52 protein-coding genes and 1 other RNA gene (1 of these 53 running past the window's edge) are annotated in these 57,671 nt (G+C 45.8%); 35 read left to right on the forward strand and 18 right to left on the reverse strand.

What is annotated here, in order from left to right:
* The 4 genes from R7070_RS12585 to rpsU all read right to left on the reverse strand — a co-directional run.
* Positions 1 to 1,214: RNA polymerase sigma factor region1.1 domain-containing protein (locus tag R7070_RS12585; protein WP_318141226.1), on the reverse strand; the 1,214-nt coding region annotated here is incomplete at its 3' end.
* A gap of 99 nt (positions 1,215 to 1,313) precedes the next feature.
* A complete protein-coding gene (gene dnaG, locus R7070_RS12590; RefSeq protein WP_005379719.1) occupies positions 1,314 to 3,080 on the reverse strand; it encodes a DNA primase in 1,767 nt (588 codons plus the stop codon).
* A 149-nt stretch (positions 3,081 to 3,229) separates the two neighbouring features.
* Entirely contained in the window at positions 3,230 to 3,673 is a 444-nt protein-coding gene (locus tag R7070_RS12595) for a GatB/YqeY domain-containing protein (protein WP_256900291.1), read from the reverse strand.
* 27 nt (positions 3,674 to 3,700) lie between these two features.
* A complete protein-coding gene (rpsU, locus tag R7070_RS12600) occupies positions 3,701 to 3,916 on the reverse strand; it encodes a 30S ribosomal protein S21 (protein ID WP_001145625.1) in 216 nt (71 codons plus the stop codon).
* A 230-nt stretch (positions 3,917 to 4,146) separates the two neighbouring features.
* Between rpsU and tsaD the strand changes: the two genes are divergently transcribed.
* Positions 4,147 to 5,163: a tRNA (adenosine(37)-N6)-threonylcarbamoyltransferase complex transferase subunit TsaD gene (gene tsaD / locus R7070_RS12605; RefSeq protein WP_005379854.1), complete on the forward strand. Its 1,017-nt coding sequence runs from the start codon at positions 4,147 to 4,149 to the stop codon at positions 5,161 to 5,163.
* Positions 5,164 to 5,339: 176 nt separating this feature from the next.
* On the forward strand, positions 5,340 to 6,155 hold the full coding sequence (locus R7070_RS12610) for an alpha/beta fold hydrolase (protein ID WP_213906560.1): 816 nt from the start codon (positions 5,340 to 5,342) through the stop codon (positions 6,153 to 6,155).
* A 34-nt stretch (positions 6,156 to 6,189) separates the two neighbouring features.
* On the opposite strand, the gene plsY is transcribed toward R7070_RS12610, so the two are convergent.
* On the reverse strand, positions 6,190 to 6,801 hold the full coding sequence (gene plsY / locus R7070_RS12615; protein WP_005379857.1) for a glycerol-3-phosphate 1-O-acyltransferase PlsY: 612 nt from the start codon (positions 6,799 to 6,801) through the stop codon (positions 6,190 to 6,192).
* Between the two features lie 250 nt (positions 6,802 to 7,051).
* Between plsY and folB the strand changes: the two genes are divergently transcribed.
* From folB to R7070_RS12630, 3 genes are read left to right on the forward strand one after another with little or no spacing between them, the layout of a single operon-like run.
* Positions 7,052 to 7,411: a bifunctional dihydroneopterin aldolase/7,8-dihydroneopterin epimerase gene (gene folB / locus R7070_RS12620; RefSeq protein WP_005387458.1), complete on the forward strand. Its 360-nt coding sequence runs from the start codon at positions 7,052 to 7,054 to the stop codon at positions 7,409 to 7,411.
* Complete coding sequence (gene folK, locus R7070_RS12625; RefSeq protein ID WP_005387457.1) at positions 7,408 to 7,890, forward strand: 2-amino-4-hydroxy-6-hydroxymethyldihydropteridine diphosphokinase; 483 nt, start codon at positions 7,408 to 7,410, stop codon at positions 7,888 to 7,890. The genes folB and folK overlap by 4 nt, the downstream gene beginning before the upstream one ends.
* 14 nt (positions 7,891 to 7,904) lie before the next feature.
* Positions 7,905 to 8,708 carry an undecaprenyl-diphosphate phosphatase gene (locus R7070_RS12630; RefSeq protein WP_017820255.1) on the forward strand — a complete coding sequence of 268 codons (804 nt, stop codon included), beginning with the start codon at positions 7,905 to 7,907 and terminating at the stop codon, positions 8,706 to 8,708.
* Between the two features lie 52 nt (positions 8,709 to 8,760).
* Here the strand turns inward: R7070_RS12630 and R7070_RS12635 are convergent, their stop codons facing one another.
* A complete protein-coding gene (locus tag R7070_RS12635; protein ID WP_005379907.1) occupies positions 8,761 to 9,981 on the reverse strand; it encodes a multifunctional CCA addition/repair protein in 1,221 nt (406 codons plus the stop codon).
* Positions 9,982 to 10,118: 137 nt separating this feature from the next.
* Here R7070_RS12635 and R7070_RS12640 point away from each other — a divergent pair, with 137 nt between their 5' ends.
* The 3 genes from R7070_RS12640 (at position 10,119) to ggt (ending at position 14,425) form a co-directional block, all read left to right on the forward strand.
* Positions 10,119 to 11,735 (forward strand): ExeA family protein, encoded by a 1,617-nt coding sequence (locus R7070_RS12640; protein ID WP_017820254.1) that lies wholly within the window; start codon positions 10,119 to 10,121, stop codon positions 11,733 to 11,735.
* Entirely contained in the window at positions 11,735 to 12,421 is a 687-nt protein-coding gene (locus R7070_RS12645) for a general secretion pathway protein GspB (protein WP_017820253.1), read from the forward strand. The genes R7070_RS12640 and R7070_RS12645 overlap by 1 nt, the downstream gene beginning before the upstream one ends.
* Before the next feature lie 273 nt (positions 12,422 to 12,694).
* Positions 12,695 to 14,425: a gamma-glutamyltransferase gene (gene ggt / locus R7070_RS12650; protein WP_085569661.1), complete on the forward strand. Its 1,731-nt coding sequence runs from the start codon at positions 12,695 to 12,697 to the stop codon at positions 14,423 to 14,425.
* A gap of 88 nt (positions 14,426 to 14,513) precedes the next feature.
* Here ggt and R7070_RS12655 read toward each other — a convergent pair whose 3' ends face one another.
* The 3 genes from R7070_RS12655 to R7070_RS12665 form a co-directional block, all read right to left on the reverse strand.
* Positions 14,514 to 15,125, reverse strand: a complete 612-nt coding sequence (locus R7070_RS12655) for a TIGR04211 family SH3 domain-containing protein (protein ID WP_005379900.1) — start codon at positions 15,123 to 15,125, stop codon at positions 14,514 to 14,516.
* Positions 15,126 to 15,303: 178 nt separating this feature from the next.
* Positions 15,304 to 16,563 carry an inorganic phosphate transporter gene (locus tag R7070_RS12660; protein WP_005379898.1) on the reverse strand — a complete coding sequence of 420 codons (1,260 nt, stop codon included), beginning with the start codon at positions 16,561 to 16,563 and terminating at the stop codon, positions 15,304 to 15,306.
* 131 nt (positions 16,564 to 16,694) lie between these two features.
* Entirely contained in the window at positions 16,695 to 17,375 is a 681-nt protein-coding gene (locus tag R7070_RS12665; RefSeq protein ID WP_005379896.1) for a TIGR00153 family protein, read from the reverse strand.
* Positions 17,376 to 17,587: 212 nt separating this feature from the next.
* On the opposite strand from R7070_RS12665, the gene R7070_RS12670 reads away from it, so the two are divergent.
* A complete protein-coding gene (locus R7070_RS12670; RefSeq protein WP_158159554.1) occupies positions 17,588 to 19,120 on the forward strand; it encodes an inorganic triphosphatase in 1,533 nt (510 codons plus the stop codon).
* A gap of 41 nt (positions 19,121 to 19,161) precedes the next feature.
* Here the strand turns inward: R7070_RS12670 and R7070_RS12675 are convergent, their stop codons facing one another.
* Positions 19,162 to 19,935 carry a potassium channel family protein gene (locus tag R7070_RS12675; RefSeq protein ID WP_025768395.1) on the reverse strand — a complete coding sequence of 258 codons (774 nt, stop codon included), beginning with the start codon at positions 19,933 to 19,935 and terminating at the stop codon, positions 19,162 to 19,164.
* 105 nt (positions 19,936 to 20,040) lie between these two features.
* Between R7070_RS12675 and R7070_RS12680 the strand changes: the two genes are divergently transcribed.
* The 3 genes from R7070_RS12680 to hldE all read left to right on the forward strand — a co-directional run bounded on the left by R7070_RS12680 (position 20,041) and on the right by hldE (position 25,752).
* Positions 20,041 to 21,297, forward strand: a complete 1,257-nt coding sequence (locus R7070_RS12680) for a methyl-accepting chemotaxis protein (protein WP_005379890.1) — start codon at positions 20,041 to 20,043, stop codon at positions 21,295 to 21,297.
* Between the two features lie 113 nt (positions 21,298 to 21,410).
* Positions 21,411 to 24,254: a bifunctional [glutamate--ammonia ligase]-adenylyl-L-tyrosine phosphorylase/[glutamate--ammonia-ligase] adenylyltransferase gene (gene glnE / locus R7070_RS12685; RefSeq protein WP_064368976.1), complete on the forward strand. Its 2,844-nt coding sequence runs from the start codon at positions 21,411 to 21,413 to the stop codon at positions 24,252 to 24,254.
* A 67-nt stretch (positions 24,255 to 24,321) separates the two neighbouring features.
* Positions 24,322 to 25,752 carry a bifunctional D-glycero-beta-D-manno-heptose-7-phosphate kinase/D-glycero-beta-D-manno-heptose 1-phosphate adenylyltransferase HldE gene (hldE, locus tag R7070_RS12690; RefSeq protein ID WP_017633601.1) on the forward strand — a complete coding sequence of 477 codons (1,431 nt, stop codon included), beginning with the start codon at positions 24,322 to 24,324 and terminating at the stop codon, positions 25,750 to 25,752.
* A gap of 178 nt (positions 25,753 to 25,930) precedes the next feature.
* Here hldE and tolC read toward each other — a convergent pair whose 3' ends face one another.
* Positions 25,931 to 27,259, reverse strand: coding sequence for an outer membrane channel protein TolC (gene tolC, locus R7070_RS12695; RefSeq protein ID WP_005379884.1), 1,329 nt, complete (start codon positions 27,257 to 27,259; stop codon positions 25,931 to 25,933).
* Between the two features lie 229 nt (positions 27,260 to 27,488).
* On the opposite strand from tolC, the gene nudF reads away from it, so the two are divergent.
* The 6 genes from nudF to parC all read left to right on the forward strand — a co-directional run bounded on the left by nudF (position 27,489) and on the right by parC (position 34,501).
* Positions 27,489 to 28,139, forward strand: a complete 651-nt coding sequence (gene nudF, locus R7070_RS12700; protein WP_017633602.1) for an ADP-ribose diphosphatase — start codon at positions 27,489 to 27,491, stop codon at positions 28,137 to 28,139.
* Entirely contained in the window at positions 28,139 to 28,582 is a 444-nt protein-coding gene (locus tag R7070_RS12705; RefSeq protein WP_017633603.1) for a DUF1249 family protein, read from the forward strand. The genes nudF and R7070_RS12705 overlap by 1 nt, the downstream gene beginning before the upstream one ends.
* A gap of 61 nt (positions 28,583 to 28,643) precedes the next feature.
* Positions 28,644 to 29,450: a 3',5'-cyclic-AMP phosphodiesterase gene (gene cpdA, locus R7070_RS12710; RefSeq protein WP_213893944.1), complete on the forward strand. Its 807-nt coding sequence runs from the start codon at positions 28,644 to 28,646 to the stop codon at positions 29,448 to 29,450.
* 47 nt (positions 29,451 to 29,497) lie between these two features.
* Positions 29,498 to 30,082, forward strand: a complete 585-nt coding sequence (gene yqiA, locus R7070_RS12715; protein WP_005379875.1) for an esterase YqiA — start codon at positions 29,498 to 29,500, stop codon at positions 30,080 to 30,082.
* Between the two features lie 249 nt (positions 30,083 to 30,331).
* Positions 30,332 to 32,212 carry a DNA topoisomerase IV subunit B gene (parE, locus tag R7070_RS12720; RefSeq protein ID WP_005387417.1) on the forward strand — a complete coding sequence of 627 codons (1,881 nt, stop codon included), beginning with the start codon at positions 30,332 to 30,334 and terminating at the stop codon, positions 32,210 to 32,212.
* 3 nt (positions 32,213 to 32,215) lie between these two features.
* Positions 32,216 to 34,501, forward strand: a complete 2,286-nt coding sequence (gene parC, locus R7070_RS12725) for a DNA topoisomerase IV subunit A (RefSeq protein ID WP_130544765.1) — start codon at positions 32,216 to 32,218, stop codon at positions 34,499 to 34,501.
* 37 nt (positions 34,502 to 34,538) lie between these two features.
* Here the strand turns inward: parC and degS are convergent, their stop codons facing one another.
* The 3 genes from degS to zapG all read right to left on the reverse strand — a co-directional run bounded on the left by degS (position 34,539) and on the right by zapG (position 37,805).
* Positions 34,539 to 35,603 carry an outer membrane-stress sensor serine endopeptidase DegS gene (gene degS / locus R7070_RS12730; RefSeq protein WP_017633606.1) on the reverse strand — a complete coding sequence of 355 codons (1,065 nt, stop codon included), beginning with the start codon at positions 35,601 to 35,603 and terminating at the stop codon, positions 34,539 to 34,541.
* Positions 35,604 to 35,793: 190 nt separating this feature from the next.
* Entirely contained in the window at positions 35,794 to 37,161 is a 1,368-nt protein-coding gene (locus R7070_RS12735; RefSeq protein ID WP_025768400.1) for a Do family serine endopeptidase, read from the reverse strand.
* Positions 37,162 to 37,361: 200 nt separating this feature from the next.
* Positions 37,362 to 37,805 carry a Z-ring associated protein ZapG gene (zapG, locus tag R7070_RS12740; protein ID WP_005379861.1) on the reverse strand — a complete coding sequence of 148 codons (444 nt, stop codon included), beginning with the start codon at positions 37,803 to 37,805 and terminating at the stop codon, positions 37,362 to 37,364.
* Between the two features lie 195 nt (positions 37,806 to 38,000).
* On the opposite strand from zapG, the gene zapE reads away from it, so the two are divergent.
* The 8 genes from zapE to sspB all read left to right on the forward strand — a co-directional run bounded on the left by zapE (position 38,001) and on the right by sspB (position 44,691).
* Positions 38,001 to 39,104, forward strand: a complete 1,104-nt coding sequence (zapE, locus tag R7070_RS12745) for a cell division protein ZapE (RefSeq protein WP_137281704.1) — start codon at positions 38,001 to 38,003, stop codon at positions 39,102 to 39,104.
* A gap of 251 nt (positions 39,105 to 39,355) precedes the next feature.
* Positions 39,356 to 39,784, forward strand: a complete 429-nt coding sequence (gene rplM / locus R7070_RS12750) for a 50S ribosomal protein L13 (RefSeq protein ID WP_005372872.1) — start codon at positions 39,356 to 39,358, stop codon at positions 39,782 to 39,784.
* A 15-nt stretch (positions 39,785 to 39,799) separates the two neighbouring features.
* A complete protein-coding gene (rpsI, locus tag R7070_RS12755) occupies positions 39,800 to 40,192 on the forward strand; it encodes a 30S ribosomal protein S9 (RefSeq protein ID WP_005372876.1) in 393 nt (130 codons plus the stop codon).
* A 674-nt stretch (positions 40,193 to 40,866) separates the two neighbouring features.
* Positions 40,867 to 41,457 (forward strand): ubiquinol-cytochrome c reductase iron-sulfur subunit, encoded by a 591-nt coding sequence (gene petA, locus R7070_RS12760; protein ID WP_005372877.1) that lies wholly within the window; start codon positions 40,867 to 40,869, stop codon positions 41,455 to 41,457.
* Complete coding sequence (locus R7070_RS12765; protein ID WP_005372880.1) at positions 41,457 to 42,722, forward strand: cytochrome b; 1,266 nt, start codon at positions 41,457 to 41,459, stop codon at positions 42,720 to 42,722. The genes petA and R7070_RS12765 overlap by 1 nt, the downstream gene beginning before the upstream one ends.
* Positions 42,719 to 43,456 carry a cytochrome c1 gene (locus R7070_RS12770; RefSeq protein ID WP_005372881.1) on the forward strand — a complete coding sequence of 246 codons (738 nt, stop codon included), beginning with the start codon at positions 42,719 to 42,721 and terminating at the stop codon, positions 43,454 to 43,456. Before R7070_RS12765 ends, R7070_RS12770 begins: the two co-directional genes overlap by 4 nt.
* 96 nt (positions 43,457 to 43,552) lie before the next feature.
* The gene (sspA, locus tag R7070_RS12775; RefSeq protein ID WP_005372897.1) at positions 43,553 to 44,188 is read left to right on the forward strand and encodes a stringent starvation protein SspA; all 636 of its coding nucleotides are present in this window, start codon (positions 43,553 to 43,555) and stop codon (positions 44,186 to 44,188) included.
* Positions 44,189 to 44,205: 17 nt separating this feature from the next.
* Positions 44,206 to 44,691: a ClpXP protease specificity-enhancing factor gene (gene sspB / locus R7070_RS12780; RefSeq protein ID WP_256900290.1), complete on the forward strand. Its 486-nt coding sequence runs from the start codon at positions 44,206 to 44,208 to the stop codon at positions 44,689 to 44,691.
* A 71-nt stretch (positions 44,692 to 44,762) separates the two neighbouring features.
* Here sspB and R7070_RS12785 read toward each other — a convergent pair whose 3' ends face one another.
* Genes R7070_RS12785 through R7070_RS12800 form a run of 4 tightly spaced genes read right to left on the reverse strand, consistent with a single transcriptional unit; the run spans position 44,763 to position 48,213 of the window.
* On the reverse strand, positions 44,763 to 45,431 hold the full coding sequence (locus R7070_RS12785; protein ID WP_017633609.1) for a BON domain-containing protein: 669 nt from the start codon (positions 45,429 to 45,431) through the stop codon (positions 44,763 to 44,765).
* Between the two features lie 21 nt (positions 45,432 to 45,452).
* Positions 45,453 to 46,043, reverse strand: a complete 591-nt coding sequence (locus R7070_RS12790; RefSeq protein WP_005372901.1) for a phosphoheptose isomerase — start codon at positions 46,041 to 46,043, stop codon at positions 45,453 to 45,455.
* Positions 46,044 to 46,046: 3 nt separating this feature from the next.
* The gene (locus R7070_RS12795; protein WP_005372903.1) at positions 46,047 to 46,415 is read right to left on the reverse strand and encodes a YraN family protein; all 369 of its coding nucleotides are present in this window, start codon (positions 46,413 to 46,415) and stop codon (positions 46,047 to 46,049) included.
* On the reverse strand, positions 46,402 to 48,213 hold the full coding sequence (locus tag R7070_RS12800) for a penicillin-binding protein activator (protein WP_005372905.1): 1,812 nt from the start codon (positions 48,211 to 48,213) through the stop codon (positions 46,402 to 46,404). The genes R7070_RS12795 and R7070_RS12800 overlap by 14 nt, the downstream gene beginning before the upstream one ends.
* Positions 48,214 to 48,281: 68 nt before the next feature.
* On the opposite strand from R7070_RS12800, the gene rsmI reads away from it, so the two are divergent.
* The 9 genes from rsmI to murD all read left to right on the forward strand — a co-directional run.
* Positions 48,282 to 49,145, forward strand: coding sequence for a 16S rRNA (cytidine(1402)-2'-O)-methyltransferase (gene rsmI, locus R7070_RS12805; RefSeq protein WP_005372907.1), 864 nt, complete (start codon positions 48,282 to 48,284; stop codon positions 49,143 to 49,145).
* Between the two features lie 167 nt (positions 49,146 to 49,312).
* Positions 49,313 to 49,743: RNase P RNA component class A (gene rnpB / locus R7070_RS12810), an RNA gene on the forward strand.
* Between the two features lie 175 nt (positions 49,744 to 49,918).
* Complete coding sequence (gene rsmH, locus R7070_RS12815; protein WP_005372918.1) at positions 49,919 to 50,869, forward strand: 16S rRNA (cytosine(1402)-N(4))-methyltransferase RsmH; 951 nt, start codon at positions 49,919 to 49,921, stop codon at positions 50,867 to 50,869.
* A 5-nt stretch (positions 50,870 to 50,874) separates the two neighbouring features.
* Positions 50,875 to 51,192 (forward strand): cell division protein FtsL, encoded by a 318-nt coding sequence (ftsL, locus tag R7070_RS12820; protein ID WP_005372920.1) that lies wholly within the window; start codon positions 50,875 to 50,877, stop codon positions 51,190 to 51,192.
* On the forward strand, positions 51,189 to 52,982 hold the full coding sequence (locus R7070_RS12825; RefSeq protein ID WP_086046525.1) for a penicillin-binding transpeptidase domain-containing protein: 1,794 nt from the start codon (positions 51,189 to 51,191) through the stop codon (positions 52,980 to 52,982). The genes ftsL and R7070_RS12825 overlap by 4 nt, the downstream gene beginning before the upstream one ends.
* Positions 52,983 to 53,044: 62 nt before the next feature.
* Positions 53,045 to 54,526 (forward strand): UDP-N-acetylmuramoyl-L-alanyl-D-glutamate--2,6-diaminopimelate ligase, encoded by a 1,482-nt coding sequence (murE, locus tag R7070_RS12830; RefSeq protein ID WP_053304336.1) that lies wholly within the window; start codon positions 53,045 to 53,047, stop codon positions 54,524 to 54,526.
* Positions 54,523 to 55,887, forward strand: coding sequence for a UDP-N-acetylmuramoyl-tripeptide--D-alanyl-D-alanine ligase (locus R7070_RS12835; RefSeq protein WP_005387401.1), 1,365 nt, complete (start codon positions 54,523 to 54,525; stop codon positions 55,885 to 55,887). The genes murE and R7070_RS12835 overlap by 4 nt, the downstream gene beginning before the upstream one ends.
* Positions 55,887 to 56,969 (forward strand): phospho-N-acetylmuramoyl-pentapeptide-transferase, encoded by a 1,083-nt coding sequence (gene mraY / locus R7070_RS12840; RefSeq protein WP_005372931.1) that lies wholly within the window; start codon positions 55,887 to 55,889, stop codon positions 56,967 to 56,969. Before R7070_RS12835 ends, mraY begins: the two co-directional genes overlap by 1 nt.
* Positions 56,970 to 57,008: 39 nt before the next feature.
* Positions 57,009 to 57,671: the 5' portion of a UDP-N-acetylmuramoyl-L-alanine--D-glutamate ligase gene (gene murD, locus R7070_RS12845; protein WP_053306876.1), read on the forward strand. Its footprint extends 651 nt past the window's final position; the window shows 663 of its 1,314 coding nt (coding positions 1-663); it begins with the start codon at positions 57,009 to 57,011; its stop codon lies off the right edge, out of view.

Here is a 57,671-nt window from a genome sequence, read left to right on the forward strand (position 1 = left end):
CCACGGTTGGTGTATTTCTTCGCGATAGAAATTACAAGACGCAAGTTCGCTTCAACCATCTCTTTCTTCGCACGGCGAGCTTTTGCTTCACCGATAGACATACGACGGCTGATGTCTTTAATGTTCTGTACGTTTAGAGAAGTCTCTTCTTCAATCATTTTTAGCTTAGCGATTGAACGACGGATTTCTTCTTCGTTACGTTTGATCTTTTCAGCGTATGGCTTGTCTGAAGCAAGAACTTCATCCAGCCAAGCTTCACTTGATTCATTACCAGTGAACAGCGCGATGAATGATTTCTTCGGCATTTTGCCGTATTCAACCACTGACTTCATGATCAGACGCTCTTGTGTACGAACGCGATCCATAGCAGTACGCAGTTCATTCACTAGGTGATCAAACTGTTTAGGCGTTAGACGAAACTCGCGGAATACGTCTAGCATCATTTCATTAGCAACGGTTGCTTTCGGGCTGTTATAGCCGTACTCGTTGATTGCTAATTGAAGATTTTGATAGGTGCTGCGTAGTTGGTTGAATTTCTCTAGCGCTAATTCTGGATCGATACCTACATCTTCTTCAGAATCATCTGAATCGTCATCGCTATCTTCGTCGTCATCAACGTCTTCATCGTCTTCTTCTTCTAACTGAGATTCAGTCAGTTCAGAACCGATGTGTGTTGCCGTTGGTGCAGCGGTGTCGTCAGCATCTGGATCTACAAAACCTGAAATTAGGTCTGTAAGACGTAGTTCTTCAGCTTGAACTTTGTCAAATTGCTCAAGAATGTACGGAATTGTGCCTGGGTATTCAGCAACAGACGATTGAACTTGGTTAATACCTTCTTCAATACGTTTTGCGATGTCGATTTCGCCTTCGCGAGTTAGAAGTTCGACAGTACCCATCTCACGCATGTACATACGTACTGGGTCTGTTGTACGACCAATCTCACTCTCTACGCTAGAAAGTGCAGCGGCTGCAGCTTCGGCTGCATCTTCATCGGTAATATTTGTGTCATCGTTCAGTGCTAAATCATCAGCATCAGGAGCAGTTTCTACTACCTTAATGCCCATGTCGTTGATCATCTGAATGATGTCTTCTACCTGTTCTGAATCTACGATTTCAGCAGGTAGGTGGTCATTTACTTCGGCGTAGGTCAGATAGCCTTGTTCCTTGCCTTTAATAACAAGTGACTTTAGCTGTGACTGCGGATTGTGATCCATAGACGGTATCCAACTTCGTAATCTGGTGAAGGAATCAGTATGCGAAATGCAAACCACTTACTATAACAAATTAAATCGTTGCTGACTAATTAAACAGGGTTACGCTTTTAAATCTAGCATAAGTGCTAGCAGCTCCCTTTTCTCTTCGGCTGATAAACCGACACTTCTTGCTTTGGCCTGCAGGTTTTCAATTTGTTTTTCTACGCACTGGGCAATAATTTTATCCAGTGAGTCTAAAAAGATTTCTTCTTGGTTGTCCTCATCGAGTGGAATGTCCCAACTCGCGAGACGAGACAGAAGGGTCTCATTTTGGCTGTTTCGCCAATGCTCTAATAATTGGCCTGTGTTGATATGGGGATGCGCTTGGCATTTATCAAGTACATCAACAAATAAACTTAGACCAGGAATGGGCAAATCTCTAACGCTAGTTAGATCTGGCACCATACTTACGTATTGTGGGTTTTGAATCAGTAACGCGATCACTTCTCGCATCGGCGTTCGCTTGATTTCTTTATGAGGTTGAGGCCTTTTATCCTCTTTACCTTGTTTTGAAATTAGCTGCTGTAGTTGGCGTTCATCAACCAAACCCAAACGGCGGCCAAGCAATTCTCTCAAGTATAGTCTTAAAGTGCCGCCAGGGACTTTATCAATGAGAGGAACCGCAAGAGTACTCAGTTTTGCCATGCCTTCTTTCGTGCTCATATCGACCTGCTGAGTCAATGAGCTGAACATGAATTCAGACAAGGGCATCGCATTAGACACTTGCTGCTCAAATGCTTGTTTTCCGTTTTGTCGGATATAAGAGTCGGGATCTTCTCCGTCCGGCAAAAACATGAATTTTAACTGGCGACCATCCGTTAGGTAAGGCAATGCATTTTCCATGGCACGCCACGCGGCTTCACGGCCTGCGCGGTCACCGTCATAACAACACACGACGGTGCTTGTTTGCCTGAATAACACCTGCAAGTGATCGCCCGTTGTCGAGGTTCCCAATGAGGCAACGGAATAATCTACGCCATATTGAGCAAGCGCGACAACATCCATATAGCCTTCAACCACTAAAATTTGTGGTGGCTCACGATACGCTTGTAGTACTTCATATAGGCCATACAACTCTTTACCTTTATGAAATATCGGGGTTTCGGGTGAGTTGAGATATTTTGGTGTCCCATCACCTAATACTCGACCACCAAAGCCTATTACTCGACCGCGTCTGTCTCGAATAGGAAACATCACTCGACCACGGAATCGGTCGTAGCGGTTGCCTTTATCGTTTTCAATCAACATGCCGCCAGTGACGAGCATGTCTTGGTTTTCTTTATTCTGGCCAAAGTTCTTACGAACTAAATCCCATTCATCAGCCACATAGCCGATGCCAAACTTCTGGACGATTTCACCAGACAGGCCGCGATCTTTTAGATACTCAATCGCCACCTTACTTGCTGGCTGTTTGAGTTGGTTACGATAAAATTGAGCAATGCTGCCCATTAAGTCGTATAGGTTACGTTTTTCACTGCTGCTTGCTTGTGGGCCTGATTGAAACGAACCATTACCGCCGCTACGTTGTTCGCGAGGAACATCTAAACCCAAGTATGAAGCGAGTTCTTCAATGGCTTCGACGAATTCTAGTCGGTCGAATTCCATCAAAAAATCGATGGCATTTCCATGCGCGCCACAACCAAAACAATGGTAGAACTGCTTTTCTTGACTGACACTGAATGAGGGTGTCTTTTCGTTGTGGAACGGGCAGCATGCGCCGTAGTTTTTGCCTTTTTTCTTAAGTTTCACACGTGCGTCGATGATATCGACAATATCAAGTCGAGCTAGAAGGTCATCGATAAAACTGCGAGGGATGTGTCCAGCCATAAAACCTAACAAAAAAAGAAGATGATGAGTGGAGTGAATGCCTTAAAAGAATGAGCGTATTGCCCATTGATTTCATTCCATCCATCCAGATACAAACAAGCCGTGCGCTCCAAAGGATAGCACGGCTTGCTGCAATTGGGTGGGGTACCTTAAGCCAATTTAGCGCGAACTAAACCGCTTACTTTACCCATATCTACACGCCCTTGAATTTGCGGTTTCAGAACGCCCATTACTTTGCCCATGTCTTGCATGCCAGCTGCGCCAGATTCAGCAATCGCGTTCTCGATGAGAGCCGCGACTTCTTCGTCTGTCAGTGGTTGAGGCATAAAGTCCTCAAGAACGGTAATTTCTGCTTGTTCCGCATCAGCAAGATCTTGACGACCCGCTGCTTCAAACTGCGCTACAGAATCGCGACGTTGTTTAACCATCTTGGTCAATACTGCAAGAATGTCGTCATCGTTCAGAGTAATCTGTTCGTCAACTTCACGTTGCTTGATTGCTGATAGGGCTAAACGAATAGTACCAAGGCGCAATTTGTCCTTGGCTTTCATCGCTAATTTTTGCTCTTCTTTGAGTTGATCAATCAGAGCCATAACTAAATTCCTTTTGGAGCTCAGTTATTAGTACAGGCGAACGCGACGAGCGTTTTCGCGAGCTAGCTTCTTAGCGTGACGCTTTTGAGCTGCTGCTTTAGCGCGTTTGCGAACTGTAGTTGGTTTTTCGTAGTGCTCACGACGACGCACTTCAGAAAGGATACCTGCTTTTTCGCAAGAGCGCTTAAAACGACGTAGAGCAACGTCGAACGGTTCGTTTTCACGTACTTTAACTACTGGCATATGCCTTTCACCTCAGGGGTTATTCGTTAACGCTGGTATTCAACAGACCAAATCACAATTGTTAGGTCTCTTACCAGCTTGATCAAAAATGGTGCGGAATTTTAATCCGATCACAACTACTTTGTAAAGCCTTTTGTCGATTATTGTCTGTACAAAATTTGTTTGCAGCACCAAGGCGAGGTAATATGACGCCCAAATTTCCTCTATACAGAAAGCATACTGAGAAAACCATGCGCATTATTGGTATTGAAACCTCTTGTGACGAGACTGGCATCGCAATTTATGACGATGAAAACGGTCTCTTGTCACACAAGCTATACAGCCAAGTAAAACTGCACGCAGATTACGGCGGTGTGGTGCCTGAGTTGGCTTCACGTGACCACGTAAAGAAAACCATTCCTCTTATTAAAGAGGCACTAAAAGAAGCGAACTTAACTTCAAAAGACATCGATGGTGTCGCGTATACCGCGGGGCCTGGTCTTGTTGGGGCGCTATTAGTGGGTGCGACTATCGGTCGCAGTATTGCTTATGCTTGGGGAGTGCCAGCGGTACCTGTTCATCATATGGAAGGTCACCTATTGGCCCCAATGTTGGAAGATAACCCTCCACCGTTCCCGTTTGTGGCGGTATTAGTATCGGGCGGTCACTCTATGATGGTGGAGGTGAGAGGCATCGGTGAGTACAAAATTCTAGGTGAGTCGATTGATGATGCGGCGGGCGAAGCGTTTGATAAAACAGCGAAGCTAATGGGTTTGGATTACCCAGGCGGTCCACTATTATCTAAACTGGCGGAAAAAGGTACACCGGGCCGCTTTAAGTTCCCGCGCCCAATGACGAATGTGCCAGGTTTGGACATGAGTTTCTCTGGTCTAAAAACCTTTACGGCTAACACGATTGCTGCAAACGGTGATGACGAGCAAACTCGCGCGGACATCGCATTAGCATTTGAAGAAGCTGTGTGTGCTACGTTGGCTATTAAATGTAAGCGCGCGCTTGAGCAAACAGGCATGAAACGTATTGTTATTGCTGGTGGTGTGAGTGCTAACCGTCGTTTGCGAGCTGAGTTAGAGAAGTTAGCGAAGAAAGTTGGTGGCGAAGTTTACTACCCACGTACTGAGTTCTGTACAGATAACGGTGCGATGATCGCTTACGCAGGCATGCAGCGCTTGAAGAATGGCGAAGTGGCTGATATGTCAGTAGAGGCTCGTCCACGTTGGCCAATTGATCAACTAACACCTGTCGCTTAGTCAAATTTATGCGGTAGGTTTGAAACCGGTTCTGTGTAATAAAGGTCTCTGCTCCTCAGAGGCCTTTATTTTTAATTATTCAATGAACCGCCTCGTTTTACATTCTGACTGATGCGAGCAGTTCGCTATTGTTTCAGTGCTAGGATGACGTGGAAGAATAAGAAATGGATATAACAATGAATAAGTTTGAAATTGAAGGTCAGCAACTTGCTTATCTAGATAAAGGTGAGGGCCCTGTGCTTCTATTTGGTCATAGTTACCTTTGGGATAGCCAAATGTGGGCGCCGCAAGTTGAGGTTTTAAGCCAGTCATTCCGTTGTATTGTGCCAGATCTTTGGGCACATGGTGAATCGGACGCTGCACCTGCATCGACACAGTCATTGGCCGACTATGCACAACAGATGTTGGCATTGATGGATCATTTAGATATTGAAGAGTTCTCGATAGTGGGCTTATCTGTTGGCGGCATGTGGGGAGCAGAGCTAACGGCTCAAGCGCCGCAACGTGTTAAGTCACTGGTATTGATGGATACCTTCATTGGCTGGGAGCCAGAAGTTACGTATAAAAAGTATTTTGCAATGCTTGATACCATCAGCCAAGTCCAAGCAGTGCCTGCGCCAATTATTGAAGCCGTTGTGCCGCTGTTCTTTGCCAACAACGTCAATCAGGATAACCCTAAACTTGTCGCTTCATTCAAACGCAGTTTAGAAGAGCTGAACGGTGAGCGTGCGGTGGAAGTAGCTCGCATAGGGCGCATGGTGTTTGGTCGCCGTGATGTGATTGAGGATTCGGAAAAATTTGCTCTGCCGACGTTAATTGCAGTGGGCTGTGAAGATAAACCACGTCCAGTTTTTGAATCTTATTTAATGAAAGACTGTATCACAGGCAGTGAGTTGGTGGAGATTCCCCAAGCGGGACATATCAGTTGTTTAGAGCAACCTGAGTTCGTCAACCAGATGTTGTTGAACTTCCTGAATCGAGTTCATGCATAACCAATACATCCTTCTTTAAACGAAAAACTCGGTATTAAGCCGAGTTTTTTTGTGTCAGTTTTTTCTCGCCGATTTTTGGCTCGTCGCCAGACAAAAGCCGACGAATATTTTGATGATGCTTAAATACGATTAAGCAGCACAGCATAGCAACAGGTAACGTGTATTGCGGTTTAAACATCCAAGTATAAAACGGAGTGACCAAAACCGTGACGAGAGCCGCTAAGGATGAATAGCGGAATAGCGCGGCTACTGACAGCCAAGTTAACATTACCAATCCTGTTAAGTCCAAACCAATCGGAGCGATAGCGCCAAGCGCGGTTGCGACACCTTTTCCGCCTTTAAAGTGGAAAAAGATGGGGTACATGTGGCCAAGACAGGCTGCAATGGCGATGACGCCAAGAATGATAGGGTCGATACCAAGAAAGTATCCGCCCCACACGGGGATAGTGCCTTTGAGCATATCGCACAACAAGACTGAAACAGCGGCTCCTCGTCCGCCAATACGCAATACGTTCGTTGCTCCAGGATTGTTAGATCCCACACTGCGTGGGTCTGGCAGTTTTAAGAGTCGACAGATCAAAACCGCACTGGAAACCGAACCTAATAAATAGGCGGCCATTGTCATTATCAGTGCCAGTGCGTCCATAGAAGTCCTTGATGGATTGGAATTTAATGCTCGGTTCCCGCGTAGTTGCTATCATACCCCGAATTTACATAATGCAGAAATCCTCACTGTGATAGAGCTTGCATTATGTGATTTCTTGTATATAAAGATGCTTTCGCAGTTTATACCTAAGTAACATTGTGATGACCAAAGTAAATGTTACTTAGGTATAGAATACTACGATCAAATTACCCCTCACGGGTATCCGACCTCTGTAATAGAAGGACATAAGATGGCTCTGGATAAAGTTTTTATTGAACAGTTAGAAGTAATCACCACCATTGGCGTGTACGACTGGGAACAACAAATCAAACAAAAGTTGGTTCTAGATATTGAAATGGCACACGATAATAAACCTGCGGGCAAAAGTGATGATGTGCAAGATGCACTGGATTATTCGCAGGTGAGTGAGGCGGTACTTAACCACATTGAAAATGGTCGTTTCTTACTGGTCGAGCGCGTGGCTGAAGAAGTAGCAGAGCTTATCATGCAGCGTTTCTCTGTGCCTTGGGTGAAAATCCGCCTAGCGAAGCCTGGCGCCGTGCCGCAAGCACGTGCTGTTGGTGTGGTGATTGAGCGAGGACGAGCATGATCACCACTTATATCGGTGTTGGGACGAACGTAGAAAGAGAGCAACATGTGCTTGCTGCGTATCAGGAGCTGCAACGGCTTGGAGAAAATCTCCTCGTATCACCGATATATGAATGCGAACCTATTGGTTTTAGCAGCAAGAATTTCTACAACTTTGTCGTTGCAATGCGTACCGAGTTGTCATTAGAAGAGTTGAGCCATCAACTACGCGAGATTGAATTTAAGTGGGGACGCGAAGAAAACGCGCAAAAGTATCAGGATCGAACACTGGATCTCGATATAGTGTTGTTCGGTGAGCGCGTCTCCAAGAAAAAACCTGAGCTACCTCGCAGTGATATCTACAAATATCCTTTTGTCACAAAGCCGCTGTATGATCTCGAACCGCAATTAGTGATCCCAGGCGATGGACGCACAGTCGCAGACATTTGGCATGCTATGCAGCCAGTCGATTCGCTCAAACCCGTTTCCTTTCATTTTTAATTTGAGTTGTTTACATGAGTTATTTTGAAGCCTTTATTTTGGCTCTGATTCAGGGGCTGACAGAGTTTTTGCCTATCTCAAGCTCTGCCCATTTGATCCTGCCTTCCGCTATTTTAGGATGGGAAGATCAAGGTCTGGCCTTTGATGTTGCTGTTCACGTCGGTACATTAATGGCTGTCGTGATCTATTTTCGTCATGAAGTAATCACTTTGTTTCAAGCGTTATTTGCTTCGATCTTTAAAGGAGATCGCAGTAAAGAAGCTAAATTGGCTTGGATGATCGTGATTGCGACGATTCCAGCTTGTGTGTTCGGCTTATTGATGAAAGACATCATTGAAGTGTATCTACGTAGCGCTTACGTCATCGCGACTACTACGATCGTATTTGGCCTGTTGCTATGGTGGGTAGACAAAAACGCTAAACTCGTTGCCGATGAATACCAAACGGGTTGGAAGAAAGCTGTATTTATCGGTATTGCTCAAGCCTTAGCGATGATTCCTGGAACTTCACGTTCAGGGGCGACCATCACAGCAGCGCTTTACCTTGGCTTTACTCGAGAAGCGGCTGCCCGATTTTCGTTTTTAATGTCGATCCCAATCATTACATTAGCTGGTAGCTACTTAGGCATGAAGTTAGTGACCAGTGGTGAACCTGTCCATGTTGGTTTCTTAATGACTGGCATTATCACATCGTTTATCAGTGCGTACATCTGTATCCACTTCTTCTTGAAGATGATTTCACGAATGGGCATGACACCGTTTGTGATTTACCGTCTCATTTTGGGCGTCGGTTTGTTCGCTTTTCTATTAAGTGCATAATTGATGTTAACGAAAAACGCCCGCGAAATGCGCGGGCGTTTTTGTTTGTTCGTTACTTCTTAAGTGCTGCTTTCACTGCTTCAATACGTCGTTTTTCTTGCTCGTCACGAATCGCAGGGCCTTTAAAGCCCTCTTTGATAATGGCTTGAACGTCAACTGCCGCTGCTGCTTGGTAGGCTTGCCTAAAAATATCCGCCTGTGGATATGGTTGCGTTTCCAGTCCTTTACGACCAGCGTGATCCGCTTGGCAGCAAAGCAAGATATCTTGCAGACGTTCGGACTTACGCCACACATCAAGTTTATTGAGTATTTTAATTATGGTTTGTGGTTTAAGTTCAGCCGCGCGATGAATATTGGAGTGCTGTTCGCACACCATCAAGGCTAAATCACGAAACTCATTTGGTACCCGGACACGTTCGCACAGCTTTTTGATCAGTTTTAATCCTGTATGGCAATGCATTTTGTGGCTTGGCCATTCGCTCTCTGGCGTCACGCCCTTACCCAAGTCATGCACTTGGGCGGCAAACCTGACGGGGAGTGAGTTACTCAATTTTGCGGCTTGCTCTGCCACCATCAAAGTATGGATGCCAGTATCGATTTCTGGATGCCACTTCTCAGGTTGAGGTACGCCAAATAGTGCATCAATTTCAGGTAACACCACGGTTAATGCACCACAGTCTCGTAGAACCGATAAGAAAATATCAGGGCGAGGAGTAGAGAGAGATTTATGCCATTCTTGCCAAACACGCTCGGGAGTCAGTGTGCTCAGCTCTCCGGACTCTGCCATGTGACGCATTAACCGCATGGTTTCGTCGGCAACCGTAAAGTTTAGATCAGCAAGCTTCGCTGCGAAGCGAGCGACACGTAAAACGCGTAGAGGGTCTTCAATAAAGGCGTCTGATACATGGCGTAGCAGTTTATCGTTGAGATCTTGCTGGCCACCATATGGGTCATGGATCGTGCCATCACTCTCCATTGCCATCGCGTTAATGGTTAAATCACGACGTATCAAATCTTCTTCTAAGGTGACGTTTTGATCGAAGAAACATTCAAAACCAGTGTAACCAGAACCTGACTTTCTCTCTGTTCGTGCAAGGGCATATTCTTCTTTACTTTTGGGATGCAGAAATACAGGAAAGTCTTTACCAACGGCGGTGTATCCTTGGGACAGCATCATCTCGGGCGTCGCGCCTACGACCACCCAGTCGTTGTCATAACTATCAATTCCGAGCAATTTATCTCGAACTGCGCCACCTACTAAATAAACTTGCACGAATTACCTCTTAATTTATGGATATGCCGTTGGACATTGTAGCAAGCAATGGTACTTTTCTTTACTCCTAAGAATAGAAGAAGAGCGTTTATACCATGTCTGACTATTCCCAGGTGGTTTTTTAGCTGGAGAGCCTAATGTATAAGGACTTTTTTGGGTTTGTCGAACAACCATTTTCGATTGTTCCAAACTCACGTTATTTGTATTTAAGCCAACGTCACAAAGAGGCAATCACACATCTCCAAGCTGGGCTAGGCGATGGCGGTGGCTTTGCTATGCTTACTGGCGAAGTAGGTACAGGCAAAACGACCGTCGCAAAAGCGATGCTGGCGAATTTGGGTGATAACACCAAAGCGGGTCTTATTCTCAATCCCACGTTTTCGAGTAGAGACTTGCTCGAAGCCATTTGCGATGAGTTCAAAATCACCTATCCGCCAGATGCAAACCTCAAACAGCTAAACCAGGTTATCCATCAATATTTGCTGCGTAATTATCGTTCAGGCTGGCAGACATTGCTGGTCATTGATGAGGCTCAACACCTTGCCGCCGACGTTCTAGAGCAGTTGCGCTTGTTGACCAACTTGGAAACCGATACCAGAAAATTGCTCAAAGTGTTGTTGGTCGGGCAGCCTGAATTGCAGCGGTTATTACAAACAACACAACTACGCCAACTTGCCCAGCGTATTACCGGGCGTTATCACCTGTTGCCGTTGGATGAAAAAGAGACAGAAGATTACATCGCATTTCGACTACATACAGCAGGTGGCGACCAGCAACTGTTTAATCGTGCTTCTTGTAAACTTATAGCCAAATACAGTCACGGTATACCGCGGCTCATCAACCTTATCTGTGACAAATCCCTCAACATTAGTTATCACCAGGGTAATGTGGTGGTGGATAAGCAAACCGTTCAGCAGGCCTGTGAAGAGGTGATGCAGTTTCAGGCAGATATTTATCAGCAAGATAAAAAAGAGCGCCGGACTTTCCGTTGGCCTGCTTGGGGCTCTGTCACGGTAGGCCTTATTGCTGCATTAAGTACGGGGTGGGCGGTCGTGAATTATATGCCAGCTCAAGCGACGTCAGTGTTGACACAAGTGACGGAGCCAAGAGTAGAGCCAACACCAACCGTCGTCAGCCAACAGTTAACGGATGAGCAGCGTGCTTTATTGTTAACACAAAAACAGTCGAACCTCGCTGTAAATGATTTGTATCGTTTGTGGGGGTATCAAGCATCGGTTCGCGATAACCTTTGTTTGTCAGAACCGCAGTCGACTATGCGTTGTGAGCGTAAAATGGCGACTTGGCCGCTGTTGATGCAACAAAATCGCCCTGTGATCTTGGAGTTGAATTATCAAGGTGATGTTGGGTATGTCATTCTATATGCCGTCGGTAATGACCAAGCTGAAGTGCTCAATGGTAAGCAGCGTCTCCGTCTGCCAATTTCATGGTTAAAGCCGTTGTGGCAGGGCAATATTATCGAACTGTGGCATGCTCCGCTGAATGAAACATTACGTTTAGACATGGAAGGCCCTGCGATTGAAGTATTAGACCGATTATTAGCAGAAGCGGTGAGTGAGCCACTGCTTGAAACGTCTATTTTTGATGGTGCGATGAAAGAGCGAGTCGAGTTATTTCAACGCTGGCAAGGAATTGGTGTCGATGGTATTGCAGGTAAGCGAACGCTAGACCGACTTCAGCAAAATGTTCAGCCAGATGCGCCTCAACTGGCGAGAATAGAGAAGGAGGACGCATAATGTCAGCTGTGAAACATATAGGTCTGTTCTTGCTGCCAATCACTGCTTCTGCTATTGGAGTCGCTTGGTACTTAGATCTCTTTGCACCGAGTGTTGAAGTAGATACAACGTCCCCGATAGAAAAGGTCGAAGTGGTATCACCTTTCAAAGTATTAGACTATCCAGAGAACACCCAGTTGGCCCAATTGCCAAGAGAGTGGCCAAGTGCAGAGCTATCGCGTGATTTTGGTACATTTACCACCCCCGATGAATACACGAGCCATACACCAAGCAGAGATGAAACACGCAACTCAGCATCAACCCAAACGACTTCTCCTGCTGAAGAGGACCTCGGGTTGTCTTTGGATGATCTGGATTTATCCTCATTATCTCCTGATTTAGCTAGGAAGGTCGAAAATGCCTTATCCCGAGATGATGACAACTCTTCATCACAAACGGCACGCGTGAACGATTTAGAGCGCAACGCTCACCAGTGGCAAGGGCGTCTACCTGCGCTTAATTTGCAAACCCATATGTACGCTAGTGATGAAAATCGCCGTTGGGTGAAAATTAACAATGTTGAGTATCATCAAGGGGATGTCGTTGATGATCAGGTCACTCTAAGAGAAATACAACCGCAAGCTGTGATTGTTGAGTTCCAAGGTGAGCAAATTCGTATACCAGCGTTGTATGAGTGGAAAGGCTAACTCTTGTAGAAACACATCAAGCCAGCGAAATCATATCGCTGGCTTTTTATTTTTCAGAGCATCTTTTGCATCTATTCTGGTGATGATTTTTAGATACTCAAACAAGCAAAATATAGCTTTTCTCAGTCGTTTAAATAGCACCAATATCATTCATCTATTGATAGCGCGATTCCAGTCAGCGTTGTGTAAAAAGACACCATTTTCACGAACTTCGGAGTAATGACTTGGTCCACGTTAGACCCCATCACATAATAGGAGTCTAAACAGAGACACATGCGTATTCTGATTTTTTCTTTAAGCATTGTTGCATCGACAAGCTATGCAGCAAAGCCAGACCCATTCCCAGTTACACCAGATAGTCGCGGGCAAGATTTCATGGTCAGTGCGACGAATCCTTACGTGAGCAGTACCGGTTACTCAATATTGAAAGAAGGCGGTAACGCTGTTGATGCCATGGTCGCGATGCAGATGGTGATGTCTGTCGTTGAGCCAGATATGACCGGAATTGGCGGCGGGACTTTCGCGCTGTTTTATCAACATGACGAGAAAAAATTTCTGGCCCTTGATGGTCGAGATGAAGCGCCCTCTAGCGCGAACCCTGAAATGTTTGTTGAGAATGGGGAAGTACTCAGTCGCAACGAAATATTAGGCCCTCGTTCTGTTGCGGTTCCGGGCACATTGCGGTTGCTTTACACCACTCATGAACAATACGGCAAGTTGCCATGGGCAGAGCTGATTAAGCCGGCGATTACATTGGCGAGCAATGGGTACGCGATGAACAGCTACACCTACGACATCGTAGTAAGAGAGCAAAGCCGACTTGAGCAAGATCCGGAAGTGAAAGCCTTGTATTGGCAAGGGGACGATATTAAGCCGACGGGAACCTTGATGAAGAACCCTAAGATGGCTGAGACGCTGAGGAAGATCGCGCAACAAGGCGATCGTTACCTTTATGGTGGTGAGCTTGGTCAGCACATCGTAGAGACGGTTAATAGTCGTATTGACGACCAACACGAGAAGTTGTCTTTAGAAGATTTTAAACATTACCAAGTGAAGCAGCGTGACATCATTGAGAGCGACTACCGTGGGAATAAAATCGTCTCTTTTGGTTACCCAGCTTCGGGCGGTGTGATGGTCGCTCAGAGTCTTGAACTGCTCGCACCCTATGACATTGCCCATATGGCGAAAACGGATGTGGAACCTTGGCGTCTCATGACTGAAGCGATGCGAATAGCAAAAGCCGATCGTATTGCGTATGCCGGAGATCCGGATTATGTGGAAGCGCCAGTTGAACAGTTATTGTCTAAAGCCTATCTAGATCAGAGACGTGATTTAATCCCTGATAATGGCACTTTAAAAGAGGATCCAAAAGCAGGACAGATAACGCAAACTCAGTATGCGCAATATCAAGGCTTCGAGAGCAAAGATACAGGGCATATTTCTATCGTCGATAGAGATGGAAATGCAATTGCGATGACCAGCACGGTAGGAACGGGTATGGGCTCGGGTGTGATGGTCGATGGCGTTATCTTGAATGCGCAGATGGCTAACTTCTCACCTCTGCCAACGGTTAACGGCAAACCTACACAAAACTCAATTGAAGCGGGCAAGCGTCCACGTTCGGCTATTACGCCATTAATGGTGATGGACAGTGATGATAATTTGCGTTTGGTGGTTGGGTCACCAGGTAGTTCACAAATCCCGGGGTATGTACTCAAAACCGTGGTTGGGGTGCTGGATTGGAACTTATCAGCGCAAGAGGCTATTGACTTACCAAACATTCAGTACGGCACCAAAATAGACCGCACTAAGCCTTATGACCCGACTGGCTTGCTGGTGGAAAAGAAAACGTTCGCAGAAATGCTGGTGCCTGAGTTTATGGAGCTTGGCTACCCAGTGCACGTTATTCCAGTGGTAAGCGGTTTGAATGCAATTGAGCTAAAAGATGGCAAGCTTTATGGCGCAACGGATCGTCGTCGAGCCTCTAGTTCAATGGGGGAGTAGTACTCACTTCTATCAAACGAAGCAAACTAAAAAGCCAGTCAATATCGACTGGCTTTTGCGTTCTTTTTAAAGATAAAAGCGTAAGGGTTTATGCCCAACCCGCAGGAGAGCGCTTTCTACGAGGCATGACATGCGGAAGAATCAAACCAAATAGTAAACCTAAACCTGCAACACCGCCGCCATAAGTGAAGTACTTAAGCAGCATGTCATCTTTTTGTGTATCCAGTTTTGCGCGTAGCTCGCGGTTTTCTGTTTCAACAGAAGTAAGCTGATCGCTGATCTCAGAGTATTTATTTTCTAGATCTGAAATTTGTTGGTTACGTGTTTCGAGAGAGGTAACAAGACCGGCTTTCTCTGCATCAGAAGTTTGACGAGCATTAGCAAGCTGCTCTTTTACTTCGGCTAGCTCTTTCTCAATGCGAGGAAGGCGAATTGCCATGCTCTCTTGGTTTGTCACAAACTTGCTTTGTACCCAACCAGTGCGACCACGGTCATCACGAACTTGCGTATAGCCAGTATCTCGGTTGGTTTTAATCAGTTGTACTTTAGAACCGGCGTTAACACTACCAATAATACGGTAGGTGTTATTTGGACCTGAGTGCATAAAAGTGAAGAGGTCATCAGAAATATAACGGTCTGCTGCTAGGGCCGCTGGCGCTGCTAGCAAAGTAAACAAAACCGTGATGATTAGTTTTTTCACAGTAAATCCCTTAACGATTTTTCTTGGAGACAGCGTTGGCACCGAATGATTGGAGCCGGAAATAGACGAATAGTATGCAGTTTCAAACCTCGGTGCAACAAAGAAGGGAGGCAAAGCCTCCCTTTCTGTGCGTTTGAGTCAATAATGACAAAGCGCTTACATTCTATTGACGAGTGTCTTAAGCGAACATCGCTTGAAGTCCGTAGAAGAATACTACGGCCAATAACGCACCCGCTGGTAGTGTAACGATCCATGATGCCACGATGTTACGAACTACGCCTAGGTTCAGTGCTGCGATACCACGAGCAAAGCCAACACCGAGAACCGCACCAACCAATGTTTGAGTGGTTGAAATTGGCAGGCCTGTACCAGACGCTAGAACTACTGTACATGCTGTTGCTAGCTGTGCTGCAAAACCGCGGCTAGGCGTTAGCTCAGTGATGCCTGTACCAACAGTTGCCATTACTTTGTGACCTAGTGTTGCAAGACCGACCACGATACCAATACCACCAAGAGGTAGAATCCACCAAGCGATGGTGCTTTTCGTGCTGATTTCGCCCATGTGTTCAACAGTCGATACGACAGCAGACAGCGGACCAATGGCGTTTGCAACGTCGTTTGAACCGTGTGCAAATGCCATCGCACAAGCGGTGATAACCATCAGAACGCTGAAGATACCTTCCACGCCAGAAAAGCTGCGGTCTTCTTCGCGATTAGCGAATTTTTTCTGGATGTATACGTAGCCGCCAATCATCACAAGTGCTGAAACTGCTGCTGCCCACATCCAGGCTTCACCATTGGTCAGGTGAAGACCAACGTGTTTTAGACCTTTTTTGATGGTTACAAGTGCAATCACCATTGTTGTGATGAACATGTAAACAGGTACAAAACGTTTCGCATTAAACAGAGGGTTCTCTGTATCAAAAATCAGGCGTTGTGCGCTGACAAAGATAACGTAAGCAAAGAAACCTGAAATCACTGGCGTAATAATCCAGCTACCAACAATGCCTTGAACGCTGCCCCAGTCAACCGCTTCAGTACCTACTGATACGCATGCAAAACCAATGATTGCACCGATGATTGAGTGAGTCGTTGATACTGGCCAGCCCATGTAAGAAGCAAGAAGCAGCCATGTACCTGCTGCCAAAAGCGCAGACATCATTCCGTAGACAAGAACATCTGGTTGACTAGCAAATAAAGAAGTTTCGATTACACCTTTACGGATAGTGTCGGTTACTTCACCGCCTGCAAGGTAAGCACCTGCAAATTCGAAGATCATCGCAATGATGATAGCTTGTTTTACAGTTAGCGCTTTTGAACCTACAGATGTACCCATCGCATTAGCAACGTCGTTCGCGCCAATACCAATCGCCATCATGAAACCAAAAATCGCTGCAACAATAATCAGGACAGTGCCGTAGTTCGCAAGGATATCCATCGTAATACCTAGTTGTTTTATAACAAGCGGAACAAAATTTTACGCGCGCCAAACCATAAGACGATGAAAATAGTCATCGTCCCTATGACACGTGCTAATTATGCTCTTCGTTATGTCGTTAACTTTATGTTTTAAGATCGAGATAGCATGACTTCCAAACGAGCACCTACGCGCTGCGCTTGGTCGGCAATACCACCTACCCATTCAAGAATCTTGTATAGGAACATGACATCGATAGGGTTCATGTCAGCTTCAATCACCATCAACTGTTGGCGAAGTTCAATCTGCATGGCATCGGTATCATCTTCGATAACGTCTAATTGATGAATCATTTCAGCGACGAGCGTCACTTCACGGCCTTTGAAGCCGGTTTCTAGCAATTCATCAAGTTCATTGATTACCTTTTGCGCCTGATCGGCAGCATCAAGACAACGTTGAACGTAAGCGAGGAAGTTTGGTTGGAGAGCCTCAGGGATGACAAGTTGACGACCATATACACGGCCAGCAATGTCTTTTGCCAGGTTTGCAAGTTTGTCCTGTTGAGTCAAAAGCTCAAGCATGTCAGTACGGTCGACTGGCATGAACAAACCGCGAGGCAGTTTTAGACGGATTTCACGTTTCAGCACATCCGCTTCTTTCTCTAGGTGAGAAATTTGTGCACGGATTTCTGCTGCTTTTTCCCAATCACCCTTTGAAGATACTTCAAAGAATTTCACCAAGTGTGAACAACATTCGTTGACACACACAACGTGGCGTTGCAAAGGCTTAATTGGGGACTTTGCAAATAACCCCATAATTGTATTTACTGGCATGGTCATTCAACCTAATAACTATAACCTTAAAAAAACATACACCATTTCTGAGTGCTTGGCGAAATGTTGAACGATGGCTATAAAGGCGCGCATGGTAACGCATTAAATCGCTCATTAAAACTGTTTTAGATCATCATTCCGGCGATATTTCTCTCTTGCCGTGTGAGAAATTACGCAATATCCTGTTTCTATCTGCTTTGAAAGGTATAGCTATGGAAACCGAAATAGAACTGAAGTTTTTTGTTTCTCCTGAATTTTCAGAAACTTTAAAAGAAAAAATTTCTGAGACAAAAGTACTTCAGCATAGTTGTCGTGACTTGGGTAACACCTATTTTGATACTGCCGATAAATGGCTTCGAAAGCACGACATTGGTTTAAGAATTCGCCGTTTTGATGATGTATTCGTCCAAACCGTAAAGACAGCAGGACGCGTCGTCGCAGGCTTACATCAAAGACCAGAATACAATGCTGAGCACACTAGCGACGAGCCTAATCTGTCGCTTCATCCTCTAGATATTTGGCCTCCAGGTAAAGATGCAGAAACGCTGCAATCCGAGCTTATGCCATTATTCTCGACCAACTTCACACGTGAACAATGGCTGATTGGCATGCCCGATGGCAGTCAGATTGAAGTTGCCTTTGACCAAGGCTTAGTTGTAGCCAAAGGTGAAGACGAAGAAGAGAAGCAAGAGCCGATTTGCGAAGTTGAACTGGAACTTAAGTCAGGCCAAACCGAAGCTTTATTCACGCTGGCACGCAGCTTTTGCGAGCAAGGCGGTATGCGCTTGGGTAACTTGAGCAAAGCGGCGAAAGGTTATCGACTTGCAAGTGGTTATGCGGGTGATGAAGTAAAATCATTGGCACTTGTGGACAGTAGTCCGACGGATACCGTTGAATTTTGCTTGATCAACTCTTTAGAGCACGCTTTGTCTCATTGGCATTATCACGAGCAAATTTATGCTGAGCGTGACAGCGTGGAAGCACTGCGTGAAATCAATAATGCCATTCGTTTCATTCGTCAAACATTGACTATTTTTGGCGGGATTGTCCCTCGTCGCGCGAGCGCGATTCTGCGCCAAGAGCTTAAATGGTTGGAAGAAGAACTGAGTTGGTTGGATGAGCATGCACACCTTGAAGAGCTTTTAGATGACAAAGGCAATGTGCTGCGCAAGTTGGATGCGCGTAAGTTCTTAGTATCTGAGTTGACTCAGCAGTTACAAGAGTTGCCAAGCCGTGAAGAAGTGCTAGGGTTGCTCAATTCCGCGCGTTACACAGGGTTACTGCTGGATCTAAGCCGCTGGATCTTGGCGCGCGGTTGGCAGCCATTTCTTGATGAAAAAGCACGTGAAAAAATGGCAAGTAACATCATGCCGTTTTCAGTTACTCAGCTCGATCGCACTTGGGCTGAGCTAATGGAAGCTTTCCCAGCAGAGCGCGATTTGACGGCGCAAGAGTACGTTGATCAGCGTTATCGCTTATTGCGTAACCTCTATACTGGTATTGGTTTCGCGAGTTTGTATAACTCGGATGAGCGTAACAGCTTCCGTTTACCATGGGCGGATCTGGTGCATGGTATCGATGATCTGCTAATGCTGAACCACTTGCTCCCGTTGGTTGATATGCTGGAAGACGCAGAAAAAGAGCAGTTAGAACGCTGGTTGCACCGTCAAGAGCGCTCAATTTTGCATGCAATGGATCAAACCCGAGCGATCAGTATGGAAGTACAGCCTTATTGGCGTGAATGATCGTTCTGGTGGTAACGACAAAAAAATAGGACCGCATGGTCCTATTTTTTTGTCTCTGTTTTACGTTGTTGTAGCTCTTTTTCCATGAAATCGAGTCGTTCTAGTATTTGCGCTTGTTGGGTTAGGAGCTGCTCGAGCATACGTTCTTTATTGATTGAACTGTGTGTCTGTTGTTTCGTTGGGGCAGTAAGGATAGAGGTGATAAGACCCGAGATCATACCAAAGATACCCACCCCGCAAACAATGATGATGACAGCCAAAAACTTTCCTATGGAGGTCACAGGATAATGATCGCCGTAACCAACCGTTGAGATCGTTACAAATACCCACCACAAAGCATCGGCGCCAGTGCGAATATTCGCTTCTGGGTTTTTCGCTTCGATAAACAGCATTGCACTAGAACCGAGCGTTATGAGGATAACCATCAATAGCAGTATAGAGGCGACCGTAGTTTCGCGGCGGTTTTCTTTGAGCTGATGCAAAATGAACTTTGACGAACGCAGTACTAATACCACTCGCATAATATGAAAAATACGAGCAAAGCGCAGGGGCTCTATCAATGGGATGCTCGCCACGAAATCTATCCAATGACGTTTAAGGAATAACCAGCGATCTGTGGACCGGATCAAATCAATGGTGAGCTGTAGTAGAAAAATACTACAGATTATGAAATCCAGACCGATAAGAACTTGACGGGTTTCGTGATCGATCGGGAAAAACAACAAGCCAGAGATCACAAATAGTGCCATAAAAGACAATATTAGTGACAACAGGCCCATCGGTCGTGTGCTGTCTTTGATATCATTGTTTTTCATACGAAGCTCAAAATAAATCGCGTAACCACGCAAAGCGCGAACATAACTATAAGTAATATAAAGATTATAGATAAAGACTATATAAGACTCGGTGGAGAACTGACAATGGAAAAGCTGGCATTTAAGCCATGGGAAAGGGTCATATCCGACATTCGACTGGTGCCTAAAATGGTCATGTTGATGGTCTTCAGTACTGTCCTGATCGTGGCAAAACAACTGTGGGACGCAAACACTTTTTACGACTCACTTTTAGCGGCGACACAAAACGCGCAAGTTGCCCAACAGCATTATGAAGCATATTTAACGCAAGTTGCTTGGCAAACCGCCTTATTGATTGTGGTTTTTGTCGTGCTCTTATTAGCGGCGGCTAGAGTGATGTTGCGTCAAACACAGTATCTGAGCGACGCGATCAAACTGATGGCGAGCAAGAACCTCTCTGTTCCATTTGGTATGGATTGTAAAGATGAATACGGAGACGTGGCACGTGAATTAGAAAAGACACGTCGACAATTGCACGATGTTATTCAAATGCAAATTAATGCGTCTGATGAATTATCAACGCTCACCGAAGTCATGACGCTGAGCATGTCGGAAACGAAGGAATCGGCGCAAGAAGAGTTTAACGAAATTGATCAACTTGCTACGGCGATGAGTGAAATGTCGTCGACGGTCCAAACGGTTGCGGAACATGCCCAGACGGCATCTTCTCTAACAGAGCAAGCTTCCGCACAAGCAATTTCTGGTCAGCAGTTCTTGCAAAGTACAATGGCGAAAATGAGTGAACTTTCGTCGGATATCGCTTCATCGGCACAAGCGGTTAACCAAGTTGAAGAACGTGTTGAAGCCATTGGTAGCGTTGTAGGGACGATTCAAGGCATTTCTGAACAAACCAACCTGCTTGCACTGAATGCGGCGATTGAAGCGGCGCGAGCTGGCGAGGCTGGGCGGGGTTTTGCTGTGGTTGCAGATGAAGTTCGTAACCTTGCCCAACGTACACAACAAGCGACGGTAGAAATTCAAGAGATGATCGCACAGCTGCAAACCAGTGCTGAATCTGCGGTAGAACTCATGGAAAAAAGCGTTGTAGAAGCGGCAGATGGAAACGAGCTGGTTTCTAATGCTGGATCTGAGCTCGATGGTATTGTTGGGCAAGTGACGCAAATCAATGACATGAACTTCCAGATCGCGACGGCGTCTGGTCAGCAAAGCAGTGTTGCAGAAGAGATGAGCCAAAACCTCACCAATGTACGTGAGTTGGTTGAAGCCTCAGTTGTTGTTGTTACCGAGCTGCTAGAAACCTCTGAAATGATGCAAAATAATGCAGGTGAGCTAGACAAGAAGATCAAATCTTTCCAAGTTTAATATTCGATCCCGAACTTTTGATAAAACGCCCACAAACCTTTTGTGGGCGTTTTTATTTGCTTTCAGTCTGGTATAAAGAATGAGTTACCGTGCTTTTCAAACAAGGAAGAAAAATGCAGCTGCCTTCGCCACTGATTTCTATCGCTGAATCTGCCGTACAAAACGCCCAAGACGCAGGTTATTTTCCCCTTTGGCCCGATGAGGTTGCGCAGCAATTTCGTTATGTGGCGGGCTTAAGCCAGTTTATAACTGAAGCCATTCATCGCGATGAAGTCCTAGCCCGTGAGTTGCCAAGTATGTTAGCGCAGCCAAGTCGTCAGGAGTCTTACCGCTCACGCCTTGCTGAACTGTTGGAACAATGTCCTGATGAGATGTCTGGTCATCGCGTATTGCGTCAGTTTCGCAATCGAGAAATGGTGTACATTGCGTGGAAGGATTTCACGCATGCATGGTCTCTAGAGACGTCTTTAAGCCACTTATCTGAGTTGGCAGAAGCGATGATTTTTGAAACCTATCAATGGCAATATCAAGTGTGTTGTCAGGAGTGGGGCACGCCAACAAGTGAGGACGGTGAAGTGCAGCCGATGTTAATTATCGGCATGGGGAAACTGGGTGGTGGCGAGCTAAACTTTTCTTCCGATATTGATCTAATTTTCACGTATCCAGAGAATGGCGAAACCCAAGGCGCACGCCGCAGCATTGCCAATGCCCAGTTCTTTACTCGTCTTGGTCAACGCATCATCAAAGCGCTCGACCAACAAACCTTCGATGGTTTTTGCTACCGCGTCGACATGCGACTTCGCCCATTTGGAGAAAGTGGCCCCTTGGTAATGAGCTATGCCGCACTTGAAGATTATTACCAAGAGCAGGGGCGAGATTGGGAACGTTACGCGATGATCAAAGCTCGGGTGATGGGATGTGAGATGTACCCGCAGTATCAAGAGCTACGCCAAATGCTGCGCCCTTTTGTTTTTCGTCGTTATATTGATTTCAGTGCGATTCAATCTTTGCGTCGAATGAAGTCGATGATCAGTAGCGAGGTTCGCCGCCGAGGGTTGAATAACAACATTAAGCTAGGTGCGGGTGGCATTCGAGAAATTGAATTTATCGCTCAAGTTTTTCAATTGATTCGAGGTGGTCGAGAACCTTCTTTACGTAATCGAGGGCTGTTGGAAACGCTGCAAGGCATTGAAGAACTGGCATTGCTTACTCCACAAGAAGTCAGCGATCTAGAAGCCGCATACAAGTACTTGCGTCAATTAGAAAACTTGTTGCAAGCAATGGCGGATAAGCAAACCCAGACGCTGCCTGATTGCGAAACCGAACGCTTAAAGCTCGCCACCGCGATGAAAATGAGCTGTTGGGAGCAATTGATTGAGCAAACCCAGCAGCATATGGCAAATGTTCACCAAGTTTTTGAATCACTAATTGGTGATGATGAAGAAGACGAGGGGACTACCGTTGCTCGTCATTTTCATGAGCTATGGGATATGGCCGACAAACAAGATGTTCTTGAGCATATCTTGCAGCAGGATATTCAGATTGAAGACTTTGCTTCATGCGCGAAAACCATCATCAACTTTAAAACCGATCTGGCCAAAAAAACGTTAGGCCCACGTGGACGCGAAGTGCTCAATCGTTTGATGCCGAAAGTGTTTGATGCGGTCTTTGCCCATCCTGATGCACAGTTTGGTTTATCTCGTGTACTTCACTTGCTACACAACATCTGCACTCGCACGACTTACTTGGAATTATTGGATGAGCATCCAGCGGCTCTGGTGCAGCTCGTACGTTTGTGTACCGCAAGCCCAATGATTTCAGAGCAGCTGTCTCGTTATCCTATCTTGCTTGATGAGTTGATCGACCCTGCGCAGCTGTACAATCCCATTCCATTAGACAGTTACCGTACAGAGCTACGTGATTATTTGGCGCGTATTCCTGAAGATGATATGGAACAGCAAATGGAAGCGTTGCGTCAGTTTAAGCAAATTTGTATTTTGCGTATTGCAGCGGCAGATATTGCTGGCGCATTGCCAGTGATGAAAGTGAGTGACCATTTAACTTATTTAGCGGAAGCTATCGTTGATGCGGTGATCAGTCAGGCTTGGTTGCAAGTGTCTGAAAAGTACGGCGAGCCAACGCATGTGAAAGATCGTGAAGGTAAAGGCTTTGCTGTAATTGGCTATGGTAAAGTCGGAGGGTGGGAGCTCGGCTATAACTCCGATTTGGATATTGTCTTCATGCATGACTGCCCCGTCAATGTCTACACTGACGGCAAGAAAGAGATTGATGGTCGTCAGTTCTACCTTCGTTTAGCACAGCGTATCATTCATATTTTCTCCACTCGCACCGCTTCCGGTATTTTATACGAGGTCGATACCCGATTGCGTCCGTCCGGTGCATCGGGTTTGTTGGTTAGCCCAACAGACGCGTTCGACGACTACCAACATCAAGACGCGTGGACATGGGAACATCAAGCACTTGTCCGCGCGCGCATGATTTATGGTGATGAACCACTGGCAATTGCATTTCACAATACGCGGCATGATGTGTTGTGCAAAGCACGCGATCAAGCTGAACTGAAAAAAGACGTTGTCGAAATGAGAGAAAAAATGCGCGGTCATCTTGGGGGGAAAAAGCCGGGCCGCTTTATGCTCAAGCAAGATGTAGGTGGGATTACCGATATCGAATTTCTCGCTCAGTACCTAGTGCTCAACTATAGTCACGATAAGCCGAAATTGACGCGTTGGTGTGATAATGTGCGCATCTTTGAAACGCTCATTGCGCAAGATGTTATGGACGAAGACCAAGCAATGCAGTTGATACGTGCTTACACGACAATGCGAAACGAAATACACCGCCGAAATCTACTTAATTTAGACGCTGATGTGGTGGAAGATAAGTTTGTTGCCGAAAGGGAGTGGGTAAAACAGGCTTGGAATCAGTGGTTCAGTTAAGACCATATATTTAGCCTCGATAAGGGCTGTGATAAACTCACTTCGATTTAATTTTTGGAGACCAACAATGAAACCAATTCTACCTGATTACAACAGCGCTGGTGTGCTCATCATCGGTGATGTCATGCTAGATCGTTACTGGTATGGCCCAACCGGACGCATTTCTCCTGAAGCGCCGGTTCCTGTTGTAAAAGTAGAAAACAATGAAGAGCGTCCTGGTGGTGCTGCGAACGTTGCGATGAATATCGCATCACTAGGTGGCCATGCTCACATTGTTGGTCTAACTGGGGAAGATGAGCCTGCAAAAGTGCTGACGGAGACGCTGAGCTCACTCAATGTGAAGTGCGATTTCGTTGCACTGCCTGATTACCCAACGATTACGAAGCTTCGCGTAATGAGCCGTGGACAACAGCTTATTCGTCTCGACTTCGAAGACAAGTTTGAAAACACAGATTCTGCGCCAGTGTTATCTCGAATGGATGCCGCACTACCAAACGTTAAAGCCGTGATTATGTCTGACTACGCAAAAGGCTCGTTAGAGCATGTTCAGGCATACATCCAAAAAGCGCGCGCAGCAAATATTCCGGTTTTCATTGACCCGAAAGGTGCGGATTTTGAACGCTACCGTGGCGCAACACTTCTTACGCCAAACATGAAAGAGTTCGAAGACGTTGTAGGTAAAGTGAAATCTGACCAAGAGCTAGTAGAGAAAGCACTGGCTTTGGTTGAAGAGTTTGAATTTGAAGCGCTTTTGGTGACACGCAGCGAAAACGGAATGACCTTGATTCGTCGTGGCCAGGAACCGTTCCACCTTCCAACTCAAGCGAAAGAAGTGTACGACGTGACAGGTGCGGGCGACACGGTTATCTCTGTATTGGCAGCGTCTGTTGCCGCAGGCAAATCATTTGAAGAAGCGTGCGCTTTAGCGAACGCAGCGGCAGGTGTTGTGGTTGGTAAACTAGGCACGTCAACGCTTTCTGAGATTGAATTAGCAGAAGCGGTACATGGCAGCCAAGACACGGATTACGGTGTGATTTCAGAAAAAGCATTGATCGAAGCGGTGAAAAAAGCACGTGCTCGTGGCGAGAAAGTCGTTATGACAAATGGCTGCTTTGATATTCTGCACGCTGGGCATGTGTCTTACTTAAACCATGCTGCTGAACTGGGCGATCGCCTAATCGTTGCGGTAAATACCGATGAGTCAGTAAAACGCCTTAAAGGCCCTGGTCGTCCGGTAAACCCAACCGATCGCCGCATGGCGGTGTTGGCAGGTTTGGGCGCTGTGGATTGGGTTGTACCATTTAGTGAAGATACGCCGCAGCGTTTGATCTCAGAAGTTCTACCAAGCTTGCTAGTAAAAGGCGGTGACTACAAACCAGAAGAGATTGCTGGTGGTAAAGAAGTCATTGCGGCGGGTGGTGAAGTTCGTGTATTGAACTTTGAAGATGGCTGCTCGACCAGTGAAATCATTAATGCAATCAAAGGCGGTAAGGGCTAAGCCTGCTGTTTGTTAGCATTGAAATGCTATTTGCTCATAAAGGTCGCTAAGTGCGGCCTTTTTGATACTTTTAGTTCAGAGGCACTTTTAGGCTCTGAACTACAAGTAATAAAAAACGCCAGCTGATAACTCAACTGGCGTTTTTTATTTATTAAGACCTGAAGTATTCAATTCGCGGTTATTTTGCCGCTTTCAAACCTGCATCAACGTCTAAGATGTCTTGTTCGCTTAGCGTACCAACTGCTTGGCGTAGCTGAAGAACACTTAAAATGTAGTCGTAACGAGCGTTCGATAGGTTTTTGTTCGCATCGTATAGACGACGAGTCGCGTCCAGTACATCAACGATAGTACGAGTACCTACATCAAAGCCAGCTTCTGTTGCTTCTAGTGCAGAGCGTGCAGAAATAACCGCTTGCTCATACGCACGTAATGCGCCGATAGAGGCGTTAATGTTGTTGTTTTGTGCGCGAACATCTTTTACTACGCTACGGTACTGTGCTTCAAGATCTTCGCTTGCTGCCACGTACGCGTATTCAGCTTGTTTGGTTTGAGAGGTTACGTTACCACCTGTGTATAGCGGTACAGCAAGGTTCACACCAATATTGAAGTTGTCTGTCGTGTTGTCACGAGAGCTATGAGAAGTATCACCGTAGTTGTAACCACCGTCTAGAGAGAGCGTTGGTAGGTGGCCAGAGCTTGCTAGTGAAATATTGTCACGCGCAATGTCTTGAAGAATACGTGATGATAGCAAGGTCAGGTTTTTGGTTTTTGCTTCATCAATGAGCGATTCAGCTGGTACGGTCGATGGGCTAGCAGTGAAGCGGCCAGTGTCCAAAATGTTGAGATCTTTGTGCTCTTGGCCTGTAATTTCACGCAGTGACTCGTAGCTATTAGTTAGCGCGTTTTCTGCCAACACTTCGTCCGCTAGCACTTGGTCGTACTGAGCTTGTGCGTCATGCACGTCAGTGATTGCAGACAAACCTACTTCAAAACGCTGTTTAGTTTGCTCAAGTTGACGGCCAACCGCGGCTTTTTCTGCACGTACGAAAACAAGATTATCTTGTGCGCGTAGAACTTCAAAATACGCTTGTGACACGCGAAGAATCAGTGCCTGTTGCGTCGCTGCGTAAGTTGCGTCTGCTTGGCGAGCACTTTTCTCAGCAGTATCTAGAGAGATCCAAGATGCGCGGTTGTAAAGTGCTTGTGAAAAGCTAACGCCAGCGGTTAGCGCGTTGCCATCGTTTGATACGTCACTAATTAGATTTGAATCGTATTCAGTATCACCACGAGTTAAATTGTAACCCGCAGTAAGGTTGATCTGTGGTAATAGAGCACTACGGCTTGAGGTGATTGCTTCGAAAGCTTGGTCACGTTGTGCTGCTACACTGAGCAATTGTGGATCATTTTGTTTTGCCAAGTCGTAGATTTCAGCCAAAGAGTCTGCGAACGCAGACGTACTCATGCTACCTAGCGCTGCACTGATAAATAGTGGAAGCAATTTTTTCATTTTCTATTCCCGCGGTCCATAGATTGGTTAATTCTCAGTAGTTTAACTCAATTTGCACGATATTTACTCTAAAGTTTGCACTTTTTTACACGTAATTATCCACTTGTGCAATAAATTTTTAGCAAAGACTTAAATTAATTTGTAACTATTATACAAAAAGTTGAGCCAAGTCCTTTGAGCAAGCGAATAACAATGAGTAAACTACAGGATTCACTCAGAGAGGTGTTGAATGCAACAGCGTGACAAACAACAACAAGATTTTACTTCGCGAGATGTAAAAGTCATCTCGAAAGAAACCTTATTTGAAGGTTTTTTCAAAATGGTGAAATACCGCTTTCAGCATAGGCTATTTGCTGGTGGTTGGAGTGGAGTTGTCGAACGAGAAATGTTCGAGCGTGGTCACGCAGCAGCGATGCTTCCTTATGATCCAAAGACGGACCAGGTCGTAATCATTGAACAGATTCGTATTGGCGCGTTGGAACATGAACACCCTTGGCAGCTAGAAATTGTCGCCGGTATGATTGACCGCGATGAATCTGCTGAAGCCGTAATTCGTCGAGAGGCTGTCGAAGAAGCGGGGATTCAGGTGGGGCGCGTTGTACCTGTTACGTCCTATTATCCTTCGGCTGGTGGTTGCTCGGAAAAGCTAGACGTCTTTGTTGGTGAAGTGGATGCGTCTAAAGCGCACGGCATTCATGGTTTAGACTATGAGAATGAAGATATCCGCGTTCATGTCATGAGTCGTGAAACGGCGTATCAATGGGTGAAGGACGGAAAATTTGAAAATGGTGCGTCGATTATTGCGTTGCAATGGCTGCAATTACACCATCAAGAGTTAAAGTCAGAATGGGGACTATCCCAAACGGTGGAGAGTGAGTAATGGCACAATTGGCTGAAAAACAACAATATCATGTTGATTTGGCTGGTCTTATGAGAACCTATGAGACCAACTACGCTAAGTTGAACGCCTTATTGCCTGCTTCTGCCGAAGTTGGGGATGTACGTTGCTACCAAGCGGCGAACATGGTTTACCAATTGACCGTGAATGAAATCACAAAATACACCACAGTTGTTGAGATATGTCAGAGTGATGAAACGCCAGTGTTTCCTTTACCGACGATGTCTGTCAGGCTTTATCATGATGCGAGAGTAGCCGAAGTATGCTCAAGCGGAGAGTTCTCTCGCATAAAAGCTAAGTATGATTATCCCAATGACCAACTGATGCAGAAAGATGAAAAGCATCAATTAAACACATTCCTTGGTGAATGGCTGACGTTTTGTTTACGAAGTGGTATCAGTAGAACACCACTTGCCTTCAATTGATCGTCACGTCACTAAAGGAAAATAACAAATATCGATATAGTGGACGAATCAGGTTTTCATTTTGCAATCATCTAGTGACAGCATCAAACTTTTACAAATTACGGATACTCATCTGTTTGCTGCCGATGAGGGAAGTTTGCTAAGCGTAAAAACAGTCGATAGCTTTAATGCTGTTGTTGCTGATGTTTTACGCCGCAACGTGGCGTTTGATTACATTTTGGCGACGGGCGATATTTCCCAAGACCATAGTGCAGAATCTTATCAGCGCTTTGCCAACGGCATTGAACCGCTAGAGAAAGACTGTTTTTGGCTACCTGGTAATCATGATTACAAGCCTAATATGGGCAGTGTTTTGCCTTCGCCACAAATCAAAGCCGCAGAGCATGTATTGCTTGGCGAGTATTGGCAGTTAATTCTTTTAGACTCGCAAGTGGTTGGCGTTCCTCATGGGCGCTTGAGTGATCAGCAATTAATGCTACTCGAAGAAAAGCTAGCCGAACACCCAGAAAGACACACACTTGTTTTGTTGCATCATCACCCGTTACTGGTGGGAAGCGCGTGGCTTGATCAACATACTTTAAAAGATGCCGAAGCGTTTTGGCAGGTTGTCGAGCGTTTTGATAACGTGAAAGGCATTCTCTGTGGCCATGTTCATCAAGATATGAATGTGCTTCACAAGGGCATTCGAGTGATGGCAACACCCTCAACTTGTGTTCAGTTTAAGCCTAACTCGGATGATTTTGCCCTTGATACCACTTCGCCTGGTTGGCGGGAGCTGCAACTACACGCTTGTGGCGATATTACGACCCAAGTAGGTCGGCTTCCTGATGGCCAGTTCCAACCAGACTTCTCTTCTAACGGCTACTAACGCGCCCGAGCTCTCTGTTCGGGCTCGCTTTTTTGTGCGAGATATCTATGAGTAAACCTTCACTTCTTCTCTATATCCATGGCTTTAATAGCTCTCCACTCTCCATGAAAGCGAATGTGATGAGAGCCTACTGCGAGCAACATAGGTCTGATATCAAGGTGATTGTTCCCCAGTTACCTTGTTATCCTCAGCAAGCGGCGAAAATGTTGTTGGATATTATCGAGCAATATAAAGATGACTATAAAATTGGTCTAGTGGGCAGCTCATTAGGCGGTTTTATGTCAACGTGGCTAAATGACAAGTTTGGGTTTAAAGCGGTAGTGGTTAACCCCGCAGTCAAGCCTTATGAGTTGCTAGTAGATTATTTGGGTAAGCAAACTAACCCATATACGCATGAAACCTATACACTTGAAGCTTGTCATATTGACGAGTTAAAAGCTCTTGATGTACAAAGCATCGCGTCGCCACATTCTTTTTGGTTATTGCAACAAACAGAAGATGAGGTTTTAGACTATCGACAAGCGGTAGATAAGTTTGCAGACGCTAAGCAAACAGTAGAACAAGGCGGTGATCACAGTTTTGTAGGCTTTGAGCGTTATCCTGCACAGATTATCGAGTTTCTAGAACTGTAATTCGAAAGCGATTGGAAAAGGCTCATAGTTTTTATTGATATATCCAACCGTTTCTTGACATGGGCGGTATGCTTTCCGACTATGTTTTGCCAAAAGATCTTAAGGGTCGAGGACCCTGGCTACTTTGTTATGCATCATGTTTACAAACTCTTAGTGATGTGAACAGGGTGGCTTTTTCGTTTCCTGAGTATGGGTACGCCCATTGGTGATACTCAGGCAACAAGTAAACTTTGAGAATAATTCCGTATTATGACTGAACAATATAATGCTGGTGCCATTGAAGTACTGAATGGCTTAGAGCCAGTACGTCGCCGACCAGGGATGTATACGGATACAGCGCGCCCAAACCATTTGGGCCAAGAAGTTATCGACAACAGTGTCGATGAAGCGCTAGCCGGACATGCCTCAAAAGTACAAGTCATCCTACATGCTGACCAATCACTCGAAGTGATCGATGATGGTCGAGGCATGCCTGTTGATATCCACCCAGAAGAGAAAGTATCAGGCGTAGAGCTAATTCTATGTAAGCTACATGCGGGTGGTAAGTTCTCTAACAAAAACTACCAATTCTCTGGTGGTTTGCACGGGGTAGGTATATCTGTAGTAAACGCGTTGTCAAAACGCGTTGAAGTAACAGTTCGTCGTGATGGTCAAGTGTATGAAATTGCATTTGAACACGGCGAGAAAGTGTCTGATCTGACCGTAACTGGCACATGTGGTCGTCGTAATCGCGGTACCAGCGTACATTTCTGGCCTGATGCGAAGTACTTCGATTCGGCTAACTTCTCTGTGACGCGCTTAGTCAACAACCTGCGCGCAAAAGCGGTTTTGTGTCCGGGTTTAGAAATCACATTAACCGACAAAGTTAATGGCAAAGACTATAAGTGGTACTACGAAGATGGTTTGAAAGACTATCTTGCGGAAGGTGTAAAAGGCTATCCAGTTATTCCTGAAGAACCATTTACTGGTGAGTTCTTGGCGGATACTGAAGCGGCAAACTGGGCGGTAATTTGGCAGCCAGAAGGCGGTGAGATGATCACCGAAAGCTACGTTAACCTGATCCCAACCGCTCAAGGTGGTACACACGTTAATGGTTTACGCCAAGGCTTGTTGGAAGCGATGCGCGAATTCTGTGAGTTCCGTAATCTATTACCTCGTGGTGTGAAGCTAACGGGTGATGACGTTTTCGACCGCTGTTCTTACGTGCTGTCGGTTAAAATTCAAGATCCACAATTTGCAGGCCAGACCAAGGAACGTCTCTCTTCTCGTCAAACCGCGGCATTTGTCTCTGGCGTTGTAAAAGATGCGTTCAGTCTTTGGTTGAACGAAAAGCCTCAGCTCGCAGAGCAATTGGCAGAAGTCTGTATCGCTAACGCGCATCGTCGTATGCGAGCGGCGAAAAAAGTCGTACGTAAGAAAGTGGCTTCTGGCCCGGCACTGCCAGGTAAGTTGACCGACTGTTCTGCACAGGACTTAAGTCGCACGGAAATCTTCTTTGTGGAGGGTGACTCTGCGGGTGGCTCGGCAAAACAGGCACGTGACCGTGAATTCCAAGCCGTGATGCCACTGCGTGGTAAGATCTTGAACACTTGGGAAGTCTCTGCCGATCAAGTTCTTGCGTCTCAAGAAGTACACGATATCTCCGTTGCTTTGGGTATTGACCCAGATAGCGACAACCTCGAGAGTCTTCGTTACGGTAAGATCTGTATCCTTGCCGATGCGGACTCGGATGGTCTTCACATCGCAACGCTGCTTTGTGCTCTATTTACTCGTCACTTCCGCGCACTAGTGGAAGCGGGTCATATCTATGTGGCGATGCCGCCTCTGTATCGAATCGACTGCGGGAAAGAAGTGTTCTACGCCCTCGATGATGATGAAAAAGATGGCATTTTAGAGCGCTTGTCGAAGAAGAAAGCCAAAATCAACGTGCAACGATTCAAAGGTCTGGGTGAGATGAACCCACTTCAGTTGCGTGAAACCACCATGGATCCGAACACGCGTCGCTTAGTGCAGTTAACCATTGACGACTCTACGGCGACCATGGAAATGATGGACATGCTGCTAGGTAAAAAGCGTGCAGATGACCGTCGTTCTTGGCTACAAAACAACGGCGACTTGGCAGAGGTGTAACGGATGTCTACAGAAATTACCTACGATGGCGTCGAACAATTGCCAATGCGCAAGTTCACTGAAGACGCTTATCTGAACTACTCGATGTACGTAATCATGGACCGCGCCTTGCCATACATTGGTGATGGCTTAAAGCCGGTTCAACGACGCATCATTTATGCGATGTCAGAGCTTGGTCTCTCTGCATCAGCAAAATACAAAAAATCTGCACGTACCGTTGGTGACGTGCTAGGTAAATACCATCCGCACGGTGATTCAGCGTGTTACGAAGCGATGGTATTGATGGCTCAGCCATTCTCTTACCGCTATCCATTAGTGGATGGTCAAGGTAACTGGGGTGCGCCAGATGATCCGAAATCATTTGCGGCAATGCGTTATACCGAAGCAAAACTGTCTAAGTTTGCTGAAGTATTGCTTGGCGAACTTGGCCAGGGAACGGTTGAATGGCAACCTAACTTTGATGGCACAATGAAAGAGCCACAAATGTTGCCAGCACGTCTGCCTCACATCCTGCTCAACGGTGTAACCGGCATTGCCGTTGGTATGGCAACAGACATCCCACCGCACAACGTTCGTGAAATCGCAGATGCGACTATTCATTTGATCGACAACCCGAAAGCAGAACTGCCGGACGTGATGCAGTATGTCAAAGGTCCGGATTACCCAACAGAAGCAGAAATTATCTCGCCGCAAGCGGATATCGAGAAGATTTACCGCAACGGTCGTGGCAGCATCAAAATGCGCGCGGTTTGGCATAAAGAAGGTTCTGATATTGTTATCACTTCTTTGCCTCACCAAGTATCGGGTGCCAAACTGCTTGAGCAAATCGCTAACCAGATGCGTGCGAAGAAGCTGCCAATGGTTGACGATCTTCGCGATGAATCGGATCACGAGAACCCAACGCGTATCGTTGTGGTGCCTAAGTCAAACCGCGTCGATTGTGATTTGTTGATGAACCACTTGTTCGCATCAACGGATCTTGAGCGCAGTTACCGCGTTAACTTGAACATGATTGGTTTGGATAACCGTCCTCAAGTTAAAGGTCTGGTGCAAATTCTGTCTGAGTGGATCGAGTTCCGTCGTACGACTGTGCGTCGTCGTCTACAACACCGCCTAGACAAAGTCATGGCTCGTCTACACATCTTGGAAGGTTTGTTGGTTGCTTACCTCAACCTAGATGAAGTGATTGAGATCATCCGTACTGAAGACGATCCAAAAGCGGTGCTGATGGAACGCTTTGGTATTACCGATATCCAAGCGGATGCAATTTTAGATACCAAACTTCGTCATCTAGCGAAACTAGAAGAGATGAAGATCCGTGGTGAGCAAGACGAGCTAGAGAAAGAGCGTGAGAAGCTAGAACAGCTACTCGGTTCTGAGCGTCGTCTGAATACACTACTGAAAAAAGAAATCAAAGCAGACGCAGAGAAATACGGTGATGACCGTCGCTCTCCAATGGTTGAGCGTGCAGAAGCAAAAGCGCTGACTGAACGTGACCTCGTACCAAGTGAGCCAATCACGGTTGTGCTTTCTGAGAAAGGTTGGATTCGTCACGCGAAAGGCCATGACGTGGATGCCGAAGGCTTAAACTATAAGTCGGGTGATAAGTATTTAGCGCATGCTCGAGGTAAGAGTAATCAGCCTGCGGTATTCCTAGGTAGTGACGGTCGAAGTTACTCTCTGGAATCGCACTCACTGCCTTCTGCTCGTAGTCAAGGTGAGCCGATTACCGGTCGCTTGAATATTACGGCTGGTAGCAGTATTCGCCAAGTCATCATGAGTGAAGAAGATCAGCTGTGGCTGGTGGGTTCAGATGCAGGTTACGGCTTTGTATGTAAAGGCGCGGACTTGCTGTCTAAAAACCGCAGTGGTAAAGCGCTCGTCACTTTACCTGCCAACTCTGAGATCATGACGCCAAAAGAGATTGAAGATTTAGACTCTGATGAAATCTTAGCAATCACTAACCAAGGTCGCATGCTGCTGTTCCCAATCAAAGACTTGCCACAACTGGCGAAAGGTAAAGGGAATAAGATCATCAACATTCCTGCTGCTAAAGCAAAAGAGCGAGAAGAAGTACTATCTCACTTAATGTCTTTACCAAAAGGTGCATCGTTAACGCTGTACGCGGGTAAGCGAAAGTTGGGTCTTAAACCGTCTGACCTTGATAACTTCCGTGGCGAACGTGGTCGCCGAGGTGGGTTATTACCGAGAGGTTTGCAGCGAGTCACTCGCATTGAAGTTGAGCTAGATGATTCCGATACGACGGAAACACTGAGCGATAGCGAGTAACGCACAAATAAAAATCCCAGCCAATGGCTGGGATTTTTTATGCTTCTTGCTTGTCTTCAGCAATGGTGACTTTCAAGGTCATCTCTTTTCCTTTGCGAATAATGCCGACATCCACGGTGGTGCCAGGCCGTAAATCGGTGACGATATCCATAACGCTCTGACGCCCCTGAACCTTATTGCCATCAATACTGATAATGATATCTTGTTTTTGAAAGCCAGCCGCATTGGCAGGACCATTTGGATCAATACCAAGTACGACAATACCACCTATGTGTTCATTTCCAAGTAGGCGAGCAGTGACCGCATTAATGTCTTGGCCGTCGATTCCAATATAACCACGAATCACGCGGCCATCAGCGATGATTTTCTGCATGATCTTACTGGCTAGCGGCGCAGGGATCGCAAAAGAGATCCCGTAAGTTTCTAAATCTGTCGCTTGCTGAAAAGAGGCGGTATTAATGCCGACGAGCTCGCCTTGTGTGTTCACTAGGGCTCCACCAGAGTTACCTTCATTGATGGCGGCATCGGTTTGAATGAATGCTTGACGACCATCGCTAATAGATGAACGACCTGTGGCAGAAATAATGCCGAACGTTGTGGTTTGTCCAAGGTTGTATGGGTTACCGATGGCTAGTACTACATCGCCCACTTGTGGTTTGTAATTAGAGTTCAGAGGGATTACGGGCAAATTCGAACCTTCGACACGCAGCACGGCTATATCAGTACGCTTATCTGTCCCCACGAGCTGAGCCGCTGCGGCTCTGCCGTCTTGTAATGCCACAACAATTTGATCAGCTTGAGCAACCACATGATAGTTAGTAATGATGTAGCCTTTCTCACTAACAATGACCCCTGACCCCAGACCTTGAGTCGAGAGTTTACTGCGATCATTCTCAACATACTTACGACTGTAGATGTTTACTACGGCAGGCGCTGCTCTTCGGACCGCTTGATTAAACGTCAACTCGACTGATGCGATATTAACAGGTTGAGGATCAAGCGCGGCAGGAATTACGTTGTTGCGCAAAGATGGAACCGCCAGTAATACCACTGCGGCAGTAGCCAAGCCTAAAAAGACAGAACGTAATAAAAAGCTGAGCATATCCTCTCCATGCGTGAGCGCCAAAATGGCATCGAAGATGAAGAATAGCATTACATTGAAAAATAACAAAAGGGCAGCACGTCATCGCGCTGCCCTTTTCATTAGTTATTGAGCGATAAGGAAAAGTGATCGAGCCTTATCACTCAGTACTATGCATCGGAAACCTTATTTTCTATCACTTTGAAAGTGGTTAACGAATGACAAGATAAATAGTACGCTCACCACGTTGAATATTAAGAGCCAGTACACCTTTGTGTTTCTCTACGATTGTACGAAGCTCGGCAAGGTTTTTCACTCGTTGACGGTTCACACCGATAATAATGTCACCTTGTTGTAATTGATATTGAGCAGCCGGAGAGTTATCTGCAACGCTCGATACTTTAACACCTTGGATTACATCACTTGGTGTTGTATTGCTTAACTCCGCACCTTTGAGTCCCTCATGTAATGTCTCCGCTTTAGCTTTCATATTCGTAGATTCGCCAAGCGTTACATCAAAGGTTTTATTCTTACCATCTCGAACCACACCTAATGTGATTTCTTTACCTGCGCCCAGTGTTGCCACTTTTGCGCGGAGCTCTGAGAAAGTATTAATCGCTTTGCCGTTCACCGATACAATTACGTCACCGGCTTTTAACCCTGCTTTATCGGCTGCGCTGTCCGGTACGACTTGACCAATAAAGGCCCCTTTACTCGACTCGTAACCCAATGCATCAGCTAGCTCAGAGGTTACTTCGCCACCTTGCACACCCAACATGCCGCGTTTGACTTCACCAAACTCTAGAATTTGATCGGTGAGGTTTTTCATCATGTTTGATGGAATCGCAAAGCCAATACCCACATTACCGCCGTTAGGGCCTAAAATCGCAGTATTAATACCGATCAGCTCACCATTAAGGTTGACCAATGCACCACCAGAGTTACCGCTGTTAATTGCGGCATCGGTTTGGATGAAGTTTTCGAAGTTTTCAACGTTTAAGCCACTACGACCAAGGGCTGAAACAATACCCGAAGTCACAGTTTGACCGAGTCCAAATGGGTTACCAATCGCAACCGTAAAGTCACCGACACGCAGTTTGTCGGAATCCGCGACTTTAATCTGCGTTAAGTTTTTCGCTTTCTCTAATTTAAGTAACGCAACATCGGCCATTTCATCACCGCCAACGAGCGTAGCGTCATACTCGCGCCCGTCAAAGAGGCGAACTCGAATCTCATCTGCGCCCTTGATCACGTGGTAGTTAGTGACAATATGGCCTTTCTTCGCATCAATAATGACACCAGAACCTAAACCTCTGAACGGGCGCTCTCGCCTTTGTTCCATAGGAAAGTCTGGGCCAAAGAAAAATTGAAATTGCTCGGGAATGCGGCTGGTTTGTACTTGTTTACCTTCTACAGCAATACTCACAACAGCTGGGGTCACCTTCTCAAGCATTGGTGCCAAGCTAGGTAACTGTTGGCCATCCACATTCAAAGGTAATGCGGCAGTGGCTTGAACTGGGGCAATAATCGAACCCAAACTCAGAGATAGAACGGTGAGCGCAAGCAGTGGTTTTTTCATCCAATAACTCCTCTTGAAACATGTCTGCCAAAAAGAAATATCCGAACGGTTAGTTCACTTTGTTAATAACTAATATAGGGTCTAGTTCGGACAATCAAAAGGGGAGGCAGTGCACATCCAAGTTAGAGCGAAGGTGAGGTGAAAAAGTTCAAAAAAGGGCCGATACAAATGTATCGGCCCTAGATAGAAGTAAGAGAGGATTATGATGCTTTTGCGGTTACCGCTTCGGGAGCATTAATGATTTCTTTCTCTTGATCCTTCAAAAGACCGGTGGCGCCATTAGCGTAGTCTTTTGGTTGTTCGTTAAACTCTGGTTGATCTTCTGCAATAGTTTCAGACGACATTGCCGTTTTCTTATCAAACGGGTTGTCTTGTTCTGGTAAGTTTGGCAAAAGCTCAGAAGAGGTCTTGGCCATATGTTGGTATAGCTTGGTGTAATCTTTACCTAGGGTGTCCAACATTTCTGCGGTTTGTGCAAAATGATCGACGAGCTCTTGACGTTGTTGCTCTAATTCAAACTTGGCCGCTTCAAGTTCTTTCTGCACAGACTTTTGTTTCTTGTATTCAGGGGTGGTTAGTCTACTAATGACTACGCCTACGATTGTACCGACCAGCAAACCCACAATGGCATAAATCCAAGGCATAACTGCTCCTTATAGTTGTTTTAACAAGTCTTTTACTACTTAGTTACACGCGGTGCTCGTCCATGTTACTATGGCTTGAACAGCCGATAAAGAAAAATAGCAGTATGTCTTCGGGGACTGATAACTACTTCTCTCTATTCTCAAAGTTGACCCCGAGGTAACCCTTTTCTCTATACCTCTATACGACTTAATACGATGACACCACTACAACAATATCAAAAAGACATAGCAGAACACGGGTTTCAGCGTGATGAAGCTCAGTATCAAGCGGTCGTTGCATTAGACAAGCTTTACCATGCTATCGTTGAATTTCAGTCAGCGCCTGTGCCTCAGCTTTCCAAATGGCAAAAGCTAATGGGGAAAAAAATCGACAAGCCTGAACCACCAAAAGGCCTTTACTTTTGGGGTGGGGTAGGTCGCGGTAAAACCTACCTTATGGACGCATTTTTTGATGCTTTACCGACCCAAAGAAAAATGCGCGTCCACTTCCATCGATTTATGTATCGAGTACATGATGAGTTGAAGCTGTTAGGTGATGTCGAAAATCCGCTATCAAAAGTGGCGGATAAATTTAAAGAAGAAGCCGATGTGGTTTGCTTTGATGAATTTTTTGTTTCCGACATTACTGATGCGATGATCCTTGCAACGCTACTTCAAGAAATGTTCAAGCGGCAGATGATCCTAGTCGCGACTTCAAACATTGAGCCGCAGAACTTATATCGTAACGGTTTGCAAAGAGCGCGCTTTTTGCCCGCGATCGATATGATTTTGGCACGTTGTGAAGTGTTGAATGTCGATAGTGGCGTTGATTATCGCTTAAGAACGTTAGAACAGGCTGAAATATACCATTACCCGCTTGATGAGCAGGCTAGCATAAACCTTAACAAATATTATCAGCAGCTGACTGGAGAGCGTCAGTTTGTTGCTCATCAAATCGAAGTTAACCACCGTCAACTAGCGGTGATTGAAGCAAGCGATGGGGTGCTGCATGCGTCGTTTGCTCAGTTGTGTCAAACTGCTCGCAGTCAAAATGACTACATTGAATTGTCTCGTATTTACCACACGGTATTACTGGCAGATGTTCAACAAATGAACCGAAAAATAGATGATGCGGCGAGACGCTTTATCGCGCTGGTCGATGAGTTTTACGAGCGCAATGTTAAGTTGATTATTTCTGCTGAAGTGCCAATGGCCGATTTATATGCTGACGGGCAGTTAGAGTTCGAATTTAAGCGCTGTTTGTCTCGGCTTACTGAGATGCAAAGTCATGAGTATCTCGCGCGTGAACATTTGGCCTAGATCCAATGGGGTCTTAAAAAAGTGAAGAAAAAATTAGTGATTTGGCGCAAAAAAAGGTGATTTTTTCTTCGCTCTTCTCTATAATCCTGCGACCCACCGTTACTGCAGACCTGATTATCGAAGTTATTTCGAAATTGAAGGTCGAGAGTACCAACGACTCGAAGGGGTGATGACTGGGCTCTTAGACAGTGTGGGAGCACTATTGGGTGTTCCTTTAAAGTTTAAAATTTAATTAACGGGTTATTGTTAGCATGAAAACTTTCGTTGCTAAACCAGAAACTGTAAAACGCGACTGGTACGTTGTAGACGCTGAAGGTAAAACTCTTGGCCGTCTAGCAAGTGAAATTGCATCTCGCCTACGTGGCAAACATAAAGCTGAATACACTCCTCACGTTGACACTGGTGATTACATCATCGTTATCAACGCTGAGAAAGTTGCTGTAACTGGTAACAAAGCTAAGAACAAAGTGTACTACCGTCACTCTGAATTCCCAGGTGGTCTAAAATCTATCACTTTTGAAAAGTTGATCGATCGTAAACCTGAGATGGCTCTTGAGCTTGCAGTTAAAGGCATGCTTCCACGTGGTCCTCTAGGCCGTGCTATGTACCGTAAGCTAAAAGTTTACGCGGGCGCTGAGCACAACCATGTTGCTCAACAACCACAAGTACTAGACATCTAATTGGGGATTTCGAAAATGGCAGAGAATCAATACTACGGCACTGGCCGTCGCAAAAGCTCAGCTGCACGTGTTTTCATTAAACCAGGCAGCGGTAACATTGTAGTAAACAAGCGTAACCTTGACGAATACTTCGGTCGTCCAACAGCACGTATGGTTGTACAACAACCTCTAGAGCTAGTTGAACTAACTGAAAAGCTAGACCTTTACGTAACAGTTAAAGGCGGCGGTATTTCTGGTCAAGCTGGTGCTATCCGTCACGGTATCACTCGCGCGCTTATGGAATACGATGAGTCTCTACGTCCTGCTCTACGCGCAGCTGGCTACGTTACTCGTGACGCTCGTTGCGTTGAACGTAAGAAAGTTGGTCTACGTAAAGCACGTCGTCGTCCACAGTTCTCTAAGCGTTAATTTCCTCTTATCGGGAATTATGCTTTTCAGAGTTACTCTGGAAACTGTGTACCAAAAGCTCGGCTCTATGCCGGGCTTTTTTGTATTTAAAGCAACGAACAGCCTTCACTTATCATCACACTCCGAGCAGGCCTTCTTATTCGTCCTCTTCGTCGAAAGGTTGCCAGTGCCGTTTTATATGTGTGCCTTATTTAATCGCGACTCACCACGCTTTCTCTTGCGATGCAGCATAGATGTATTCATCAGCAGGAATGTCTTTGTATCTTATTCTTCCTGTAACATGTTTTAAAATGACTTACGTTCCTTTTTGAGCATTCTGCGTGCTACAAAATTGAAAATATAAACACAGTAAGCTGAACGCGTAATACGAAATATTTCTCTGTGTAATTAACTGAAAACTACCAAGATAAAAGGTTTTATCCGCTTTCAGCGGGGCTTCTATGTGGTGCTTTCTTGTTACAAATCACATCAATTTTTTATAATTCTGCCGCTTTTGTGACGACGCGAGCGATTTGCCTCACAAATGTTACAAAAAGGTAGCTTTATCTTGTCAAAAAGTAGGGTTTTCTTTATCATTTCCCTCCAATAAATAGAACTAAATTCATTATTTGTTAGCCATGCTCTTATAAGCGGAATAATAACGATCCAAAGGGAGCAAATGGGAGAATGTTTGGATGAGCAACGCGCCTTTAAATAACGGTCGCAGGCGTTTTCTAACCGCTACAACGGCAGTTGTTGGTGGGTTAGGGGCAGTCGCCGTCGCCGTGCCTTTTATCAAATCATGGAATCCGAGTGCTAAAGCCAAAGCGGCGGGCGCACCGGTGGAAGTGGATATAAGTAAAATTGAACCAGGTCAGCTGGTTCGTGTTGAGTGGCAGGGAAAACCTGTATGGATTGTTCGCCGCACTCAAAGCGTTCTGGATAACTTAAAATCGATCGGTGATAAGCTTCGCGATCCACAATCTGAAATGGAGCAGCAGCCTGAGTACGCTCAGAATGAGTTTCGTTCGATTAAGGAAGAGTTTTTCGTCGCAGTTGGTTTCTGTACCCACTTAGGTTGTTCACCAACCTATCTACCTGACTCTTTCTCAGAGCAGGTGCAGGGCGTAAGATCTGGCTTCTTCTGTCCTTGTCATGGTTCTAAGTTCGACATGGCTGGTCGAGTGTTCCAAGGAGTACCTGCTCCGTTGAACCTTGTCGTTCCTAAGCACATGTATTTGAGCGATACCAAGCTCATTGTGGGTGTTGATGAGGGAGATGCATAATGCAAGCAATGTTAGATTGGGTTGAAAAGCGTATTCCTGCAATGAATGCTTATAAAAAGCATTTGTCTGAATACCCAATGCCTAAGAACTTCAACTTTTGGTACCTTTTCGGTTCTCTGGCGATGCTGGTTCTTGTTAACCAAATCCTAACGGGTATTTGGCTAACGATGAACTATGTTCCTTCAGGTGACGGTGCATTTGCGTCTATCGAATACATTATGCGTGATGTAGAGTACGGTTGGCTTCTGCGTTACATGCATTCCACTGGCGCGTCAGCGTTTTTCGTTGTTGTGTATCTTCACATGTTCCGTGGTTTGATCTACGGTTCATACCAAAAACCTCGTGAACTATTGTGGATCTTCGGTATGTTGATCTTCCTTGTTCTCATGGCTGAAGCGTTCATGGGTTACCTACTTCCATGGGGTCAGATGTCATACTGGGGTGCGCAGGTAATCATTTCCCTGTTTGGTGCTATTCCTGTTATCGGTGATGACCTAACGCTTTGGATTCGTGGTGACTACATCATCTCTGGTGCAACGCTAAACCGTTTCTTCGCACTACACGTTATTGCCCTGCCTATCGTTTTGCTTCTTCTTGTTGTTTTGCACGTATTGGCGCTGCACGAAGTAGGCTCAAACAACCCGGATGGTATCGAAACTAAGCTGCCAAAAGGCTCAATGGGCGACGATTACAAAACGCAATTCAAGTTCCACGATTACTACACGAAGAAATATGACATCATTGATTCGATTCCTTTCCATCCGTACGGCACGGTTAAGGACTTGGTTGGTGTCGCTGGTTTCTTGTTCTTCTTCTGTTACGTGCTGTTCTTTAACCCAGAGATGGGTGGGTACTTCCTTGAGCCGCCTAACTTTGAAGCTGCAAACCCACTGAAGACACCAGAGCATATTGCTCCGGTATGGTACTTCACGCCGTTCTACGCAATCTTACGCGCGGTTCCAGACAAACTATTAGGTGTTATCCTAATGGGCGCGTCAATTGCAGTGCTGTTTGTTCTACCTTGGTTGGATCGTTGTAAAGTTCGTTCATACCGTTACCGTAGCAAACTTCATCTATTGAATATTGTACAGTTCACTATCGCCTTTATCGCTCTGGGTATTTTAGGTGCGTTACCTGCGACACCAACGTACACACTACTATCTCAGATCTTTAGCTTGTGTTACTTCATGTTCTTTGTGTTGCTGTTCTTCTACAGCAAAAATGAAGCAACCAAACCATTACCAGAGAGGGTGACATTCAAATGAAGAAGTGGATTGTAATTCTATTTGCTATGTTGCCATCACTAGCGATGGCAGCTGGGGCCAATGTTCCGCTGGATAAAGCGAATGTTGACCTTACGGATAAAGCTTCGCTACAAAACGGCGCGAAGTTGTTCATGAACTACTGTTTTGCTTGTCACTCTACGCAATACCAGCGTTACGAGCGTGTAGCAACAGACTTGGAAATTCCAACAGACTTAATGAAAGAAAACCTGATTTTCAATCCTGAAGCGAAAATCGGTGATCTAATGGTCAATGCTATGCCACCGAAGCAAGCGGCAAACTGGTTTGGTGCTCCACCACCAGATCTTACGTTGGTTGCACGAGTTCGTGGTGCTGATTGGTTATACACTTACTTACGCTCTTTCTATGTTGATCCATCTCGTCCATTCGGCGTGAACAACATCGTCTTCCCGAGTGTTGGTATGCCGCATGTGCTTGAAGAGCTACAGGGCATCCCGACGCCTATTTACGATACGAAAATCGTAGATGGCGAAGAAGTACAAGTTGTTGTTGGTACTGAAACCGATGGCACGGGTGAGCTGAGTGAAGGCGAATATGACAAAGCGGTTGGCGATCTCGTTAACTTCTTAGTTTATTCAGGTGACCCAGTGCAGCTTGAGCGTCACGCTCTAGGCTGGTGGGTAATGGGCTTCTTAGTGCTTCTAACCATCGTTGTCGTGATGCTCAAGAAAGAGTATTGGCGCGATGTGCATTAATTGTGCTAAAATACCGTGCTAATTCCCAATTTTAATTGATGTACAATGGAGGCTTAGCCTCCATTGTTTTTATTTGTAAGTGTACTGGAGGGCTCCATGGCTGTAGCTGCCAATAAACGTTCTGTGATGACTCTTTTCTCAAGTGCATCAGATTTGTATAGCCATCAGGTTCGCATTGTACTAGCTGAAAAAGGTGTAAGTGTTGAAGTTGAGCTTGTTGACGAAGCAAACCTTCCTGCTGAGCTTGTTGAGCTAAACCCATATAAATCAGTGCCAACTCTTGTTGACCGTGAGCTAGCTCTTTACGATTCAAAAATCATCATGGAGTACTTGGACGAGCGTTTCCCTCATCCACCTCTAATGCCGGTTTACCCTGTTGCTCGTGGCAACAGCCGCTTGATGATGTACCGTATCGAACGCAACTGGTATTCACTCGCTGAAAAAGTGATGAAAGGTAATGCGGAAGAATCAGAAAAAGCACGCACAAAGCTGCGTAATGATCTTCTGACGTTAGCGCCAATTTTTGCTGAATATGAGTACTTCATGAGCGAAGAATTCAGCTTGATCGATTGTTACCTAGCTCCACTATTGTGGCGTTTGCCTCAACTTGGTATCGATCTTGTTGGCCCTGGTTCAAAAGAAATCAAGGTATACATGAACCGCGTATTTGAACGTGATTCGTTCCTTGCTTCTTTGACTGAAGCTGAACGTGAAATGCGCCTAGTTCGCTAAGCGATTTAAAACACGTTATGGATATTGCAAAAATGACTGCTCGCCGCCCGTATATGCTTCGCGCATTTTACGACTGGTTAGTAGACAATGACTTGACTCCTCACTTGGTTGTGGATGCAACAATGCCAGGGGTGCGTGTCCCGGTTGAATTTATTCAAGATGGTCAAATTATTTTGAATATTGCGCCACGTGCAGTGGGTAATCTTGAGTTAGGTAATGATGCGATTACCTTCCATGCTCGCTTTAGCGGTCGTCCGCACTCAGTGATCGTGCCTGTGTATGCTGTTCAAGCTATTTATGCACGTGAGAATGGTGCTGGTACTATGTTTGAACCAGAAGAAGCGTACACTCACATCGAAGAAGAAGCGATGACCGAGGAAGAATCATCCCCATCGTTCACAACGGTTAGTGATGAGCCTTCTGAGTTAGTTTCTGATTCAGATGCCGAAGCGGACGATGCTCCTCGACCAAAAGGCAAACCAAGCTTAAGAGTGATTAAATAATAAAAAAGCAGCGTAACGCTGCTTTTTTCTTTTTAACTTGTTGAAGATGATTTCAAGCCAGACTTTGGAAATTACTCACTAATCGTAAAGACTTCGACGTTCTCTTCACTTTCTGTACTTGCCTCACTTTCTATTGTTTGTACACCGTCACTCGGTAAGTCTACTTCAACAGGCTCCATTTCGCCGTATTGGAACCCTTTAATGACTTGTTTTACGCCTGAGATATTACGCGCGATTTCTGTCGCTCGATCGCCTTGCTCTGGCGTGACATAACCAAACAGAAAAACGTCGCCATCTTCGGTGATCACTTTAACCTTAACACCATTAAGCTCAGAATCAGTAAGCAAAGCTGACTTTACTTTGGTTGTGATCCAGCTGTCATTGCTAATCTGGGTAACAGTGAGTGGCTCTTTTTGTTTGATTTGATTGTGTATGACTTTTACACCACTAACTTCTCGAGCCCTTCGCTCTAAAGCAAGGATAAGGTCTTGTGTCGGAGCTTGTCCCATAAGGACTACAGTCCCATTATATGAACTGGCAACGACACGAACTTCACCTTTAAACGGTGCTTTATTGCCGATCGCCGCAACTTCGAATTCGATGTTATTGTCCTGCCAGATTTGTTTTGTCGTGCGTGTGTCCGTGACAATATTCGCTGTGGTTGCTGCACCTGCGATAAACAAACCTGCGCAACCACTTAAACTCAATGCTGTTAATAAGATAACAAGGCTACGTATCATAATTCTGACTCTCAGTCTTGGTTACTCTTCGTGAGCAGGGAAAAGCACCTGGTCAATAAGATCACAAAGACAATGGAGTGTTACCATATGTACTTCGTGAATACGTGCAGTGCGGTGTGATGGAATACGAATTTCGACGTCGTTCTCACCGAGCAGCCCTGCCATCTCTCCGCCATCTTTTCCTGTGAGCGCGATAATCGTCATGTCTCGAGTTACGGCTGCTTCCATCGCTTTGATAATATTTTTACTGTTACCGCTAGTCGACATGGCAAGCAAAATGTCGCCTGGTTGACCAAACGCTCGTACCTGTTTTGAGAAGATTTCCTGGTAGTGGTAATCGTTGGCCACTGCGGTTAGGGTGGTATTATCGGCGGTTAAGGCCATTGCTGGTAGGCTAGGGCGCTCAGTTTCAAAACGGTTTAAAAGACAAGAAACAAATTGTTGAGCGTTTGAAGCACTGCCGCCATTACCACAACATAAAATTTTATTGCCATTAAGCAGGCTCGACACCATCGCTTGAGCTGCATGAGTAATGGCATCAGGCAGCGCCTCTGCTGCTGCGATTTGAATTTGAATACTTTCTGTAAAGCTGTCTTTAATGCTGTCTAGCATCGCTTATCCTTCAGAGATTGCGTTTTCTATCCAGTTGATATCTCGCCCATTATCATGAATGGCGATGACATCAAATCGATAATCGATATTGTGTTTTAAGCGCTTTTGTTGGCTAAGCCAAACTTGTGCTGTTTTGACTAGCTTGCGCATTTTAGCGTGCGTCACCATTTCTGCTGCCGAGCCAAAGTGATTGTTCTTACGGTATTTGACTTCAACAAACACAATAGTTTCACCTTGTTGGAAGATTAAATCAATCTCACCGACCTTAGTCAGAAAATTTTGTTCAATAAAGTTTAAGCCCTGGCGTTGTAAATATTGCTTCGCCAGAGCTTCATATTGATTTCCGATTTGGCGCTTGCTAAAGAGCCCCACGCTCAGCCCAGCTTAGCTCACGCTGTACAACACAATTATTGTCGATACTTAAAATACCGGTTTGGCCGCCAACTGAGTAGCCCGGAACGACCTTCATTTGTGGCAGCTCCCCAATCAATTTATACGCATCCATACCCAGTGCTTTCAAACGTTTTTCCATGTTAGATTGCTCTGACCACAGCTCGTTCATTTCAGCGGTCACGCTAGGGTCTGGGTCAATCAGTAATGGAATATCGCTGTAGATGATGCCTGTTAGATCTTCGTAAGTCGCGCCGCCACTGTTGCTACGCGAGCTAGAGAAAATTTGTGGGGCTTTGGCGTCTGGGTTAATCGCTACCTCAATAAACGGCTTGATCAAAGTCAGTTCCGTGCTTCTAGCAACAATATAAACCGCATCGACATCACGACGGCTACGTGGCTGTGTTTCAAGCTTGATACGCATTAGTGATTGCATCTGAGCAATACGTTGTTTGCTTTCTTGCAGACCAAATACTTCATTGATGTCTTTTTGAAGTTGGCGCTTGTCGCCAAAATAACTTGCTGCGACTTTATTAGAGCTGTACTTGCGCCACTCTTTGTTGAACGCTTCAGTTACACGTTCACCAAAGCTGCCCTTTGGTGCCAGAATCAGAGGGAAGTTATAGCCTTCGCTGAACAAGTGTTTCGCTGCTTGTGCGGCTTCTTGTTCCGGTGATAATGCCAAGTAGCAAATATTGCTATCTGGTTGGACATCTTCGGGAATATTTAGCGCAAGGGCTGGAATCGTAGGACCATTTTCTGAGCCATCCATGGTTGTGTGCAATAGCTCAACGTTCTCTTTTTCTAGGGGACCAACAACAAAGTCGATGTTTTCATTGATCAAACGTTGTTTAATTTGGTCGGCGTTATACGCATTAGTGTCGATTACCGTGAGGGTAGCGCTTGGATCACGGTTACGATCATTCATCATCGCAAACACAAAACCATCACGAATTAATTGCGCTTGTGGCGAGAACTTACCAGTAAGCGGCAGTAACAAAGCGGTGTTGTTTGGTTTAACAATGTCTAGAGAGAGAATGTTTTGAATCTCTTCTGGTGTGTAGATAGCGGCTGGGTGCGATGGGTTCTCGTTTAACCAGCGTTCTAGGGTATTTTTTAGTTGGGATAAGTTGCCCGACAGCGTTTTCGCATAAATAGCGAGTTGTAGCCAACCATCCAAAACATCTTCATTTGGCTCTGTTTCTAATGAGGTCAGTTCGTACTCGGAGTAGCTGCCAAAGTTCATCCAAATACGGCTAGAAATCTCTCTCTGCTCCGCGGACGATGCATATTGGCCAAATGCAACCAGTTGGCGGTTTGCCTCAAACGCTTGGTTAAGACCTTGATAAGCGTCGGCACGCATCAAGTAATAGTCTTTCCATTGCTCATTTGGCAACTTCCACCAAGGTTTAAAATTCAACAATTGCAGCAACTGAGAGTAATTACCCTGTTTTTGCTGTATGGTCGCACGCGCTAGTTGCCACTCTGCTTGCTGAACTTCGGTTAACTGTTGACGAGCCAGGCGCTTGATCAACATTTCTGCTTGATCAAACTGGTTTGCTTGAATCGCGGCTTTGGTTGCCATGATCAACCAGTCATTTTGTAAACTGCCTTCCGTGCTATCAGCTTGGATCATATAGTTCTGAACAGACTGAGTAGGCTCAAGTGTTACATCAACGCCATCAGGCTGTCTTGGACCTGAAGAACAGGCGGCGAGCGTAATTGCTAGTGCAACAGGAGTAAGTATGCGTGGTACACTGAGTCTCTTATGGTTAATCATTGCCGTGAGTTCTCTATAATTTTGTACAAAATTGTCTCTATATTAATCGTTGAAGTGATGGTAAACAAATGACAGATAAAAATAAGTTGCCGAATGAGGGGCCAACTCTCTATATCGTACCGACTCCAATCGGAAATTTAGCGGATATCACCCAACGTGCTATCGAAATTCTGTCGACTGTGGACATCATTGCCGCTGAGGATACTCGACATACGGGCAAATTACTGTCTCACTTCAATATTCAAACCAAAACTTTTGCTCTACATGACCACAATGAGCAGCAAAAAGCACAAGTTTTGGTAGAAAAGCTGCTTTCCGGTCAGTCTATCGCATTAGTTTCTGACGCTGGTACGCCACTTATCAGCGACCCAGGATACCATTTGGTGACAAAATGTCGTCAAGCGGGCGTTAGAGTTGTGCCTCTTCCAGGTGCCTGTGCGGTCATTACGGCGTTAAGTGCCTCTGGCTTGCCATCGGATCGCTTTAGCTTCGAAGGTTTTTTACCACCGAAAAGCAAAGGTCGTAAGGATAAATTCCTAGAGATTGCTTCGGTAGAGCGTACGTGTATTTTTTACGAGTCACCGCACCGTATTTTAGACTCTCTACAAGACATGTTAGACGTTCTTGGCCCAGATAGAGAAGTTGTGTTGGCAAGAGAGCTAACAAAAACCTTTGAAACCATTCAAGGCATGCCGTTAGGTGAGCTGATTGAATGGGTGAAAAGTGACGATAACCAACAGCGTGGTGAAATGGTATTGTTGGTACATGGCCATCGTGAAACAACAGACGACTCACTACCTGAAGATGCTTTACGCACGTTAGGGATTTTGACCAAAGAGCTGCCTTTGAAAAAAGCAGCTGCTTTGGTGGCAGAAATACATAACTTGAAGAAGAATGCGCTATATAAATGGGGCTTAGAAAACTTAGACTAAGTGCCGCTAGCGAGATAAATGGTCAATGAGGGCTGATGTTTAGGCATCGGCCTTTTTATTATCTATTTTTGGCACGTTGACTAAAAAGTCATCACTTAGTGCATTCATTTCATCATATCTGTGATCTAACTAGACTCTGAAGTGAGAACTCTATACAATCCGCCCTCGGAGCTGACTGGGTAGTCGCTGCTTTGTTGATGTCCTTCGGGAGACTGACGTCGAAGTCCCTTTGGGAGACTGACGTTGACGTCCTTCGGGAGACTGACAAAGGGGAGGAAAGTCCGGGCTTCATAGAGCAAGGTGCCAGGTAACGCCTGGGGGGCGCAAGCCTACGACAAGTGCAGCAGAGAGAAGACCGCCGATGGCCCGTAAGGGTACAGGTAAGGGTGAAAGGGTGCGGTAAGAGCGCACCGGACGACTAGCAATAGTTCGTAGCAGGGTAAACTCCACCTGAAGCAAGACCAAATAGGCCTCCACATTGCGTTGCTCGCGTAAGGAGGCGGGTAGGTTGCTCGAGCCAGTGAGTGATTGCTGGCCTAGACGAATGGCTACCGCCGCGCAAGCGGAACAGAACCCGGCTTATGTGTCGGCTCCACCTATTCGAGACCCATCTCTACTTCGGTAGTGATGGGTTTTTTGCATTTAATTGACGCAAACTATGTCATTACCAATAAACTTGGCGTAAATCACGTCTAACTTTAGACTTGTGGTGGCGATGATGTAGGAAATCAGTACACTAAAGAATCGCTTCAAGATCATTCAACGAGAAAGCTATGACCGAAACCTTCCAACATATTTCCGTGTTATTAAATGAATCCATTGATGGCTTAGCTATCAAACCAGACGGCGTCTATATTGATGGAACATTTGGCCGTGGCGGTCACAGCCGGACAATTCTATCTAAACTCGGTGAAAATGGCCGACTGTACAGTATCGACCGTGACCCTCAAGCGATCGCTGAGGCAGGCAAAATCAATGACCCTCGCTTCACCATTATTCATGGCCCATTTTCTGGTATTGCTGAGTATGCTGAAGAGTATGGGCTAGTTGGAAAAGTGGATGGTGTTCTGCTGGATTTAGGCGTTTCTTCTCCTCAGTTAGACGACGCAGAGCGTGGCTTTAGCTTTATGAAAGACGGTCCGCTAGATATGCGTATGGACCCGACATCAGGTGTTCCAGTATCTCAATGGTTGATGGAAGCAGACCTCGATGATATCACTTGGGTCATTCGCGAGTTTGGGGAAGATAAACATGCGCGCCGTATTGCAAAAGCGATTGTTGCCTACCGTGAAGACGAAGAAAATGAGCCAATGGTTCGCACTGGTCAGCTGGCAAAATTGATTTCAGATGCCGCACCGAAAAGCTTTAAAGAGAAAAAACACCCTGCGACTCGTGCTTTCCAGGCTTTTCGTATTTACATCAACAGTGAGTTAGAAGAAATTGATACGGCACTTAAAGGCGCGGCGAGCATTCTGGCTCCTGAAGGCCGTTTATCTGTGATTAGCTTCCACTCTCTGGAAGACCGTATGGTCAAACGTTTTATCCGTAAAGAGAGCAAAGGGCCTGAAGTGCCACACGGTATTCCAATGACGGAAGAGCAAATTCGTGCTCTTGGTAGTGCGAATATGAAAGCGGTGAGCAAAGCGATTAAGCCAAGCAAACAAGAAATTGAAATGAACCCTCGCTCGCGCAGCTCTGTGTTAAGAATTGCGGAAAAGCTTTAATTATTATGACGAAATCCACTCCTAATCTTGCTAAGTTGATTGCAACAGATCTCCTCACTGTTGGTCGCTGGCCATTACTGTTGTTGCTATTGATCGTGGCATCGGCAATGGGAGTGGTATTTGCTACCCACCATGCGCGTCAAGCGATTACCGAGAAAGACCATACGTTGGTTGAACGAGAACGATTAGATAGCGAATGGCGTAACTTAATGTTGGAAGAAACTGCCCTCGCGGAACACAGTCGTGTTCAAGACCTTGCCAAAAAAGAACTTGAAATGAAACGACCTGATGGCGATAAAGAAGTGGTTGTCACGCTCAAATGATTAGAAAAAAATCCAACACGAAACAAGCCAATAAGCGTAAACCTGTAGCAAAAGAGAAAGCGGCTACGGGGGATAAGAAAACCGATAACAAAGCAGTGAAAGTGGCGGTCGAAGAATCTTTCTTGATTCGTTGGCGCTTCCATCTATTACTGTTTTTTGTTTTTTGTGCATTTGCCCTTTTGGTGGCACGCGTAGCCTACATCCAAATCATTGAGCCAGATAACCTGATTAAACAAGGTGACCTACGTTCGGTTCGTGTTAAATCCATTCCTTCTGCTCGCGGTATTATTTCGGATCGAAATGGTGAGCCGCTTGCTGTCAGTGTACCGGTTGAGGCGGTTTGGGCAGATCCTGCCACGATATTTAAAGAAAACGCGTTAAGCCAGACCAAAAGTTGGCATGCATTAGCGGATGTTCTTGGTATTGACCGACAAGGGTTAATAGACAAAATCAAGCGCAATGAAAAACGCCGCTTTATCTACTTGCAGCGCCAGGTCAGTCCGGCCATGGCGAACTATATTCGTGAGCTAAAGCTGCCAGGTGTTGGCCTTAAGTCGGAATCTCGTCGTTATTATCCTGCAGGTGAGGTTAGTGCTCACTTAGTCGGTGTAACAGGCATTGACGGGCATGGCCTAGAAGGTGTGGAGCGTAGCTACGATGAGTGGCTCACTGGCGCGGCGGGTAAGAAAACTATTCGTAAAGACCGTTATGGTCGTGTTGTGGAAAACATTGCTTGGCAAGACAAGCAAGAAGGTAAATCACTTCAGTTAACCATCGATCAGCGCCTACAGGCGATTGCGTATCGTGCGATTAAGCAAGCCGTTGCGGACCACCGCGCCACTTCAGGTTCCGTTGTCATGTTGGATGTAAAAACGGGCGCCGTATTGGCCATGGTTAATGCTCCTTCTTACAACCCTAACAATCGTAGCGATTGGCAAAGCTATCAAATGCGTAACCGAGTGATCACGGACTCAATGGAGCCTGGTTCGACCATTAAGCCTTTCGTTATTTTAGCCGCCTTAGAAAATGGGATAGCCGATAAAGATACCATCGTAGATACCGGTAATGGTGTCCTACGTTTAGGTGGTAGTCGAGTCAGAGATGTCTCTCGCGTAGGCAAAGCGAGCTTGACCACGATCCTTAAAAAGTCGAGTAATATCGGTGTGACGAAGCTAGCAATGCAAATGCCGGTAGAGGCGCTTCTTGGGCTGTACAGTTCAGTGGGTTTTGGTGAGCTTTCTGGCCTAAACCTAGTTGGGGAAGTGACGGGTATTTTTCCTACACGAACTCGTTGGTCGCCAATTGAACGCGCCACGATTGCGTTTGGTTACGGTCTATCAATTACACCAATCCAGCTAGCCCATGCTTATGCGACGCTTGGAAACCTTGGCAAATACGAGCCTATTCATATTATTGAAAGCAATGATCATGACATGTCACGTCAAGTGGTGAGTGCGAAGTATGCGCGTCAAGTATTAGACATGTTGGAAACCGTAACTCAAAAAGGGGGCTCGGCTCGCAGAGCGGCAGTTCCTGGTTATCGAGTAGGAGCGAAAACGGGTACATCACGTAAAGCTTCTGCCGGTGGGTACAGCGACGAGTACATCACCTACACGGCTGGGCTTGCTCCGGTTAGCGATCCGCGAATTGCTTTAGTAGTGATCGTAAACGAGCCTCAAGGCGATGACTACTATGGTGGTTCGGTAGCGTCTCCTGTCTTCTCTGAAATCATGAAAGGCGCGCTACAAATACTCAATGTTGCACCTGACGAAAACAAATTCCAACAGTAAGCCCTGTGGTTTACTGAGCAAACAAAATTAAGAAAACCTGAGCCAAAGCTCGGAGAACAAATATGACTAAAGCCATCAGTATGGACGTGCTGCTTTCCCCTTGGGTGGATTGCCCTAGCTTATCGTCCGTTCTTGTTTCTGAATTGGAGCTCGACAGCCGAAGAGTTCAACCTGGAACCACGTTTGTAGCAGTGATTGGCCATGTTGTGGATGGGCGTAAATTCATTGCCTCTGCAATTGAGCAAGGTGCAAATGCAGCCCTGGCGCAAGCCTGCGATGTCAAAACACATGGTACGGTGGAAATCATTGATGATGTTCCCGTCATTTACATTGATAGGTTGGACCAACGTTTATCCGCAATTGCTGGAAAGCTTTATGCTTACCCTGATATGGATTTGATTGGTGTCACCGGCACCAACGGCAAAACCACCATTACCCAGTTAATAGCGCAATGGCTAGAACTGCTTGACCATAAAGCGGCGGTAATGGGAACAACAGGAAATGGCTTCCTCAATAACTTGCAACAAGCTGCGAATACAACGGGGAATGCCGTTGAAATTCAGAAAACGCTCTCCTCTCTCGCAAATCAACAAGCCACATACACCGCGCTAGAAGTATCTTCCCATGGCCTGACGCAAGGTCGTGTCAAAGCATTATCATTTGCGGCGGGCGTGTTTACTAACTTAAGTCGTGACCACTTAGATTACCATGGCACGATGGAAGAGTATGCCAATGCAAAGCTTGGGTTGTTCACGCAACACCAATGTGAACGTGCCATTATCAATGTTGATGATGAAGTAGGTCATCAATGGGCGTCGCAGTTAAGTAATGCGGTCGCTGTTTCGCTCAAACCGAACACTGAATTTGAAAGCGCAATTTGGGCGACGGAAGTCAGTTACGCGGAGTCAGGGATTACTATTAAGTTCGATGGTAAATTTGGCTCAGGTGAATTGCACGCGCCATTGATTGGTGAGTTTAATGCAACCAACTTAATGCTCGCTTTTGCGACCTTATTAAGCTTAGGTAAAGAGAAACAAGCGTTACTCGAAACCGCAGGTCAACTGAAACCTGTACTCGGCCGAATGGAGTTATTCCAAACTGAGGATCGTGCCAAAGTCGTGGTTGATTATGCCCATACTCCTGATGCTTTAGAAAAAGCGCTGCAAGCTTTACGAGTTCATTGTGAAGGCCAGCTGTGGGCTATTTTTGGCTGCGGTGGCGATCGCGATGCAGGTAAGCGCCCAATGATGGCGGAAATTGCAGAGCGTCTAGGCGACAGAGTGGTGTTGACTGACGATAACCCACGCAGCGAAGACCCGGTTCAGATTGTGAAAGACATGTTAGCTGGGCTGTCAAAACCTGCTGAAGCGATTGTTCAGCATGACCGCTTCAAAGCACTGTCTTATGCCATTGAGAATGCTTCGCCAAACGACATTATCTTGTTAGCAGGGAAGGGCCATGAAGATTATCAGATTCGTAATGGCGAAACGATTCATTACTCCGACCGCGAGTCCGCAATGCAACTTTTAGGATTGACCTCATGATCAAAGTAACGTTATCTCAAATTGCAGACATCACTCGTGGTGAGCGATTCGGCGACGATCTACTTATTGACGCGGTTTCTACTGATACACGAACGATTGATCGTGGGGCTCTATTTGTGGCGTTAGTAGGGGAGCGCTTTGATGCGCACAACTTTTGCCAACAAGCGGTAGATGCAGGTGCCGGTGCTTTACTCGTAGAAAAACGCTTAGATGTGAATGTGCCGCAAATTGTGGTGTCGGATACCAAACTTGCATTGGGTGAGTTTGCTTCTTGGGTGCATCAAGCATGCAAAACACCTACCGTTGCCATCACCGGAAGTTGCGGTAAAACGACCGTAAAAGAAATGGTTGCGAGTATCCTGCAATTGAAAGGCAAAGTGTTATTCACGGCGGGTAACTTCAATAATGATATTGGTGTTCCGTTGACATTATTGCGCTCACAGCAGGATGATGATTATGCCGTGATTGAGCTTGGTGCTAATCATATAGGTGAAATTGCTTACACGACTCAGTTAGTAAAACCAGATATCGCGTTAGTGAACAATGTAGCCGCCGCTCACCTTGAAGGCTTTGGTTCTATCGATGGCGTGAAACAAGCCAAAGGTGAAATCTACCAAGGCCTTTCAGCTGGTGGTATTGCGATTGTTAACCTAGACAGCAATGGTGAAGCCAAGTGGGATGAAGTGTTAGCAGATAAGAAAGTCATTACTTTTTCACAAAGTAATACTGATGCAGACTTCTTCGCTTCTAACATCGTATTGAACGCCGCAGGTGAAGCAAGCTTTGACTTACATATCGCAGCAAGCTCACAAGAAATTGAACTGTCTCTGGGTATTATAGGTCAACACAACGTTGCGAATGCGATCGCTGCTTCTATTATTGCGTTACAAATGGGCGCCACATTAGAAGAGGTTCGCGCTGGCCTTAAACATTTGAACAAAGTGAAAGGTCGCGTCGAGGTTGAAGCGCTGAGCGAAAAGATAAAATTGATTGACGACAGCTACAACGCGAGCGTGCCAGCCATGAAAGCGGCAGTTGATTTATTGGCCGCTTTCCCAGGTCAACGTTGGCTGATTTTAGGTAATATGGCGGAATTGGGCGAGGAAAGTCTTGCACTTCATCGTCAAGTCGGGGAACATGCTGCCCCACAAAAATTTGAACATGTTCTCACATATGGTGCAGACGCCAAGGTGATCAGTGATCTTTGCCAAGGCATTCATTTTGAGACGCACCAAGAGATGATTGAATACATCAAGCAGCATCTAGACCAAGCCGTTCCTGAAAACCATACGATATTGGTGAAAGGAGCGAACGGTGCACGTATGTTTGAAGTCGCTGCTGCTTTGAAGGAGTATTATTAATGATTATTTGGCTTGCCGAGCTGCTACAGCCATACCTGTCTTTTTTCCGATTGTTTGAATACTTGTCTTTTCGAGCAATCCTAAGCGTATTAACCGCTCTAGGTCTGTCATTATGGATGGGACCAATCATGATCAAGCGTTTGCAAATGCTGCAAATTGGTCAGGTAGTGCGTAACGAAGGTCCTGAATCTCACTTTAGTAAGCGTGGTACCCCAACAATGGGCGGTATCATGATCTTAGCGGCCATCTCAATCACGATTTTGCTATGGACAGACTTATCCAACCCTTACGTATGGGCGGTACTGACAGTCTTACTTGGCTACGGTGCGGTCGGATTTGTTGATGATTATCGTAAAGTGGTACGCAAAAATACCGATGGCTTGATCGCGCGTTGGAAGTACTTCTGGCAGTCGTTGATCGCGTTTGTCGTCGCTTTCGCATTGTATGCTTACGGTAAAGACACAGCAGCAACTCAGCTAGTGGTGCCATTCTTTAAAGACATCATGCCGCAGCTTGGTTTGATGTATATCATTCTGACTTACTTTGTCATTGTAGGTACAAGTAACGCGGTCAACCTGACTGATGGTCTAGACGGTTTGGCAATCATGCCAACGGTTCTTGTTGCAGCAGGCTTCGCGGTTATTGCATGGGCGACCGGTAACGTTAACTTCTCTGAATACCTTCATATACCATACTTACCACATGCTTCTGAGTTAGTTGTCGTATGTACAGCAATCGTAGGTGCAGGCCTTGGTTTCTTGTGGTTTAACACTTACCCAGCACAAGTGTTCATGGGCGATGTAGGTTCACTAGCGCTTGGCGGGGCATTGGGCACCATTGCTGTTCTAGTTCGTCAAGAGTTGGTGTTGGTGATCATGGGTGGCGTATTTGTGATGGAAACGCTATCAGTCATCCTACAGGTAGGTTCTTACAAATTACGTGGTCAGCGCATTTTCCGTATGGCACCAATTCACCACCACTACGAATTGAAAGGTTGGCCAGAACCTCGCGTAATCGTGCGCTTCTGGATTATTTCTATGGTTCTTGTTCTGATTGGTCTTGCGACATTGAAAGTGCGTTAATCGCACTTTCCAAGAATAAGATTTACAGTGTGATCAAATATGGAACGTTGGCAAAACATACATAGTGTTGTCGTCGTAGGGCTCGGTATTACCGGGCTCTCTGTCGTTAAACACCTAAGAAAAAATCAGCCACAACTTGTGGTCAAAGTCATTGATACTCGTGTAAACCCTCCAGGTGCAGAGCGCTTGCCGGAAAGTGTTCAACTGCATAGTGGTGGTTGGAATACGGACTGGCTTTCTGACGCGGATCTTATCGTGACCAACCCTGGTATTGCGCTAGCGACACCAGAGATCCAAGCCGTATTAGCAAAAGGTACGGCAGTAGTAGGTGATATCGAGTTATTCGCTTGGGCGGTGCAGAAACCGGTGATTGCGATTACGGGCTCAAACGGTAAGAGCACAGTAACCGACCTCACAGGTGTGATGGCTGAGGCTGCAGGTTTGGATGTTGGCGTTGGTGGTAACATCGGTGTGCCTGCACTGGATTTGTTAGAACAAGACGCAGACCTATATGTACTCGAACTCTCGAGCTTCCAGTTAGAAACGACGTCAAGCTTAAAGCTCAAAGCCGCTGCGTTTCTGAATCTTTCTGAAGATCATATGGATCGTTATCAAGGCATGTCTGACTATCGACAAGCTAAGTTGCGTATTTTTAACCATGCTGCTCTTGCAGTCGTGAACCGTGATGATCAAGAAACCTTC

The organism is Vibrio sp. 1557, from assembly GCF_033340175.1.
Classification (GTDB): Bacteria; Pseudomonadota; Gammaproteobacteria; order Enterobacterales; family Vibrionaceae; genus Vibrio; species Vibrio alginolyticus.

Excerpts from the sequence above, each read along its gene's own strand:
- dnaG (WP_005379719.1), bottom strand. The coding sequence starts at position 3,080 with ATGGCTGGACACATCCCTCGCAGTTTTATCGATGACCTTCTAGCTCGA.
- R7070_RS12595 (WP_256900291.1), bottom strand. The coding sequence starts at position 3,673 with ATGGCTCTGATTGATCAACTCAAAGAAGAGCAAAAATTAGCGATGAAA.
- rpsU (WP_001145625.1), bottom strand. The coding sequence starts at position 3,916 with ATGCCAGTAGTTAAAGTACGTGAAAACGAACCGTTCGACGTTGCTCTA.
- tsaD (WP_005379854.1), top strand. The coding sequence starts at position 4,147 with ATGCGCATTATTGGTATTGAAACCTCTTGTGACGAGACTGGCATCGCA.
- R7070_RS12610 (WP_213906560.1), top strand. The coding sequence starts at position 5,340 with ATGAATAAGTTTGAAATTGAAGGTCAGCAACTTGCTTATCTAGATAAA.
- plsY (WP_005379857.1), bottom strand. The coding sequence starts at position 6,801 with ATGGACGCACTGGCACTGATAATGACAATGGCCGCCTATTTATTAGGT.
- folB (WP_005387458.1), top strand. The coding sequence starts at position 7,052 with ATGGCTCTGGATAAAGTTTTTATTGAACAGTTAGAAGTAATCACCACC.
- folK (WP_005387457.1), top strand. The coding sequence starts at position 7,408 with ATGATCACCACTTATATCGGTGTTGGGACGAACGTAGAAAGAGAGCAA.
- R7070_RS12630 (WP_017820255.1), top strand. The coding sequence starts at position 7,905 with ATGAGTTATTTTGAAGCCTTTATTTTGGCTCTGATTCAGGGGCTGACA.
- R7070_RS12640 (WP_017820254.1), top strand. The coding sequence starts at position 10,119 with ATGTATAAGGACTTTTTTGGGTTTGTCGAACAACCATTTTCGATTGTT.
- R7070_RS12645 (WP_017820253.1), top strand. The coding sequence starts at position 11,735 with ATGTCAGCTGTGAAACATATAGGTCTGTTCTTGCTGCCAATCACTGCT.
- ggt (WP_085569661.1), top strand. The coding sequence starts at position 12,695 with ATGCGTATTCTGATTTTTTCTTTAAGCATTGTTGCATCGACAAGCTAT.
- R7070_RS12660 (WP_005379898.1), bottom strand. The coding sequence starts at position 16,563 with ATGGATATCCTTGCGAACTACGGCACTGTCCTGATTATTGTTGCAGCG.
- R7070_RS12665 (WP_005379896.1), bottom strand. The coding sequence starts at position 17,375 with ATGCCAGTAAATACAATTATGGGGTTATTTGCAAAGTCCCCAATTAAG.
- R7070_RS12670 (WP_158159554.1), top strand. The coding sequence starts at position 17,588 with ATGGAAACCGAAATAGAACTGAAGTTTTTTGTTTCTCCTGAATTTTCA.
- R7070_RS12675 (WP_025768395.1), bottom strand. The coding sequence starts at position 19,935 with ATGAAAAACAATGATATCAAAGACAGCACACGACCGATGGGCCTGTTG.
- R7070_RS12680 (WP_005379890.1), top strand. The coding sequence starts at position 20,041 with ATGGAAAAGCTGGCATTTAAGCCATGGGAAAGGGTCATATCCGACATT.
- glnE (WP_064368976.1), top strand. The coding sequence starts at position 21,411 with ATGCAGCTGCCTTCGCCACTGATTTCTATCGCTGAATCTGCCGTACAA.
- hldE (WP_017633601.1), top strand. The coding sequence starts at position 24,322 with ATGAAACCAATTCTACCTGATTACAACAGCGCTGGTGTGCTCATCATC.
- tolC (WP_005379884.1), bottom strand. The coding sequence starts at position 27,259 with ATGAAAAAATTGCTTCCACTATTTATCAGTGCAGCGCTAGGTAGCATG.
- nudF (WP_017633602.1), top strand. The coding sequence starts at position 27,489 with ATGCAACAGCGTGACAAACAACAACAAGATTTTACTTCGCGAGATGTA.
- R7070_RS12705 (WP_017633603.1), top strand. The coding sequence starts at position 28,139 with ATGGCACAATTGGCTGAAAAACAACAATATCATGTTGATTTGGCTGGT.
- yqiA (WP_005379875.1), top strand. The coding sequence starts at position 29,498 with ATGAGTAAACCTTCACTTCTTCTCTATATCCATGGCTTTAATAGCTCT.
- parE (WP_005387417.1), top strand. The coding sequence starts at position 30,332 with ATGACTGAACAATATAATGCTGGTGCCATTGAAGTACTGAATGGCTTA.
- parC (WP_130544765.1), top strand. The coding sequence starts at position 32,216 with ATGTCTACAGAAATTACCTACGATGGCGTCGAACAATTGCCAATGCGC.
- degS (WP_017633606.1), bottom strand. The coding sequence starts at position 35,603 with ATGCTCAGCTTTTTATTACGTTCTGTCTTTTTAGGCTTGGCTACTGCC.
- R7070_RS12735 (WP_025768400.1), bottom strand. The coding sequence starts at position 37,161 with ATGAAAAAACCACTGCTTGCGCTCACCGTTCTATCTCTGAGTTTGGGT.
- zapG (WP_005379861.1), bottom strand. The coding sequence starts at position 37,805 with ATGCCTTGGATTTATGCCATTGTGGGTTTGCTGGTCGGTACAATCGTA.
- zapE (WP_137281704.1), top strand. The coding sequence starts at position 38,001 with ATGACACCACTACAACAATATCAAAAAGACATAGCAGAACACGGGTTT.
- rplM (WP_005372872.1), top strand. The coding sequence starts at position 39,356 with ATGAAAACTTTCGTTGCTAAACCAGAAACTGTAAAACGCGACTGGTAC.
- rpsI (WP_005372876.1), top strand. The coding sequence starts at position 39,800 with ATGGCAGAGAATCAATACTACGGCACTGGCCGTCGCAAAAGCTCAGCT.
- petA (WP_005372877.1), top strand. The coding sequence starts at position 40,867 with ATGAGCAACGCGCCTTTAAATAACGGTCGCAGGCGTTTTCTAACCGCT.
- R7070_RS12765 (WP_005372880.1), top strand. The coding sequence starts at position 41,457 with ATGCAAGCAATGTTAGATTGGGTTGAAAAGCGTATTCCTGCAATGAAT.
- R7070_RS12770 (WP_005372881.1), top strand. The coding sequence starts at position 42,719 with ATGAAGAAGTGGATTGTAATTCTATTTGCTATGTTGCCATCACTAGCG.
- sspA (WP_005372897.1), top strand. The coding sequence starts at position 43,553 with ATGGCTGTAGCTGCCAATAAACGTTCTGTGATGACTCTTTTCTCAAGT.
- sspB (WP_256900290.1), top strand. The coding sequence starts at position 44,206 with ATGGATATTGCAAAAATGACTGCTCGCCGCCCGTATATGCTTCGCGCA.
- R7070_RS12785 (WP_017633609.1), bottom strand. The coding sequence starts at position 45,431 with ATGATACGTAGCCTTGTTATCTTATTAACAGCATTGAGTTTAAGTGGT.
- R7070_RS12790 (WP_005372901.1), bottom strand. The coding sequence starts at position 46,043 with ATGCTAGACAGCATTAAAGACAGCTTTACAGAAAGTATTCAAATTCAA.
- R7070_RS12800 (WP_005372905.1), bottom strand. The coding sequence starts at position 48,213 with ATGATTAACCATAAGAGACTCAGTGTACCACGCATACTTACTCCTGTT.
- rsmI (WP_005372907.1), top strand. The coding sequence starts at position 48,282 with ATGACAGATAAAAATAAGTTGCCGAATGAGGGGCCAACTCTCTATATC.
- rsmH (WP_005372918.1), top strand. The coding sequence starts at position 49,919 with ATGACCGAAACCTTCCAACATATTTCCGTGTTATTAAATGAATCCATT.
- ftsL (WP_005372920.1), top strand. The coding sequence starts at position 50,875 with ATGACGAAATCCACTCCTAATCTTGCTAAGTTGATTGCAACAGATCTC.
- R7070_RS12825 (WP_086046525.1), top strand. The coding sequence starts at position 51,189 with ATGATTAGAAAAAAATCCAACACGAAACAAGCCAATAAGCGTAAACCT.
- murE (WP_053304336.1), top strand. The coding sequence starts at position 53,045 with ATGACTAAAGCCATCAGTATGGACGTGCTGCTTTCCCCTTGGGTGGAT.
- R7070_RS12835 (WP_005387401.1), top strand. The coding sequence starts at position 54,523 with ATGATCAAAGTAACGTTATCTCAAATTGCAGACATCACTCGTGGTGAG.
- mraY (WP_005372931.1), top strand. The coding sequence starts at position 55,887 with ATGATTATTTGGCTTGCCGAGCTGCTACAGCCATACCTGTCTTTTTTC.